We start from the raw sequence: 56,287 nt of genomic DNA, 5'->3' as shown, positions 1-56,287 counted from the left end.
CCGAGGGCCCTCGATGGTGATCGGTTCGAGGGTGAACTCGGTGTGGGGTTCTCTCGCGACTGCTGCGAGTGCTTCCATCGTCACATACTCCATGTCTTGTGGGCCGGCCCGAGAAGGGCCGGCCGGAATCGAAATGCTCAGAGAACGGCTTCCCGCAACGAGACGACGGGATCGGCGAGAGCAATGGCGTCGATCTTGGTGCGGTTTCCGATGAACTTCTTGCCCGCCATGAATTCTGCTGCGGCGTTGACGGTCTCGACGGCGACGGGTATGCCGTCGCTGTCGAGGTGGAACAGGGCGAAGGAGGAGTCGGACGGGCTACCTCGCAGGACCGCCCGGGTGTCCGGACCGACCATCCCTGCCATCTTCATCTTCAGGTCGAACTGGTCGGACCAGAACCACGGCACTTCGTGCGGCGGCAGGGGCGCATTCATGATGACCGCCGCCGCCTGCTTCGCCTGTTCGACTGCGCTGGGGATACTTTCGAGCCGCACCATCTTGCCGAGCGTGTCGTGCAGGCGGTAGGTCACGTCACCGATCGCGAGGACGTTCGGATCGCAGGTGTGTGCCGAACCGTCGACGATGATGCCCGCGAGACAGTCGATGCCCGATTCGCGTGCCAGAGCGTCGTTCGGGATTGCGCCGACACCCACCAGCACGAGGTCGCAGGGGATTTCGGTTCCGTCGCCGAGCACGACACCGTCGACTCGACCCGCCGTCCCGGTGATCTCCCGAACCTCCGCGCCCGTGCGGATGTGGGTTCCGCGGTTCCGGTGGAACTCGGTGAGGACCGTCGACAGTTCCGGACTGGCGACCCGCGCCAGCACCCGATCCTCCCGTTCGATGACCGTGACCTCGCATCCGCGAGCGCGGGCCGACGCTGCGACCTCGAGCCCCACGTACCCACCGCCGATGATGGCGAGCGCCGATCCGGTGTGCACGGCGTCGCGGAGCAGGGTGGCGTCGGCGAGGGTGCGCAGGCTGAGCACACCCTCGAGATCGCTTCCCGGCAGCGTCAGCGTTCGCGGCGCTGCGCCCGTCGCGAGGACGAGCGTCGTGTACTCGAGGACTGTGCCGGACGCCGTCGTCGCGGTTCGGGCGTCGCGATCGATCCGGACGACCGGATCTCCCAGCAGCGTCTCGATCGCGTTGTCGGCGTAGAACGTTTCCGGTTTGAGCCACTGGACGAACTCGTCGTCGGCGTACTTCTTCGACAGTGGAGGGCGGTGATACGGCGGATGCGACTCTTCGCCGCAGAGGACGATTCGGCCGTCGAACTTCTGCTGCCGCAGCATGCCGGCGAGTGTGCCGCCGGCATGCCCGGCGCCGACGATCACCACGGTGGGTGACGAATGTGCTGTGGTCATCGTGCTAACCGGTGAACTCGATCTGGACGGGCATGTTCTTGAGCCCGCCGACGAAGTTGGTCTGGATCATCTTGGTGTCGTCCACCAGCTCGAGCGATTCGATGTGGGGGAGCAACTCCTCGAACATGATGCGGAGTTCCAGCTTCGCGAGGTGCTGGCCGATGCACATGTGCGGGCCGTAGCCGAAGGCGATGTGCTTGTTGGGCCTGCGGGTGTAGTCGAAGCGGTCGGGTTCGGGAATTACGTCGGCATCCCGGTTGCCCGACTGGTAGAGCAGCATGAAGCGGTCACCCTTCTTGATGTCACGACCGCGGAGCGTGTAGTCCTGCGTTGCCTGACGCATGAAGTGCTTGACCGGTGACGCCCAGCGCAGCGACTCGTTGACGATCTGCGGCGCGAGCGCCAGGTCCGCCTTCGCCCGCGCCAGCATCTCGGGATTACGGCCGAGTTCGAGCATGCCGCCGGCGAGGGTGCTGGACGTGGTGTCGTGCCCCGCGGTCGCGATCGCGATGAAATATCCGTAGGCCACCTCGTTGGGGTAGTACTCGCCGCTCTCGTCGCGCGCCACCGAGATGATCGTCGCGAGGTCGTCGCCGGGGTTGGCGCGCCGGTCCTGGAGCAGCCTCTCGAAATACGCGTAGAAGTCCTGGATCGTGGCTACCCACTGCTTCGCGGCTGCGTCCGGGGTGAGCGGTTCGACATCCTCACGGGCGGCGTCGGGGTCGGCGGTGCCGAAGAACTCCTGCGTCAGCGCCATCATGCGGGGCTCGTCTTCCTCGGGCACCCCGAACAAGCTCATGATGACGTGCAGGGGGTAGTGGAGTGCGAAGTCCTTGACGAAGTCGATCCGCCCATCCGTCTCGCGGAGCCTTCCGACGGCGGCCTTCGCCAGGTCGCGGATGACCGTTTCCCACTTCGCGAGGTTGGTCGGCCGGAACCAGTCCAGCGCGATGTCCTTGATCGCGGTGTGCTCCGGCGGGTCGAGGTAGGTGAGGGTCTCGAGGATGCGAAGGCTGCCGTTGTTGATGCTCTTGGTGAACTGGTCGCCGGCCTGGTTCGCCAGGATCGGGTTGACGGAGCCCTTGTCCTCACCGCCCGCGCTCGTGAAGATGTCGGGCTGGCGTTCGATCTCCATGATGTCTGCGTGCTTGCTCACCAACCAGATGGGGTCGTATCCGTCCACCACGGCGCGGCCCAGGGGGTTGTTCTCCCGTAGCCAGCGGTAGGCCTCGAACAACGCGTCGTTGTCCCGGTGACCCTCCGGCAGAACGATCTGACGGGCGATGGCGTCCGGAATCAGTTCCGTGACCTGCTCTGTAGTGCTCATCAATTCCCCTTCGTGGTGCAGTGAGTTCCGGCGCCGTCTGTCGCGGCGCCCTCGCCGACTGGAGTGCCTTCAGCCTGTCAGCCACGAGAGTGAGGGGCATCACACCATTGATCGAAAGTTGTCCACCTAACGGGGTATGTGTGCTGGGTCACGCGGTCGTCGGAGGCCTTCTGCAGCGCAACTTCACCCCACCGGAGGGGGGTAATCCGCCGAAGTGGTGATGTGCCCGATGAGTGACCCGCGACACAATTGCGGTACAGATCGCGGCCAGATCCCCGAGACGGCAACCCGCTAGGCGAGACGGTCCGCGCAGATGTTCACCGATCAATCCGAAGGAGATCGCCATGCCCACCGTCGTATACCAGCTCCCCGACGGCTCGACGTCGTCCGTCGACGTCCCCGCCGGCCAGAGCGTGATGGACGGGTCGGTACGCAACAACCTTCCCGGCATCGTCGCCGAATGCGGCGGTAGCTGCTCGTGCGCCACCTGCCACGTGTACCTGGACGGGGACTCCGCACCGGCCTTCGAAGCGCCGACGTTGGAGGAACAGGACCTCCTCGAGTTCCTCGACGGCGTCCAGCCGTGCTCCCGCCTCGCGTGCCAGCTCGTGCTGACGCCGGACGTGGACACCGTCACGGTGACCGTGCCGTCCTCGGACGCCTGACGCCTTCCGGCCGAGTCACCGGGTGGAGGACTGATACTTCGCGATCAGTTCGGCACGGTTGGTGGCGCCGAGTTTTCGGAGGATGCGTTTCACATGCGACTTGACCGTGTCGACCGTGATGACCAGTTCGGCGGCGATCGTGGAGTTCGACGCCCCGGTGAGAATCAGCCGGACCACGTCCGCCTCGCGTTCGGTCAGCGGGTCGAGCAGGCGCCGCTCGGCGTCGTGGTGCTCGGCACCGGCCGGCGTGAGGTCGGCAGACCCTCGCGCGGTCACTGCGTCGAACTCGGTGTCACTGCTCCACCGCTGGGCGCTTTCCCGGAGGAGGACGTCCTGGCGGTCGCGACGGGATTCGAGCCCGACCCGCTCGAAGCATCCGCCGAGCACCTCGGCGAATACTCCCAGGGCGTGGCGTCGTGACCCGTCCAACGGTGTCCCGACGTGGACGAGCGCAGCAGCGGTCCCGTCGACGACGACGGGCACGATGGTGAAGCCGTTCGCGCGCAGCGCCTCTCGCAGTTCGGCGGGAACGTGGGAACCGGCCGTGACCGTGTTCGTCTCGAGGGCGTGCGCTTCGGGCGAACCTGCCGGGAGGCCGAACTCGGAGGGCAGCGCGGGCGCGGTGCCGGGGTCGGCGCTGAACGAGGCGACGGGAATGATCCGGTCGCCGTCGAGGTGTGAGAGGACAACCTTGTCCGCGGAGCAGAGTTCGGCGACGCGCTCGCACGCTCGCCGCATGAGTTCCGTACTCGAGGCGGCGTCGTCGAGTGCGGAGACGGCGCGATCGATACCCTTCGCGATGGCACCGATGTCGGCGGTGCGCGTCGCAGCGAGTGCGTTCCTGCGGTCGAGGAGATCGACCAGACGCCTCCCGAGTTCGACGGCGTGCTCCGAAGTGGCCGTGCGCATTTCGGTGAGGGTGTCCGAGATGGCCCGATCGAGCTCGGTGTCGGTGGTGTCCTCGCCCGGGTGCGGTTCGGCGTGGGGATCGTCAGCCACCGTTCACCGTCTTGGCATGGGCGCACAGCGCCGCCACCTCGGCTCGCGTCGACACGCCGAGCTTCTTGAAGATCCGCTGGACGTGGGATTTGACGGTGCCGTCGGAAATGCACAGCCGACGGGAGATGGTCGCGTTGGTCGCTCCTGTCGCCATCAGCGTGAGTACTTCCCGCTCACGAGCGGTCAGCGTGTGTGCTCGGGGAACGATCGCTGCCTGTGCAGTGTCGTTCGACGTGCCCGCCCGGGGAAGTTCGGAGGTGGCCAGTTCCGGCATCGTGACGGGTGCCTCCTCGAGGTGTCGCAGTGCCCGGGTGAGCCGTTGGATCTCGGCGTCGACGTGCTCGTTGCGCGCAGAGATCTGTTGCCGCAGGTCGGCGCGCTCCCTTACCGAGGCACAGACACCCGCCAGCGCTCCGACGATGTGGACGTCGGTGTCGGTCAGGCTGTCGCTCTGGCGGTCCACGTGAATCATCGCCACCGCACGCGAGTCGACGACGACGGGGACCGCGAGGTATCCCGCAGGACGCGACAGATCGATGAGAGGGCGGTACGTGTGCCGGTAGGTGTCCACGCCGTCCACCGCATACGGTCGGCGGCGCCGGACCAGTTCGGCCTCGCGGGGCGCCTCGCGCAGCGAGATCTCCCGGCCGTCGATCGCCGTGACGAGTTCGTGGAAGTCGCCGGTCAACTCGGGATTGACAGCTAGCGCGATGGGAGACCAGGTGGAACCGCGAACCACGGAGAACATCGCCTTGCCGTATCCGAGGCTCGTGCACAATTCCTGCGTCACGATGCGGGCGATCTGGTCGGCTCCGGCATCGATCGCGCGGACTACCTGCTGCAACGCCTCGAACTGCTCGGTGTGCACGCGTAGTCGGCGAGCGATGTCGTCGCGGCTCGCGGTGTCGAGTCGTGTCACGAGTTCCGCGAGGCGCACGGCGTGCTCGGGTGAGTCGAGGCCTTCCCGCAGTTTCCGGGCCGCGAACGCGCGGATCACGGTCAGATCCGGCTCGCCGTCCGTCAAGCGGATGAGGTTCGGCTCGCTCCCGAGTAGCTCCAGCAGCTCTGCAACTGCCTGCTCGGCAAGCTCGAACGAACTCGTCGAAATGACCACTCACCACTCCTTGCGCCGCGGCTGCCGCACGGACGGCGACGACACCGTCGCGCATCCCTGTGACACAACGCACAGTATAGAGAAGGTGTCACCTGGGCGTTCGCTACCGTCTGCAGCCTCGGTATCAATGTATATGGTCAGTCCAATTGCGTCACGCATTCCGGGGAAAGTGCTTCGAAGGAGTGCTTGTTCCCGACGTCCGGTCCGTACTAGGGTCGAATGGTACGACCAAACTGGAAGGATCGGCACTATGGCGCACCCTGTGCGATACGACGTCGACGAGCACGTCGCCGTCGTCACCCTCGATCGCCCCGAAACCCGCAACGCGCTGTCCGACGACCTGCTCGACGAACTTCTTGCGGCACTCGAACGCGCCCGCGGAGACGAAGATGTGAGAGTTGTCGTCCTGGCCTCGTCGCACGAGAAGATCTTCTCGGCGGGCGGTGACCTCAAGGCGTTCGCGAGCGACACCCCCACAATTGTGAAATATGCCGGACTGGACCGCTTCCCGAAGCTTTACCAACTCATCGGCGGCCTCGGCAAGCCGGTGATCTGCGCGGCCGGTGGCGACGTGCTTGCGGGGGCGTTCGGGCTCGCGTTGGCCTGCGACTTCGTGCTTGCCAAGGAGTCGGTGCGGTTCGGGTGCCCGGAGATCAACGTCGGTGTGTTCCCGTTCATGATCTCCGCCTTGATCTATCGGAACGTCGGTCGGCTCAAGGCGAACGAGCTGATGATGTGTGGCGAGCTCATCACCGCCGCGGACGCACTCGAACTGGGGCTCGTGAATCGTGTGATTCCGGATGAAGACTTCGAGGCGGAGGTCCGGGAGTGGGCGCGCCGGCTCGCGAGTAAATCGCCGCTTCTCATGCGTCTCGGCAAGGAGGCGATCAACAACACCCGCGACATGTCGCTGCCCGACGCCCTCTCGGCGCTGCAATCCCAGCTCGCTCTCGCGTTCACCACCGACGACATCGTCGAGGGTGTCACTGCCTTTCGTGAAAAGCGTTCTCCCGTATGGAGCATGCAATGACGGTCGGCATCGGAACTCGTTGCGCTTTCGGTCCAACCATTATATTGTGAGGGCCAACACAGGGTTTCTATTCCCTCTCCACATCTGCGCTCAGAGGAAGGCCTCCCATGGCGTTCGCATCGGTCACCGATCGCTATTCGGACGAACAGATCCGAGAGTTCTATGCCACCGGGCAGTGGCACCGTGACACGTTCTTCGGCCTGCTCGAGGCTCAGGTCGCCGAGCGGGGCGACCGCGTCTTTCTGACCGACGACACCAGCGGCGGCATCACCTTCCGGCAATTGCGGGACAAGGCTCTGTGCCTGGCGGTCGGTCTCCGGCGTCATGGGATCACTGCCGGCGACCGCGTGTCGGTGCAGGTTCCGAACTGGATCGAGTTCGCGGTCATCTCCGTCGCGTTGTCGCGACTGGGCGCCGTCCTCGTGCCGATCATGCCGATCTACCGCCGGGACGACGTCGAATACATCCTGAACAATGCCGGTGTCCGGCTGGCGATTACGCCGCAATGTTTCAAGAAGTTCGACTACGCCGGCATGTACACCGAGATCCTGGGTGTGGTCGACTCGCTCGAGGATGTCGTCGTCGTCCGTGGGGCCGGCGCGTTGCCGGACCGGTCGGTTTCGTTCGAGTCGCTGTCGGCGGACGTGAGCCCGGAGGAGGCCATCGCCGAACTCGGCCCCGGCGTCGGCCCCGACGAGCCGTTCGTCATCGTCTACAGCAGCGGCACGACATCCCGGCCCAAGGGGTGCATCCACACGTTCAACACATTGGCCTGTGGATCCCGTTTGCTGGCCAAGGGATTCGCCTACACACCCGATGACATCCAGTTCGGCCCCTCGCCGATCACCCACACCACCGGCCTGGTCACCAGCATCATCCTCCCGCTCATTCACGGCGCGGCGTCGCATCTCATCGAGGTGTGGGAGCCGGTCCGTGGAATGGAGCAGATCAAGGAACGCGGGTGCACCGTCGCGGTCAGTGCCACGACGTTCCTGCAGATGCTCATGGAAGCCTACGATCCCGCCGTGCACGACATCGGCAGTATGAGGCTGTGGGTCGCTGCCGGTTCCCCGATCCCCGGTAGCTTCGTCACCCATGCCGCCGAACAGTTCCCGGGTCTGCAGGTGCTCAGCCTGTACGGCCGCTCGGAGAACGTCACCACCACCAGTTGCACGGTGCGCGACGACCCCCAGCGGTCGATCACCTCGGACGGTCGTCCGCTGCCGATGCAGTCGGTGAAGATCGTCGACGAACTCGGCGACGAGGTTCCGCGCGGCGAGGAGGGCGACATCGCCTACAAGGGCGCCATGCACATGCTCGCGTATCTCCACAACGACGAGGAGACGGCCAAGCTGTTCACACCGGACGGATACTCCCGCTCCGGTGATCTCGGCCGGATGGACGAGGACGGCTACGTGCGCGTCACCGGTCGCACCAAGGACATCGTCATCCGCGGTGGCATGAACATCAGCGTCCGTCAGGTCGAGGATCTCCTGGCGGCGCATCCCGCCGTGCGCGGTGTCGCGGCGGTCGCGATGCCCGACGAGCGGCTCGGCGAGGCGGTGTGTCTCTACCTCGTTCCCGCACCCGGGTACGGCGACATCACTCTCGAGAAGATCAAGATCTATCTGGTCGAGCAGGGCGTCGCCATCCAGAAGGTTCCGGAGCGGCTGGAGATCGTCGAGGCGTTGCCGACGACGGCGACGGGCAAGATTCAGAAGCACGTGTTGCGCGCGCAGATCGCCGCGAAGATCGAGGCCGACCGCGAGGCGCGGGCCGTCGTCTGATCGAACGGGAAAGGGGGCGAAGCCGATCGGCTTCGCCCCCTTTCCGGCGGTATGAGCAGGTGGTCAGGTCGTGGCAACGACGACGGTCGCGGATCCGGTGACCACCGGACCCTTGGTGCCGGACACGACGAGATCGACATCTGCCAGCGACTTCCCGTCCGTCTCGGCGATCGCTACGACCGTCCCGCCCACGGTCAGCGTGTCACCGAGAAAGACCGGGGCGACGAACCGCACGCCGAAGGAGCGCACATGCTCGACGCCGAACGTGTCGGAGACCCAGCCCGCCAGAACTCCGGCCTGCATCTGGCCCATCGCGATGACGCCGGGGAATCCCGACGTGACGACGAACTCGGGATCGTGGTGCAGAGGATTGAAATCGCCCCCCGCACCGGCAAATCGAACGATGTCGGTCTGGCTCACCGGGCCGACTACCCGGGTGTCGGGCACGTCGCCGACGCGGACCTTCGCCGGTGTTCTCATCGCTGCTCTCCTCGTTCGATCAGGACTTCCTCGAGTCGCACCACGGGCACACCGTCGGCGTCGACGTACTCGGTCTCCAGGGTGACGACGCGCATCGTCCCGCCGCGCTTGCCTTCTCGCTGCACGTCATCGACGACGCGGCGGGTGCCGACGACGTGGTCGCCCGCAGTGAGCGGTCGCAGGTACGTCCACGTGACCGAACCGACGACCACGCGTTCGAGCGCCAGGCCCAGCGCGTCGACGAACGCGCGCTGGTCGCGCTGGTGTCCGGCGACGACCGTGTGTGTGAGAGTGGCCGGCACGTCGCCGAATCCGGCGTCGCGCGCAGCGGTCGGATCTGTGTGGACGGGATCGGTGGTGAAGGTTGCGCGCGTGAACTCGCGGATCTTGCCGCGTTCGACGTCGTAGTCGACGCGGTCGACGACGACGGGGAGTGTGTCCGGCATCCAGGCCTCCTTTTTGGACTGACCTATAGTATCATTGAGCCTAAATTCGTGAGGAGGGTGCAATGGAGCTCGCTGATTCCCCAGACGAGGCCACATTCCGTGCAGAAGTCCGGGAGTGGGCCGAAAAGGCGGTCCCGACGCTGCCGTGGCCGGAACCGGTCGATCTGGTCGACAAGGTGCCGTTCTGGCAGCAATGGCAGCAACTGCTCTTCGACGCCGGCTACGGCGGGATGTCGTGGCCGCAGGAGTACGGCGGTCAAGCCGCCGACCCGATCCGCAAGGCCATCTTCACCGAAGAAATGGACCGGGTGGGAGCGCCGGAGCGTCTCAATACCATCGGCGAGGATTTCGCCGGCCCGACCATCATCGACTTCGGGACACCCGCCCAGAAGGAACGGTTCCTCCGGCCCATCCTGACCGGTGAGGAAATCTGGTGCCAGCTGTTCTCCGAGCCGGACGCCGGATCGGACCTCGCCTCGCTCCGCACCAAGGCCACGAAGGTGGATGGGGGCTGGAAGGTCAACGGGCAGAAGATCTGGACCAGTCGAGCGCACATCGCGGCCCACGCCATCCTGCTGGCCCGCACCGGCGGCGGCGCGCGGCACAAGGGCATCACGTTCTTCCTGGTGCCCATGGACAGTCAGGGCATCACGGTGCGGCCGCTCGCGCACATGCTCGGCGAGACAGAGTTCAACGAGGTGTTCCTCGACGACGTGTTCATTCCCGACGACCTCGTCGTCGGGGAGGTCGACGGCGGCTGGAAGGTCGCGATGGGCACGCTCGCGTACGAGCGGGTGGCGATCGCGACGGGCCGCGTCAACACGAAACGTGCCGTCGACGACATCGTCACCGACATCGCGGGGATGACCGACGTCGCGGGCCGACCGTTGGGCGAGGATCCGGTGATCCGGCAGAAGGTCGCCGATCTGTACGGCCGGGCCCTCGTCCACTACCTCATCGGTCAGCGCGTCATCACACTCGCGGCCAACGACGGGCCCCCGGGGCCGGTCACCTCGATCGGCAAGCTGTTCTTCTGCCCCCTCGTGGAGGAACTGGCCGACTTCCGGTTGTCCCTCGAACCGGTCGGCGGGCAATTCGCCCTCGACGAGGAGCAGCAGCGGACCGCGCGGTGGCAACGGCTCGCCTACCAGGCCCGCGGCACCGCCATCGCCGGCGGTTCCACCTTCATCCAGCGCAACATCGTCGCCGAGCGCATGCTCGACATGCCGAGGAGTTGACCGTGTCCGACTACACCTGGCACCCCACCGACGACTACGTCGAGAACGCGAATGTCACCCGGCTCGCCCGCGCCCACGGACTTGCGGGCCTCGGCGAGCTCCGCGCCCGCTCCGTCGCCGACGTGCGGTGGTACTGGGACGCGGTGGTCCGCGACCTGGGCCTGCCGTTCCAGGCGCCGTACCACGAGGTTCTCGACACCTCCCGGGGAATCGAGCACCCGGACTGGTTCGTGGGGGGCAGGGCGAACGTCGTCGACGCGTGTCTGGAGCGTTGGCTCGCCGACCCGGTTTCCGCCGATCGGGTGGCCGTCACACACGAATCCGAGGACGGCACCGTCCGCAGCCTGTCGTATCGCGAACTCGCGGCAGACGTCGAGCGTGCAGCGGCAGGACTGCGTGAGCTCGGCGTCGGCAAGGGCGACGCCGTCGCCCTGTTCCTGCCGATGATCCCCGAGGCGGTCGTATCGGTGTACGCGGTCGCCCGGCTCGGTGCGGTCCTCGTTCCGCTCTTCTCCGGATTCGCGCCGAGTGCGATCGCGTCCCGCATCCAGGACGCGGACGCGAAGGTGGTGATCGTCGCGGACGGAACGGTGCGGCGTCGCAAGACCGTCGCGATGAAGCCGGCACTCGACGAAGCCCTGGCAGCCTGCCCGACGGTGCAGTCGGTCGTCGTGATCGAGAACGTCGGCATCCCTGTGGATTCCACCGGCCGCGACATCTCCTGGGCGAAGCTCCTCGGGAACGGCGGCGACCCGGGTCCGGTCGAGGCGATGGATGCCGGCGAGCCGTTCGCGCTGGCCTATACGTCCGGCACGACCGGCAAGCCGAAGGGCGCCGTCCACACGCATGCAGGATTTCTCGTCAAGACGGCCAGCGAGGTCGCGTACTCGTTCGACCTGAAGCCGGGCGGCGCGTTCTGCTGGATCACCGATATGGGCTGGATCATGGGCCCGTTGTCGATCGTCGGCACCCACGCCAACGGCGGAACTCTCGTGCTGTACGAAGGCTCCCCGGATGTACCGGACACCAACCGGCTGTGGCAGCTCGCGGAACGGCATCGAGTGACGATGCTCGGCGTCTCCCCGACGCTGATCCGCACCCTGCGCGGGCGGGAGACGGATGTCGCGGCGCGGTACGACCTGTCCTCGGTGCACACGATCGGGTCCACGGGTGAGCCGTGGGACCCGGATTCGTACGACTGGCTGGCGCGGGACGTGTTCGGTGGGCGCGTGCCGGTCATCAACTTCTCCGGCGGCACCGAGGTCGGTGGGTCGTTCCTCGCGCCGTACCCGGTGGAGCCGATCCACAGCTGCTCGCTGGGCGGGCCCTCGCTGGGCATGGACGTCGACGTCGTCGACGACGCGGGACGCTCGTTGCGCGGCGAACAGGGCGAACTCGTGTGCCGGCAACCGTGGCCTTCGATGACGCGCGGGGTGTGGAAGGACGAGGAACGCTATCTGGAGGCCTACTGGTCGACGTTCCCCGGCATGTGGCGGCACGGCGACTACGCGCTCGTCGACGACGATGGCCAGTGGTACATCCGGGGCCGCTCGGACGACGTGATGAACGTGGCCGGGAAGCGTCTCGCACCGGCGGAGGTCGAGGCGGTGCTCACCGCACATCCGGCGGTGTCCGAGGCGGCCGCGGTCGGTGTCCCGGACCCGAAGAAGGGCGAGGCGGTCTGGGCGTTCTGGGTTCCCCGCGCAGACGCGGTCGGCGACACGGCGGACATCTCGGCCGAGTTGATCGCCAGTGTGGCCGCGGAACTCGGCAAACCGTTCGCGCCCAGCGTGGTACACCGGGTGACGCGGCTGCCGAAGACCCGGTCGGCGAAGATCCTGCGGCGCGCGGTGCGGGCCGCCGCCCTGGGTGCCGACCCGGGTGACCTGTCGGGTGCCGAGAATCCGGAGGCCGTGGACGAGATCCGCGCCGTGGTCATCGCCAACTCGGCGACGTGAGTGCTACGAGGGCCCCACACCGGCACGGTGTGGGGCCCTCGTAGCTAGTGGATGAAGTTATGCTGCAGCGACATTCATTCGTCGAGAGGAATGGCGGTGCGCTCCTCGAAGTCCTTGATCGACTCGGCGTACGAGTGGACGTGCCTGCTCATGCGCCGCACGGCGGCATCGGCGTCTTTGTCGCGAATGGCCTTGGTGACCGAGCGGTGCGCCCGGACGGTGATTTCACGGACCTTGTCGTCGATGAAACCTTCGTTCTCGGTTGCGGAATAGATCGCCCGCGAGAGCGAGATCATGAGACCCGACAACAGTTCGTTGTGACTGGCGCTCGCGACGGCGACGTGCCAGTCGATGTTCGCCTGAAGGAACGCGTCGAGGCTGTCGCCTGCGCCCGCGATGTCGTCGTTGGCGGCGTCGAGTCGCGCGAGATCCTCGTCGGTGCGATGGCGGGCGGCGAGTTGGGCGCAGAAGGGCTCGATCGCCTCGCGGGTCTCGAGCAGTGCGGCGAGACGGATCTGACGACCGCGGATGAGCAGGGCCACCGTGTCCGCCATGGACTGTTCGCCCGGCCGCTGAACGAAGGCGCCCCCGGCCCGGCCCGCCTTGATGCGCACGAGTCCCTGCACCTCGAGGATGCGGAGGGCCTCGCGGACGGTGGTGCGGCTCATCTTCGTCTGAACGACGAGTTCGCGCTCCGGCGGCAGCGGTGTGCCTTCGACGTAGTCCCCGCTGAGAATGCGCTCGCGCAGCTCGTTCGCGAGGACGTCCGACGCCTTCGGTACCGCCATCGGTGTCAACTGGATGGAGGAACGTCCGTTCCGGGTGGTGTTCGGCACGGCTGATGGCATGGCTCCCCGCCCTCTCTGGTCTAACGGTCAGACCTAATATACCATTGGGTTCTCGCTGCGTTCGTCTTGCAGCCTATTCTTCGTCTCATCGAGAGGGCCAGTTGTATGCGCTGGGAACTGTCAGAAGAGCAGGAAATGTTCACCGAAGCCCTCGACGGCTGGCTCGGGCGGTTCGCTGCTCCGGCGAATGTCCGCAAGTGGGGTGAATCGGGTGATCCTGCCGAGTTCGAGCAGAAATTCGTCGAGGAGGGCTGGTTCTCCGCCGGCCTCGCCGAGGACATCGGTGGTCAGGGCGGTGGTCTACTCGAATTGGCGTTGACCGCCGAGGCGCTGGCCCGGTACGCCGCGCCGTCGAGTGCCTGGACCGCGTCCGTCCTCGCGGCGCCCTTGCTGCCCGCCGACGTCGCCACCGACGTGCTGTCAGGGGGTGGGTTCGCGGCCGTTGCCGTCGACGCGGCCCGTCCGTTCGGCGTCGCCGACTCGGTGCGCGCCGACGAGAGCGGCGCGCTGACCGGTCGCGTCGCAATGGTGCTCGGCGCCGAACGCGCGAAACTGCTGGTCGTCCCGGCGACGGGCGCCGACGGAACGGCCGCCCTCTACCTCGCGCGCGTCGACGATCCCGGTGTCACGGTCGAACCGCGGCGGTTCCTCGACCCGTCCCGCGCGGCCGCGGATGTCCGGTTCGACGGCGTCACCGGACAGCGTCTCGACATCGAGGCGGCCACGGCACTCGAGGACGCCGGACTGCGCGCGGCCGTGCTGGTAACCGCGGATTCACTCGGGGCGATGGATCGCATGCTGCATCTCGCCGTGGACTACAGCAAGCAACGCCAGCAATTCGGTGTGCCGATCGGGTCGTTCCAGGCCGTGAAGCACGCTGCGGCAGGCATTCTCGTGTCCGTCGAGGCGGGCCGCTCCATTGCCTACTTCGCCGCGGCGTCGGTCGATCTCGGTCTCGGTGATCGTGCGATACACGCCGCCGTCGCCAAGGCGCAGGTGCCGCGAAATGCGGTGCAGGCGGCCGACAGTGCTCTCGTGATGCACGGCGCGATCGGCTACACGTGGGAACACGACCTGCACCTCTACTACAAACGCGCCAAGCTCGACGAGAAGTTGTTCGGCGGCCCGGACGTGTGGAACGAGCGCCTCGCGCGGGATCTGCCCCTGTTGCCCGTCGCCGGGTGATCCACCGTTGCTTTTTGGTCTGTCCTTTAGTAACTTAAGTCCAAACGGAACCAACGACGACGGGACGTGCTGTGGACTTTGATCTGACCGAGGATCAGGCGACGATCCGAGATGCGGTGCGAGAGCTGGCCGGCAAGTTCGACGAGCAGTACTGGGTGGAGAAGGACAGCGAGCACGAGTTCCCCACCGAGTTCTACGACGCGTTCGCCAAGGGCGGCTGGCTCGGCATCACCACGCCCGAGGCGTACGGCGGGCACGGCATGGGAATCACCGAGGCCTCGATCCTGCTGGAGGAAGTCGCCGCTTCCGGCGCCGGCATGAACGGCGCGAGTTCGATGCACTTGTCGATCTTCGGGATGCACCCGGTGATCGTGCACGGCTCCGAGGAACTCAAGCAGCGCACCCTTCCGCGGATCGTCGACGGCGACCTGCACGTCTGCTTCGGTGTCACCGAGCCCGGCGCCGGGTTGGACACCACCAGGATCACCACGTTCGCGCGACGTGAGGGCGACAAATACATCGTCAACGGCCGCAAGGTCTGGATCTCCAAGGCAATGGAGTCGGAGAAGATCCTTCTCCTCACCCGCACCACGAAGTTCGAGGACGCGAAGAAGAAGACAGATGGTCTGACGCTGTTCCTCACCGACCTCGACCGCTCGAAGGTCGACATTCGCCCGATCAAGAAGATGGGGCGGAATGCGGTCACGTCGAACGAACTGTTCATCGACAACCTCGAGATTCCGGTCGAGGACCGCGTGGGCGAGGAGGGTAAGGGCTTCAAGTACATTCTCGACGGCCTCAACCCGGAGCGCATGCTCGTGGCATCCGAGGCGCTCGGTATCGGCCGGGCCGCACTCCGCCGGGGCGTCCAGTACGCCAACGAGCGTGAGGTGTTCGGTCGCCCCATCGGCATGAATCAGGGTCTGCAGTTTCCGCTTGCCGATTCGCTCGCCCGCCTGGACGCCGCAGAACTCGTCCTGCGCAAGGCGACGTGGCTCTACGACAACGGAAAGCCGTGTGCCCGCGAGGCCAACATGGCCAAGTACCTGTGCGCCGACGCCGGTTTCCAGGCCGCCGACCGCGCCCTCCAGACTCACGGCGGCATGGGCTATTCGGAGGAGTATCACGTGGCCCGGTACTTCCGCGAAGCCCGCCTGACCAAGATCGCCCCGCTCAGCCAGGAGATGGTTCTCAACTACCTCGGCGAGCACGTCCTCGGCCTCCCCAGGAGCTACTGATGTTCGAACTCACCGGAAAGTCCGCACTCGTCACCGGCGCGGGCAGTGGAATCGGCGCCTCGGTGGCGCATGCCTACGCGCGAGCAGGTGCGGCGGTGCTCGTCACCGACGTCGACGGCGATGCCGCGGCGGCCGTGGCCGCGGAGATCACCGCGGCCGGCGGTTCCGCGAAGTCCGCGGCCCTCGACGTCCGTAACGGCGATCAGGCGGCCGCCGCGGCGGAACAGGCCGCCGCGCTGAACGGCGGCACCCTCAACATCCTGGTCAACAACGCGGGTGCCATCGCACCGGCGATGTTCCCGAACCTCGAAGAAGAGGACTTCCGCCGCATCGTCGACATCCATCTCGTCGGCAGCTTCGTCTGCAGCAAGGCCGTCCTCCCGTACCTGCCTTCCGACGGCAGCGGCCGCATCATCAACGTGACCTCCGCCGCCGGCCTGGTGGGCACCATCGGGCAGGCGAACTACGGTGCCGCGAAGGCGGGCATCATCGGACTCACGAAGTCGCTGGCGCGGGAACTCGCCAAGAAGCAGGTGACGGTCAACGCGATCGCGCCGCTCGCCGCCACCACGATGACCGAGAACATCCGCAGCAACGAGAAGCTCTCCGCGAAGACGCTCGCGCGAATCCCGCTGGGCCGCTGGGCGGAACCGGAGGAGATCTCTTCCAGCTTTGTATTCTTCGCGTCCGACGGCGCGTCCTACATCACGGGCCAGGTACTGCCCGTCGACGGCGGAACGGTGATCTGATGGCCGAGAAGCGCAACCCCTTCCAGCGCTCCGCGCGCGAGGTCGTCATCGCGGAAGCGGCCCGCACTCCCATGGGCAAATCGCACCCCGAGCGCGGCTGGTTCCGCGACACCCACCCCAACGACATGCTCGGCGCGGTCTACACCGACCTGATCCGACGCAGCGGCCTCGACCCGGCCGTCGTCGAGGACCTCGTGATCGGCTGCACCGCACCGTTCGGCGAGCAGTCTCGCAACATCGGCCGCAACGCCTGGCTGCAGGTGGGCTACCCGCCGGAGGTCCCGGCCGTGGTGCTGGACCGCCGCTGCGGGTCCGCCCAGACCGCGGTCGAGATGGGCGCCGCCCTGGTCGGTTCCGGCACCCACGACGTCGTCCTCGCCGGCGGTGTCGAGCACATGGGACACGTGCCGATCACCTCGCCCGCGAAGATTTCCGAACTGTACGGCGACCCGTGGCCGGAAGCGCTGCGCGACCGCTACGACTTCGTGCACCAGGGCGAGAGCGCCGAACTCATCGCGGACCGCTGGGAGATCTCCCGGCAGGAGATGGACGAGTTCGCCGTCCGCTCCCATCGCCTCGCGACCGAGGCCATCGAGGCGGGTCGCTTCGACGCCGAGATGATCCCCCTCGACCTCGCCGGCGAGACCCGGACCACCGACCAGACCCTTCGTCCCGGAACGAGTCTCGACAGCCTCGCGGGCCTGAAGACGGCGTTCCGAGAGAACGGGCGCATCACGGCGGGCAGTTCGTCGCCGATCTCCGACGGGGCCGCCGGTGTCCTGCTCGCGTCCCGCGAGGCCGTCGACGCCCACGGACTGCGGGCCCGCGCCCGGATCCTCGATCAGACCACCGTCGGGGTGGACCCGATCATCATGCTGACCGGTCCGATCCCGGCGACCCGGAAGTTGCTCGAGCGCAACGGGATGACCATGAACGACATCGACCTGTTCGAGGTCAACGAGGCGTTCAGCTCGGTCGTCCTCGCGTGGGAGCGGGAACTGAAGCCGGACATGGACCGCGTCAACGTCAACGGCGGCGCGATCGCGCTCGGGCATCCGGTCGGCGCGACCGGTGCGCGGCTCATCGCCACCATCGTCGCGGAACTGGAGCGGCGGGACGCCGAAATCGGCCTGGTGACCATGTGCTGCGGCGGCGGTCTGGGAACGGCGACCCTGATCCAGCGGACCGACTGATGATTGACCTGACGCAACACATCCGGCCCGGCGACGGGATCTGGTGGAGCCAGACGAGCGCGGAACCCACCCCGCTCGTCCACGCCCTGCTCGACCAGGTGCCGTCGATCGGCCCCGTCCGAGCCTTCGTCGGGCTCACCTGGAATCGGCGGCTGACGAGCGAATTGCCCGACGAATTGTCCGTCGTCTCCTACGGTGGCCTCGGCGAACTGCGGCGCCTCGCCCGTCTCGAGGTCGTGCCCTGCCACTACGGGGCACTGCCGCGGCTGTTCGCCGAACGGCGCCTGCCGTGCGACGTCGGGTTCGTGCAGGTGTCACCGCCGGACTCGGCCGGAAACTGCTCGCTCGGGGTCGGTGTCGACTACATCGCCGACGCCCTCGACCACACACCGGTCCTCATCGCCGAGATCAACCGGCGCATGCCCGTCACTCTCGGCGCACCGAAAATTCCGCTGTCGCGGTTCGCCGCGGTGGTCGAGACCGACCGGCCGTTACTCGAGGCGCCGGACCGCGAGCCCGCGGAATTGGAACTGGCGATAGCGCGGAACGTCGCCGATCTCGTCGCGGACGGAGACACCATCCAGATCGGCGTCGGGACACTGCCGTCCGCCGTCCTCACCGCTCTCGAGGGACACAAGGACCTCGGGCTGCATTCCGGCATGATCTCCGACGCGGCGCTCAGGCTGATCGACCGAGGTGTGCTGACCGGGGCGCGGAAGGAAATCGACCCCGGACTGCACGTCGCGGGTGCCGCGCTCGGCACGGCGACGCTGTACGACCGGCTGCCGGGACTTCCGGTGGCGTTCCGACCGGCGAGTTACACCCATGCGCCGCAGGTTCTCTCACAGCTTCGGTCGTTCGTGTCGATCAACTCGGCGATCGAGGTCGACGTGACCGGTCAGGTCGGCGCGGAGCTGCGCAACACGACCTACGCCGGCGCCGTCGGGGGTCAGGTGGACTTCTCCCGTGCGGCGGCGATGACCGGCGGCCGATCCATCATCGCGATGCGCGCGGATTCGCGCGGGGAGTCGACGATCAAGACGGCCCTCCAGTACGGGGCGGTCACCACCGCCCGTGCGGACGTCGACTTCGTGGTCACCGAACACGGCGTCGCGGCCTTGCGGGGGTGTTCCCTCGGGGAGCGGGCGCGGCGCATGATCGCCATTGCGGCCCCCGAGCACCGCACCACACTGGAATTCGATCTCGAGGAGTACGACCTTGCATCCGCAACGGAGTGAGGGGAAAGGAGCCGACGCCATGACGCGTCCCCACAAGGTTCAGATCCGGGAGGTCGGACCGCGTGACGGTTTCCAGAACGAACCGGAACGCATCCCGACCGACGACAAGGTGCGGTTGATCAACGCCCTCGGGCGGGCGGGATTCACGCGGATCGAGGTGGCCAGCTTCGTGCGGCCGGATGTGATCCCGCAGCTGGCCGACGGCGTCGAGGTTCTCGAGCGCATCGAGGTCCCCGACGAGACGAAGCTGATGGTGCTCGTCCCCAACAGCAAGGGGCTCGACAACGCACTGAAGGTGCGCGACAAGTTCCACGAGGTCGCGATCTTCGTCAGCGCGTCGGAGACCCACAACAAGAAGAACGTCAATCGGACCGTCGACGAGACGATGGCGGACAATGACGTCATGGCCAAGCGGATCGTCGCCGAAGGCCTCGACTGTGCCGCCGTGATCGCGACGTCCTTCGGCTGCCCGTTCGAGGGCAAGGTCGACCTGACCCGCGTGCTCGATCTCGCGGAACGGTTCGCGGAGGCCGGCGCCACCGAGATCGGCTTCGGCGACACGACGGGCATGTGCAACCCGGCGTACGCGTCGCAGTTCTTCGCGGCGGCCCTCGACCGGCTACCCGGCGTGGAGGTCACCGCGCACTTCCACAATACCCGCGGCCAGGGCCTCGCCAATGCATACGCGGCCCTCGAAGCAGGTTGCGCGAGCTTCGAATCGAGCTTCGGTGAGCTGGGCGGCTGCCCCGTTCCGGCAGGCTCGACCGGCAACATCGCCACCGAGGACCTGGTGAGCATGTTCCATGAAATGGGCGTCGAGACGGGCCTCGACCTTCCGCGCGTCATCGACGCGGCCCGGGAAGCGCAGAGCGTGCTCGGCCGCAAGCTCACCAGTCATTCGATCGTCGCGGGCCCCATCGAGTGGGCATCGAGCCTGCGCTGAAGTCCACCGAACCTCGAACCACGACACAGACAAACGGAGAAGAACATGAGTAATCGAGTTGCATTCGTGACAGGCGGTGCGCAGGGCATCGGCAAGGGCATCTCCGACGCACTGGGTGCTGCCGGCTTCCGCGTCGCGGTCGCCGATCTCAACCTGGAGGTCGCCGAGGAAACCGCGGCCGGCATCCGCGACGCCGGCGGCCAGGCGATCGCCGTCCCCGTCGACGTCACCGACACCGCGTCGGTGCAGGCCGCGGTGAAGCAGGTCGCCGAGCAGTTCGGCCCCGTCGAGATCGTCGTGAACAACGCAGGCTGGGACGACTTCATGCCGTTCCTGAAGACCGACGAGGCGTTCTGGGACCGGATCCTGGACATCAACTTCAAGGGCCAGCTGCGCGTGATCCAGGCGACCGTCCCGGGCATGGTCGAGCGCGGCTGGGGCCGTGTCATCAACATCGGTTCGGACGCGGGCCGCGTCGGCTCGTCGCTCGAGGCCGTCTATTCGGGGGCCAAGGGCGGCATCATCGCCTTCACCAAGACCCTCGCCCGTGAGGTCGCGACCAAGGGTGTCACCGCGAACACGGTGTGCCCCGGCCCGACCGACACTCCCGCGCTCCGCAAGTTCGCCGACAGCTCGGGCCAGGAGGCCGACAAGGTGATCGGAGGCATGACCCGCGCCGTGCCGATGAAGCGCCTCGGGAAGGCGGAGGATATCGGTGCCGCGGTGGCGTTCTTCGCGTCCGACGCGGCCGAATTCGTCACCGGCCAGACCCTGTCGGTCAGCGGTGGCCTGACGATGTCCTGACGGGCACATCGATTCGGAAGGTGCGGCCCGGTTTCCGGGCCGCACCTTCGGCATTCGCAGGATCGGTCGGTAACGATCGTTATCGGTGTGCCTATGATCGCTACATGACGAACTATGGTGATACAGCGGATTTCGTGTCCTGGACGGCAGTCGGTGAGTTCGAGGACATCCGATACGAGCACAGCGGCGACGGGATCGCGAAGATCACGATCTGCCGTCCGGAGGTGCGCAACGCGTTCCGGCCGCAGACGCTGATGGAGATCTCCGAGGCGTTGGTCGACGCGCGCGAGGACTCCTCGATCGGCGTCATCGTGCTGACGGGCGAGGGACCCGACGCGTTCTGCTCCGGTGGCGACCAGCGGGTGCGCGGCGACACCGGCTACCTCACCGAGCCGGGCAAGGCGGGCGGTGTCGGCCGGTTCCACGTCACCGATCTGCAGATCCAGATCCGGCGCCTGCCGAAGCCGGTGGTCGCCATGGTCGCCGGCTACGCGATCGGCGGCGGGCACATCCTGCACCTGGTCTGCGACCTCTCCATCGCTGCGGACAACGCCCGGTTCGGTCAGGTCGGCCCGAAGGTCGGGTCGTTCGACGGCGGCTACGGCGCGGGGTTGCTCGCCGAACTGGTCGGGGTGAAGAAGGCCAAGGAGATCTGGTTCCTGTGCCGGCAGTACGACGCACAGCAGGCGCGTGAGATGGGCTTGGTCAATACCGTTGTCCCGCTTGCCGACCTCGAACGGGAAACGGTGCAGTGGTGCCGCGAGATGCTCGAGCTCTCCCCGTTCGCGCTCCGGCTCATGAAGGCGAGTTTCAATGCGGCCGAGGACGGCATGGCGGGCATTCAGCAGCTCGCCCACGATGCGAACCTGCTCTTCTACTCGACGGACGAGGCGAAGGAAGGCCGGGAGGCGTACAAGGCCAAGCGGCGCCCGGAGTTCGAGAAGTTCCCGCGCCGTCCCTGACCTTCCATTTCGGTCCGACAATTAGTATGGTTAGTTCAATACCTCATGTGAGTGGCAAAGTGTGCCGGCGCGCACTTTGCCACTCACATGGGACTGGACCGAGAAGGATGGTGTGCATGTCGGAAACCGCAACGCCCGCAGTCGCGTGGAGCGACGTCGATGCCGGCGTCATGACGATCACGCTGCAGCGCAGGCCGGCGAACGCGCTCGGGGTGCCGATCATCGACGGGCTGAACGCCGCGCTCGACGCGGCGGACGCCGACGGCTCGGTGAAGGTGATCGTCGTCCGCTCCGACATTCCGGGCTTCTTCGCGGCCGGCGCCGACATCAAGCACATGTCGTCCGTGGACGCGGACTCCTTCACCGCGTACGGCGATCGACTCCGTGGGGCGCTCGACCGGCTCGCATCGGCCGACCGCATCACGATCGCCGCGGTGGACGGCCTCGCGCTCGGGGGCGGACTCGAACTCGCCATGGCCTGCACGCTGCGGGTCGGCGGAGCGGACGCGAAGTTCGGGCTGCCGGAGGTGAAGCTGGGCCTGATTCCCGGAGCCGGTGGAACACAGCGTCTTCCGCGCCTCGTGGGCCGCGGCCGCGCCCTGGACATCATGCTCAGCGCCCGTCAGGTCCTTGCCGCCGAGGCACATGCGATCGGCCTGATCGACCGGCTCGTCGACGCCGGCGCCGCAACGGACGCCGCGCTGACGCTCGCCGCCGAGTTGTGCACGATGTCCCTGCCCGCGCAGCGCGCCGTCATCCGTACGGTCGACGCGTCGTTCGACACGCCGCTCGAGGAGGGCTTCCGGTTCGAGGTGGCCCAGGAACAAGATCTGTTCGAGAACGGAGAGGCGAAGGAGGGCATCACCGCCTTCCTGGAGAAGCGCGCCCCGCGCTTCTCCTGAACGCCATGTCGTCCGGGCGTGCCGGAAGGGGCGCGATCGCGTTCGCCCTGTTCCTCGTCTATGTGATCTGGGGATCGATCTACCTCTCGATCCGCCTGGTGATCGAAGAAGTTCCGCCCCTCGGCTCGATGGGTGCGCGGTTCCTCCTTGCCGGCGCGCTGATGGCCGCCTTCCTGGCCTGTCGCGGCGGCTGGCGGCGGCTGCGCCTCACCCGGCGGGAAGCGTCGGGTGCGGCGTTCCTGGGGGTGCTGCTGCTCGCGTGCGGCAACGGCCTGACCTCGGTCGGCCAACTGCATGGAGTTCCCTCCGGGGTGACGGCGCTCCTCGTCGCCATGGTGCCGCTGTGGATCTGCCTCTACCGCACGCTGGCCGGTGACCGCCCGCGGATGCTCGAGTTGGCGGGTGTCGGCGTGGGGCTGATCGGTCTCGCAGTCCTGTTCTTGCCGCACGGCGGCGAGCGGTCCGGGCTCCCCGTCGTCGGTGTGGCCGTCATCGTGCTGTCCAGTCTGTCCTGGTCGTTCGGCTCGTGGATCAAGCCGAGGGTCCGGTTGCCCCGAGACGTGTATGTCGGTGCGGCGTACCAGCTTCTGGCTGCCGGCGCGGCCATGTCGCTCGCCTCGGTGGCGACGGGTGAACGGCTGGACGGGGAGATTGGGCCCCGCGCGTGGGGCGCGTTCGGCTACCTCGTCGTCTTCGGCTCGATCATCGGATTCACCGCGTACGCGTGGCTGCTGCACCACGCCCCGCTGTCGCTGGTGGCCACACATACGTATGTGAATCCGGTGGTGGCCGTGGCGCTCGGGTCCGTCGTTCTCTCCGAACCCGTCACTCCCGCCCTCATGATCGGGGGAGCCGTCGTACTGATGTCTGTCGTCCTGGTCGTCAGTGCGCACGCCCGGCCGCGGAGTCGGGGGGATTCCTCCGTGAACGATTTCAAGGTATTATTATCAGACCAAAGATCGGCAGGAGGTGGGTAGATGGTGCGGGACGACTCGAAACGCTCGTTCACCGGGCCGCTGTCGGGCCTGAAGGTGATCGAAATCGGTTCGATCGGGCCGGGTCCGTTCTGCGCCATGCTCCTTGCCGATCTCGGCGCGGACGTGATTCGCGTGGATCGCGCCACGGGTTCGGGGCTGGTGGGGCCGAACGGTGACTTCCGCACGGAACTGCTGCACCGCGGACGTCGCTCCCTCGCCGTCGACCTCAAGCATCCCGACGGCGCCGCGGTGGTGCTCTCGCTCGTCGCGGACGCCGACGTCCTGATCGAGGGTTTCCGTCCCGGGGTCGCCGAGCGACTCGGTATCGGACCCGACGACTGCGCGCAACGCAACGCCGGGCTGATCTACGGCCGCATGACCGGTTTCGGGCAGGACGGCCCACTCGCTCAGCACGTCGGCCACGACATCAACTACGTGGCGCTGAGCGGTGCCTTGTCGCTGATCGGGCGCCAGGGGCAACCGCCCACCCCGCCGCTCAGCCTGATCGGTGACTTCGGCGGCGGAGGAATGCTTCTCGCGCTGGGCGTCCTGTCGGCGCTGTTCGAGAGGCAACGCTCGGGGCTCGGGCAGGTGGTCGACGCGTCGATGGTGGAGGGCGCCGCACTCCTCGCGACGCCATTCTTCGGGTTCGCGCAGACCGGGGTGTGGGGCGAACGCGGCACGAACATCGTCGACAGCGGTGCCCCCTACTACGACGCCTACGAGACCGCGGACGGCAAGTGGCTGGCCGTCGGCGCGATGGAACCGCACTTCTACGCCGACCTCGTGACATTGCTGGAACTGCCCGACGACCTGCCGGACCAGAACGACCGCTCGCAGTGGCCGCAGATGAAGAAGGTCTTCGCCGACGCCGTGCGCGGCCGCACACTCACGGAATGGCTCGACGCCGCCGAGGGGCTGACGCCGTGTATCGCGCCCGTCCTCGACGTCGACGAGGCGCCGTCGCACCCCCACCACGTTGCCCGCGGCGCGTTCGTCGACGTCGACGGTCTCGTCCAACCGGCACCGGCGCCCCGGTTCAGCCGGACGGCGGCCACGGTGGACCGCCGTCCGCCGATGCCGGGGGAACACACCACCGAGATCCTGACCGACTGGGGAATCGACCCGGACCGCAGCGCCGAGTGGCTGCGTTCGGGCGCGGTGCGCGAGGCCGCAGAGACCTGACCCGCCGGGCCATTGACGTCCGGACCACAACGAAACGTGTGGCGACCACCTGGGATCGCCGAACTGAGAAGGAGTGCACTCGTGACCGAGCCCACGACATGGGAAACGTTCACGCTCGAGCGGCCGGAACCCGGCATCGCCGTCGTGACGTTGAATCGCCCCGAACGGATGAACTCGATGACGAACACCATGTTCGTCGAACTGGAGAAGGTCGCACTGCAACTGGACCACGAGCACGACCTCCGCGTCGTGATCCTCACCGGCGCCGGTAAGGCGTTCTGCGGTGGCTTCGACCTCGACGATGCCGAAGGGCTGTCGTCGATGACGCCGATGGGCATGCTCGACCAGCAGGAACTGGCCGCGCGGGCACTCACGGCGATCCGCAGTATCCGGGTCCCGGTGATCGCGGCGGTCAACGGTGCGGCCGCCGGTGGCGGGCTGTCCCTGTCTCTCGCCGCCGATATCCGGATCGGTTCGCCTGCCGCGCGGTTCAACGCGGCGTTCGTGCGGATCGGACTGTCGGCCGGCGACCTGGGAGCCTCCTGGCACCTGCCCAGGCTCATCGGTCCCGCGCGGGCAGCGGAGTTCGCCTACACCGGCCGCCTCATCGAAGCCGTCGAGGCGGAGTCCCTCGGGCTGCTGAACGCGGTCGTGCCCGCCGAGTCGCTGCTCGACGAGGCTCTCGCGATGGCCCGCCTGATCAGCGCGAATTCGCCCGCCGGAGTTCAGCTGTCGAAGCGTGCGCTCCACGCGAACATGGAAGTGTCGTCGTACGCGGCGGCGCTCGAACTCGAGAACCGTGGGCAGGCACTGCTTACTCGTGGCGACGACATGCCCGAGGCGCTGGCCGCGTTCAAAGAGAAGCGCAGCCCGAAGTTCACGGGAAGGTGAGCCAGATGACGCAGACCGATGTGCGGGAGAATACGGCGGTGCTGAGCAATTACGAGCCGCCCCAGTTGGAAACCCTCACCCTCGAGGTGCTCGACGGCAAGATCGTCGTCCTCACGATCAACCGGCCCGACCGGATGAACTCGATGGTCGTGAAGATGTTCGAGGAGTTCAACACCGTCGCGTACGCATTGCGCGACACCGACGCGCGGGCCCTGATCATCCGGGGTGCGGGGGATCGGGTGTTCTGCGCGGGCTTCGACCTGGACGAGATCGACGTGATCACCCGGATGGGTGTGCGTGAGTTCCTCCGGTTCCAGGAGACGGCGACCGGCGGGCTGGCGGCGCTGCACCACCTGCCGTTCCCGGTGATCGCCGCGATTCACGGTGCCGCATCCGGCGGTGGGCTGTCGCTCGCGCTCGCCGCCGACATCCGCCTCGTTGCACCCACCGCGAAGTTCAACGCGGCGTTCGTCAAGGTCGGACTGTCCGTCGGAGAACTCGGCACGTCGTGGCAGCTCACCCGGCTCGTCGGGCCGGGCCGGGCGGCGGAGATCGCCTACACCGCGCGCTTCGTCGACGCGGAGGAAGCCGCCCGAATCGGGCTGGCGAATCGGGTCGTGCCGAGCGAGGACCTGTTCGACGAGGCCGTCGCGGTGGCCGAGGCGATCGCGTCGAATTCCCCGGGCGGCGTCCGGATGTCGAAGCGTGCTCTGCAACGGAACCAGGAAGTGACGTCGTACGCGGCGGCGCTCGAGTTGGAGAACCGGGGACAGGCGCTGCTCACCCGGTGCGCCGACATGCCGGAGGCGCTCGCCGCGTTCAAGGAGAAGCGGGCGCCGCGCTTCACAGGGCAGTAGGAATCAACGAATGACGACACGGATGGAGGCGAGCGCATGACCTGGGAATGGACGCCCGACACGCTCGGTGCGCTGGAGACGTTCCTGCGCGAGCGCGGGATCACCGAGGGCCCGCTCACGACCGCCCGGATCGGCGACGGACATTCCAACCTGACGTTCCTCGTGTCCGACGGGGTCCGTCAGGTGATCGTCCGCCGGCCGCCGCCTCCGCCGGTTCCGCCGGGCGCCCACGACATGTTGCGGGAGGCGCGTCTCGTCGGCGGCCTCGCGGGCAGTGGCGTGCCGGTTGCGGACGTCCTCGCCGTCGGCCGGACCGGCGACGTGCTCGACGTGCCGTTCTACGTAATGGACTACGTCGCCGGTCCGGTGGTCACCATCGAGACACCGCCGGCGTTGAGCGCCCCCGCGGATCGTCGCCGGATCGGTGAGGCACTCATCGACACCCTCGCAGCGCTGCACGCGGTGGACTGGCAGGCTGCGGGACTGGGTGATCTCGGCCGCCCGGAAGGATTCAACGAACGTCACCTGCGCCGCATGGGCAGGTTGGTGGCAGGCGAGGACGGGACACCGCCGCCCGAGTTCGCGGACATCGACGCGTGGCTCGGCGCCAACGTGCCCGCCGAATCCGGTGCGGCGATCATTCACAACGATTACCGCATCGGCAACGTCATCCTCGCCCCCGATTCCCCGGGACGTATTGCCGCAGTGCTGGACTGGGAGCTCGCGACGATCGGCGACCCCCTGTTCGATCTCGGCTACTTCCTCACGTCGTATCCCGTCACTGGGGAACAGCGCACACCGACCGAGGACCTCGGTGTGGCCGTGCTCGAAGAGGGGTACCCGACGCGCGACGAACTGGCTCAGCGGTACGCGGCCGCCACCGGCGCCGACCTGTCGAACCTGAACTGGTACACGGCTCTGGCCCTGTGGAAACTGGCGGTGCTGTACGAGTACGGACGTCGTCGGGCCGTCGCCGGAGTCGGCGACGAGTACTACCGCGACGGCGCACTCGTGCGTTCATTCCTCGACGCCGCCCACCGCGCCGCAGGGCTGGCGCAGTCGGTGGTCTGACCTTCATTTCCGGAGCTGTCTCGGAAGGGATGTACGCATGAGCCCGAGCGGCTTCCTCGGCGACAGCGCCCCTGCACACAGGAATTGCGGACCTCGGGCCGCTCACCTCCGACGAGGAGGTCAGCCTGTCAACACTGGCCAGCGATGTTATAGCTTCTCACGGTTCTCTGGCACGTTTGATGGGACTCTCGGAGCAGACCGCCGCGACTGCGGATCGCCGCGCTCCGCAGTCGCGGCCGGATGGTGCTTCGCGCGGTAGTGGAGCCGCACTTGATAGGTCTGCCTATCGAGGCGATGCTGCGGATCAAAGTGGCTCCGAAGGATGTCGATGCGACGGCGCCGCTCTCGCGACTCGGCGAACGTACGCTATGCAGCGGCGTCATCCCGAAGGTGGACAGGACTTCCTCGTCGGCAGGGGCGCCAAACAATTGCCACCGAGCTGCGAACGCGGCTAGATCACGGCCCAGCCGTAGGGACGTATCAACTGCCGGCGCGCGACGGATCTCGTTCATAGAGACAGATTTTCGTAGGAAGAGGTGGTGGATGCCGCTTCTACCATGCCGTTGACATCCACGATCTTGACCCTGGGGCGTCCCGCGGGCTGCCCTGCGGTCTGTTCGACCCTGTCGATTCTCTGCCAGCCTTCGTAGTCGATCGCTTCGGGACTTCGTATTCGCACGAGATCGAGCAGCGATCGGCTGTCGCCCGTTGGAGGTGTGAGTCGTCCGTTCGCGTGGTCGTCGAGAATACGTTCGACGGTCTCGATCGAGCATTGCTTGTTCGTGCCGATCACGCCGGAGGGGCCACGCTTGATCCACCCGGCCACGTACACGCCGACCTGAACTTCCCCTGTACCCGGCTCAACAACCTGTCCGTTGCGGTTCGGGATGATTCCGCGCTCGATGTCGAAGGGAAGTCTTGGCACCGGGCGGCCTCGGTAGCCGACTGATCGCACAACGAGCCCGCACTCGAGCACATCTGTGACCTTCGTCGACCTGATCGCGGAACGATCGTTACCTTCAGCGTGCATCTCATTGCGCTGCAACCGTATGCCTCGAACGCGATCGTCACCGAGGATTTCCGCTGGGGAAGACAGATACCGCAGCGCTATCCGCCGCATCGCACCGCTTGCGGGTTGTAAAGCGAGCTCATCCGCAATCTGCGCTTTCAGGGTCGTCGGCGAGTTAGATGTCTGATCGAACTCGTTCGGCGGGTGATTCACTTCCATCGTGCTGGGACAATCGACGGCTAGCTCGACCTCGGTTGTCAACCCGGCAAGCCCGAGCAGCTCGGGTGTCGTGTATGCGGCGTGCGCCGGGTCGCGGCGGCCGACCACGACGACCTCTCGGATGCCGCTGCCGGCCAGCGCTGACAGGGCGTGGTCGGCGATATCCGTTCGTGCCAACTCCTTGACGTCGCGTGTGAGGATCCGTGCGATATCGAGCGCCACATTCCCGTTGCCCAGTATCACGGCCCGCTCGGCGGACAGGTCGAAGACGTGGTCGGCGTGATCGGGATGGCCGTTGTACCACCCGACCAGATCGGTTGCGGACACGCTGCCCGGTAGGTCTTCCCCGGGAATGCCCAGTCGCTTGTCGGCGGGGGCACCTACCGCGTAGATCACCGCATGATGGTGGGCACGGAGTTCGTCGTGGGTGAGGTGCGTGCCAATCTCGACCCCGAGGTGGAAGAACACCCCCGGGCGATCTGCCATTCGCTCGAATGTTCGCGTCGCAGACTTGGTGTGCTGATGGTCCGGCGCGACTCCATAGCGAACCAGGCCCCAGGGCGTGGGCAGCCGGTCGAAGATGTGGACCTCGACGTCGAGACCCGGTGTGGTGGTCAGCTCCTCCGCCGCGTAGCAGGCGCTCGGCCCGGACCCCACAATCGCCACCCGCAGCGGGCCGACCGACGACCCGCTGTGGTCGGGCCGTGTGCGCACGACTCGGTCGTGCTCGTACCGCGTTCGTGTCGAGTCGCTGAAATAGTGGGCGTTGAGTTCCGCGTACCGGGCGGTCGCGGGTGTGAGGGCAAAGTCCGGGACGATCGCGTCGACGGGGCAGACGTCGACGTCCGTGCATGCTCCGCAGTCGATGCAGGTGGCGGGGTCGATGTAGAGCATTTCTGCGCGGGCATATCCGGGTTCGTCGGGGGTGGGGTGGATGCAGTTGACTGGGCAGACGCTGACACAGGTCGCATCGTTACAGCACTGTTGGGTGATCACGTGCGGCATGGGCGTCGGCCCTTTCGATCGAGACGGGGATGTTGGTCATTCTCGGCTGCCCGGTGAACCGGTCGAACTTTTCGGAGATGGACACGAGGCGGCTGGGGCTGCTGCCGACCGCCCGTACTTCCTCGTCGTCATTTGTCGGTCCGTAACCGAACGCCATCGAAACCAATCCGGTTCGTAGTGCTGGATCTTTCGTTGCCACTGCGGTGATGGAGGATAGGTCCGAGCTGATTCGGATGAGTGTGCCGTCGGATAGTCCCAGCTCAGTCATATCGTCGGGGTGCAGGTACGCCGGGTTGTAGGGGACGCCGCGGTGGGTTCGGTCGATGTTGCAGGAGGAGTTGTAGACGTGAAGGTGCCGTCGACACAGGAGCCGGTAACGCCGGTCCGGCTGGGACAACTCGACAACACCGGCATGTCCTGCCAACTGTGTCAGCATCAGGCCGTTGCCGATGTCGAGGCGGTCGAGTACGTCGGGGTCGCCTGGTTGCACCTCCAGGAGGCGGGACGTCCGGGTCATGCCGTCAGGATGAGTTTTTACCTCCGACAGGGGGATTGCCGAGTCCTGTGACAGGATTTCGATGAGTTCGTCGGTTGTCCGGACGCCGTCGATCGGCCGGCGTGGAGAAGACGGACATCCGAAGGGCGATACCTCGACCGGATACCCGAGTCGTTTCATGAGCCCGTAGAAGAATCGCCATTCCTCGAGGAGGTCGGAGCCTTCGGGGCGGTTGACAACGGCGGGCGAATACTGTGCGTAGGCCTGTCCGATTCCGTAGCCCGTTCCCCGCGCCGCGAGCGCGTCGAGAAACACGGTCGTCGACGGCGCCTCCAATGGCATCGTCGGTGCGATCACGTAATCGGCCAAACGGGCGGAAGCGGAATACCATGGGTCGATCTGGACGAACAATTCCAGGGACTCGAGCGCCTCGACCGTCTGCCGCTGATCGGGGAACGCGACGGCAGGGTTCCCTCCCCAGCTGATCAGCGCACGTACCTGCCCCTCTCCCGGAGTGAGGATCTCTTCCGGCAGCGTTGCCGTGGGCATCCCGGCTTTGGTCTTACGCAAACCACGGACACGGACACGGCCCTGCAACGCCCAATCCGCGTCCGGAGACTTGGCCTGGGCGACAGGAACGTAGGACGGGAGCAAAGTGGGTGAGGCTGAAACGGTTTCGCCCGCGCGTAGCCAGCGTCCGCACAGGGTCTCGAGAACCAGCACCAGGTACTCGACGAGTGTGCCCTCGCCGGCCATGTTGGGCCCGGTACCTGCCATGGTGTAACCACGCTTCGCACCGGCGTAACAGCGGGCGGCGCAGACGAGGTCCGCACCGGCTATTCCCGCACGCCGCGCCACGTCGTCGGGGTCGAACCGGTGCACCGCGGCCGTCAACTCCGGAAGGCCGCGCACGTGCCGGGCGACGAAGTCCCGGTCGAACAAGTCCTCGTCGATGACGATCCTGATCATGGCCGCCAGAATCGCGATGTCATGCCCCGGAGCCGCTTGCAGATACCAATCGGCGTGCCGTGCCACATCGGTCCGACGCGGATCGACGACGATCAGTTTGCATCCACCGGCAAGCGTATCGAGGAGCCATTTCTTGGGTGAGCCCGCCGGAAAACCGGTGCAGGTGACGATCGGGTTGATCCCGATCAGCAGTATGGCCTCCGGTGCGTCGAAACCTTGCGATGGAGCTGCCCAGTACCCGAGGAGGGACTGCGCGACCTGCTTTCCGCCCTTGTCGATGGTATTCGGATCGAACCTCATTTCGGATCCGAGGGCATCGAATAGGGCGTTGTGCAGTGGGGCCGCGGTTGGCGCGGTGGTGATGTGGGCCATGGTCCCGGCGTAGCTGGCGATCGAGCGAGGCCCGTGGCGGTCGCGGATGTCCGCGAGTTTGGCGGCGATCTCGTCCATTGCCTTTTCGGCCGGGAGGCGAACGTGGCCGTCGGGTGTCCGCACCAACGAGTGCACGAGACGATCGGAGTGGCGGAGGTATTCGTGCTGTGATCGTCCTTTGACACAGGTGTAGCCGCCGTACACCTGATTGCGGCTATTCCCGTGGATCGCGGTCGCGACCCCGTCGTCGACGTCGACGAGTATCGAACAGTGATTGATGCAGATCCTGCAGAAAGAGTTTCGCGTATGCTTCACAAGTCTCCCTACATCGGGGGACAGAACTCGATCGTCGAGGTGTCCTGGAGCAGCGATGGTCTGTTCAGCGGGCTGATTGTGGCCGCGTCATGACATCCGTACGGTCGGCATGTGCAGTTCGGTCGAGCCATCACAGTTTCCGCACGAGTGCGCAGTCTGTCCGGTGGGCGAGAGCTCGACGTCCGGTCGTGAAACCACGGTGCCGGACGTCTCGAGCGCGAGAAGCGCTGCACCGTAGGCCCCGGTGATCTGCGGGTCCGGCGGCACGTCGACGCGGACACCCAGTGCCGAGCTCAAGAAGTGAACAGCCGCAGCATTCTTCGCGACCCCACCTGTCATCACAACCGGTGTCTTCTTGCCTACCTGAGCAACCAAACCAAGTGTCCGAGCCGACACCGCTCGGTGGACGGAAGCGGCAATGTCTGTCCGCTCGGACCCGCTTGCGAGCAACGACACGATCTCGGTTTCGGCGAAGGTTGCGCACATGCTGCTGACCTCCAGGTTCTTTTCACCCGCCATGGCGAGGCCGGCCAGTTCGTCGACCTCGCATTCGATCGCCCTCGCGAGTACCTCGAAGAATCGCCCAGTGCCGCTGGCGCATCGGTCGTTCATCGCGAAGTCGTCGACGAGACCATCTTCGTCCACGGCGATGACCTTGCTGTCCTGCCCACCGATGTCGACGATCAATCGGACACCCGGGCACAGTGCTGCCACACCGCGCGCATGACAGGTGATCTCGGTGAACGTGCGCCCGATGTCCGGGACGAGTCTGCGACCGTAGCCGGTGCTGATGGTGGCCGTGAGCTGCGACAGCGTCACAGAGGCTCGATCGAGTGCGTCGTCGATGGCCCGACGCATTCCAGCTCGGCTCACGGCCCCCATCTGGATGGCGCTCGCGCCCAGGAATGCTCCGGACTCGTCGAGGATGACGGCTTTGGCAGACGTCGATCCCAGGTCGACGCCCATGAAGTATTCCGTCACGTCGATCAGACCCGGCTTCGGCGGACGTCGATGCCCTCAAGCATGGCGGCCAGGCGGCTTTCGAGGATCTCGTCCTTGTAGAACGACGCGTCGGCGACGTCACCTTCGAAGAACATCGAAGGGATGCCGAGTTCTTTCTGCGCCGACTTCGCGAGCAGATGCTGTGGGTTGGTGAACGCGCGGCAGGTACGGGAGGCGTGGAAGACGATTCCATCGATTCCGTAGTCGACGCAGTCGCGGTTGGTGAGGTGCTTGAGCGTCTTCACGCCGTGGTTCGTCGGGCACAGCAGATAATGCTGAGCCATTCCGAGAATCGGATCCTCAGTGTCGATGAGGTGCGGTTCTTGCCAGAACGCATTGTGTGTGTACCTTCCGCAGACCACGGCGACATCGGCGTCGGCGAACTTGCGCGACAGCCAGCCGAGCTTGTTCCAGTTCATGATGCCGTCGAAGTACATGCGGTAGCGCTCGTTGCGGACGCCGGGGATGGCGTGGTCGAGACGGTACTGCACTTCGGCTTTGACGTCGGCGAAGTACTGGACCAGTTCCGGCCCGGCGGGCATGAAGTTGATGTGCGCGATGCTAGCGATCCAGTCCCAGTAGGTGGCTGGTGTCGGGGCGGCGCGGCACAGCGCCATTGCTTCGCGCCGCAGTTCCGAGGCGCGCTTGATGTAGGACATGTTCTGCCGTAGGGCATCCCAGTCGAATGGTCGGCCTGTCATTGTCTCCAGGAAAGCGATGAGCTTGTGCAGTTGATCGGCCACATAACGCGATGCCTGCTCCCACTCCTCACCGCGAAGGTAGCCGGCGTCGGGCTTGTTGCTCGGCAGGAAGGGGAGGGAGACATTGAAGATCGGCACCTGTTTACCGAAGACTCGATACGAAATTTCGTCCCACTGCTGGCCGGTGCTGCATCCTGCATACGCATTGACGAAGAAGTCAGGTGCAGGCAGGCGTGAGGCGAGCTGCTGTTGGTCCACAAGACCGACGATGCCGTTCTCGTCCTCGGACCTTGCCTGTTTGGTGAGTACTGCACAGCCGAGGTGCGTTCTCGCGTATGAACACAACTCACCGATGTACCCGTACTCCTCCCCAGCGAGCTGAGCCGGCTTCTCGAGCTGTTGTGCGGCCAGGCGTGCCGAGAACGCTTCTCCGTGGCACCACTCGAGGCCGGCGGCCTGGAAGATCGGGTTCACGGCTGAGCCGTTGTACCAGACCACCTGCTTACCGCGTTCCTTCGCCGTGAACAGGTTCTCCCAGTAGTCGCCCACCATGTTGGTAGCGGTCGGGATGACTATCTTGTTGGAATTGCCGAGCGTGGGTGCTGACACAGTAGTTTCCTCCGAAGGTAGATGGGTGCTAGACGGTGGACAGTTGCTTGCGTCTGATTCGCTCCACCAGCGCTTCCACTCGGGTTCGGATGGATTCCATCGGCAGACCCTCGTGTTCTGTTTCGATCAGCAATAGTGGAATCGATTTGGCTTCCAATGCTTTCCGTAGCTCGGGATAGAAGAGCATGTGGGGTTCGCAAAATTTCGCCATCAGCACGATGACGCCCTGCGCGCCGCTCGCGTAGACGGAATCGACGAGGAAGCGATCCCAGTCGGCTTCGTGTTGAACCCGCGTCGGGCAGGGTACGGCGGTGTTGCGCCGGAGGTACACCGATGCGAGGGCTTCGAGTGGGTCGCCTATGGCTCCTATATCCGTTGATACGTACCGAGTTCCGTGGAAGAGGTCGTCATCGACAACGATGGCTCCGCAGTCCTCGATGAGGTCCAGCAGTTCCGGTTTCGGGGCGTGGCAGAAGTGTCCGGACAGGTGGACGCGGATGCGATCGTTGCGGGGCACGAAGTTCAAGCTTGCTGTCACCTGGCGCAGCAATTCCGAGTGCTCCTCCTTGTCCATGATCATGCTGGACTTGACGAGAACCTGGAGCTGGGCGGATGTCAGCGCTGCATCGCCGGAGCGCCTGTTCTCGAAGATTGTCCGCATCAAGCGACGATTGGTATCGAAGATGTCGATGCTTCGCGCGAGATCCGCGTCGGAGATCGTACGATGCGCGAACCTCTCGAGCTCGCTGCGAAAATCTTCCATTTTGCCCAATACCTGCGGAAATGCCCATTCATCGCTCATCGATGACATCAATTGGCCGAAGTAGACCGGCTTGTCCGACTCGTCCTCGCGCACCACATCGATTGCACCCAGCAACTGGATGCAGTGGTCCGCGTGGAAGAAGCCGTCGTAGACATTCAATCGTCCGAGTGCTGCCTGATCGGCGACGTTGCGGGTGTAACCGCAGTTGAACTCGCCCAACAGATTTCGGCCGACCGTGATTGGCTCACGGTCTTCCTGGATGATCACGGGAAGTACGCCTGCGGCGTGCGCCAGTTCGGAAGGGAAGTTCATCGGAAACACTCCGAGTGCTTTTCGCCCGGTAGTTCTTTTCCATTGTGCGACATAGTCGGTCGGACTATCGGCTACGGCACTCATGGTGAGCATGGCCTGTGTGAACGTCGACGGCATGGTTTCTCGCCCGTCCTTCTCTCGTGTAGCTCATGGCGCTGGACCCAGGTACGTGTGTTCGGCTGTGACGTACCCGACAGAAGTGATCATGCATCCAATTTGCACAACTTGCAACTAAATGTGTCAGAAAATGTACAACGTTGCAGCTAGATGGGGTACTGTAGCGAGAGTAGGGCGGTCGAAGTCAGGGTGGGCGACTGGGGTCGTGAAAGGTGGGTGCGGTGTGCGGTCACTGGGTCCGCGGGTGGAGATTCGTGGAAGATGCTGGCGCCCAACGGACCTCGTCGAAATTTCTCTGAAATGCCTCTTGACGAGATCCATATCACACTCTATGGTCGTACCATTCACAGCCCGGCCCACAAGCGATGCCGCGGTCGATTGCGCCGCGACCCGTCCTCTTCCAAGAGTTCCAGGAGAAGAAATGTCTTCGTCCCCGCCTCTCGACATAGTCACGCCACCATCGAAAACCACATCGCGACGCGCGTCTCTCGCTGCCTTCTCGGGATCGGCGATCGAGTACTACGACCTTGTCGCCTATGGAACTGCCGCAGCCCTTGTCTTCGGCGACCTCTTCTTCCGCGACGTCAGCACCCACGTCGCACTGTTGCTGTCCTTCGCCACCTTCGCCGCAGGATATGTGGCTCGCCCACTCGGTGGGTTGCTGTTCGGCTACATCGGTGACAAGTACGGTCGCCGGACCGCAGTGCTACTCACGATTTCAGTGATGGGCACCGCGACCGTGTGCATCGGTCTGCTGCCGACATACGACTCGATCGGTTCGTTCGCTCCGGTCCTGCTGGTCGTCCTACGTGTCCTGCAGGGACTCGCAGTCGGCGGTGAACTGGGCGGGGCGGTCCTGATCTCGGTCGAACACGCCCCGAAGAACAAGCGTGGTTTCTATGGCAGTTTTTCCACCGCAGGCGCGCAGGGCGGCACCCTTCTCGCGACGATCGTATTCGCGATCGTTACTCTGATGCCGGATGATCGGTTCAGTTCGTGGGGTTGGCGGATTCCATTCCTGCTCAGTGCCGTCATCGTTCTCGTCGGCATGCTGATTCGCCGCGGTCTGGACGAGACACCCGACTTCAAGCAGAGTCAGGCCGACCGCGCTACCGCGTCCGCTGGTGCGTCTGCGGTCAAGCATAATCCGATTCGTGACGCGCTGTCCAAGCATCCGATGACGATCCTCGGTATCACGTTCATCATGGCAGGGATGATGTCCATCTGGTACGTCATTACCGTGTACAGCCTCAGTTACGCCGTCAACCAGTCGGGTATCCCGCGAACGAGCATGCTGTGGGTCGTCTCCGCGGCGACGCTGGTCGTAGTCCTCATGAACCCGGTGTGGGGAGCGCTCTCCGATCGAGTCGGTCGAAGTCGCCTCATCGTCTTCGGTCTGCTCAGCGAGGCCGTACTTCTGTTCTTCTACTTCGCAATGCTCGGCGTCGGCAACCTCGCTCTGGTGTTCGTCTCGCTGATCCTCGTTGCCGGTCTGGGGCACGCAGTGGTCAACGGAATCTTCCCGGCCTTCGTCGTCGAGAGCCTGCCCGCCGTTGTGCGATACACCGCAGGATCATTCGGAATGCAGCTGGCTGCACTGGTTGCCGGCTTCGCACCGCTTGTGGCCACGGCTCTCGAGCCTACCGCCGGCGGCGTCTGGACGGTCTGTGCGCTGTGCCTCGCACTGTGCACGCTGGGCGCGTTCAGTGCAATCTACATCGTCAAGATCTATGCTCCGCGACAAAATTCGGCCATCACGGAGACAACTCAGCCATCTTCAAAGGAAACGAGCAGCGTTAAATGACTCACTCATCCGACACACCGCAGCCGTCCGCACAGGGCGGATACGACTTCTCCGGCTCAGGCATCCTCATTGCGGGTGGGACGTCCGGCGTGGGTCTCGCCACTGCGCGATACTTCGCCGACGCCGGAGCGGCGAAGCAGGTACTGGTCGGCCGCAACGAACTTCGCGGTAAGGACGCACTCGCTCGACTTGGAGAGACCAATCCCGAATGCGACGTATTGTTCGTCGCCGCGGATATCAACGAGGCCGGTGCAGCGGACGATGTCGTCCGGCAGGCGCAGGAGCATCTGGGTGCGGTCGACATTCTCGTCAATTCGACTGTCGCGCAGTACCAACCCACGTTGCTCCACGACATCGAACCTGAGAAGTTGATCGATATTTTGGTACAGCAGGCAATCGGGCCGATTCTGATGAGCAGGGCCGTCGTGCCCGTGATGCGTTCTCTCGGACACGGCTCCATCATCTCGATCGCCTCCGATGCAGCGAAGGTCCCGACACCCGGCGAGACCGGAATCGGTGCCGCGATGGCAGCGATCGTGACGTTCTCGCAAACGCTCGCCGTCGAAGCCAAGAGGTACGGCGTTCGCGTCAACGTTCTGACGCCGTCGCTCATCGTCAACACTGGATCGTACGACCGGGCCATGAATGCCGAGTTCAGCAAGAAGATCTTCGACAAGATCGTCTCGCAGGCTCAGCTGGGTCTCACCGAACCCGAGGATCTGGCCAATGCGATTCTGTTCCTCGCGTCTCCGCTCTCGCGCAGAATCACAGGACAGGTGATCAGTGTGAACGGAGGTATCTCCGTTGTCTGAGGTCAGCGAGCGTGGGCCATTGGTGCGCCATCGGGTCCGGTCGCGCGAGGACATTCTCGACGTGGAACAGCAGCGGCACGAGCACCTGCTACCCGGCTCGACGATCCACGCGTGTATTGCAGAATCGGCTCGTCGGCACCCGAGCAAGAGCGCGATCCTGCACCTCGAGGCCCCGGACTTCATGACGCCCACCCGAGAGGTCACCTACCGCGAGCTGCTCGTAGCAGTGAATGCGTCGGCATCGGTGTTCCTCGAGCGTGCTGCGGGTGCGCCGAGTGTGGTCGCAGTGATGGTGCCGATGGTACCCGAGGGATTGTTCGCCACCTGGGGTGCTCAACGGGTGGGCAGGGCCGTGCCGTTGAATCCATTCTTGGAACTGGCTTCGCTTGTCAATATATTGAATCGCACTGCCGCGACCGTTCTGGTCACGACCGGCGAAATCCTTCGGGAACGCGGGGTAGATGCGGCTGTGGTACTGGCGAGTGTTCCGACGCTGAACGATGTCCTTCTCGTCGACGGTGACAACAGTACGTTCAACGCAGCATTGGCAGAACATCGCGGCCGCATCGTGGATGTCGAGGACGATCCTCAGCGGGATGCAATGGTCATGCCCACCGGCGGTACGACGGGCGCGCCGAAGTTGGTGCGCATGTCGCAGTGGGGCCAACTCGTCGTTGCGTGGAACGTCGGAGCGCTGATGGGCTCCGAGGAAGACACCGTCATCGGCCACGGAATGCCGAACTTTCACTGTGGCGGAAGCATCGCACTCGCCCTGAGATCGGTCGTCTACGGACAGACCCTGCTGACATTGACGTCCGGAGGCTTCCGGTCGCGGGACGTTGTCGAGAACTTCTGGGCCATCGTCGAGCGATACCGCATGACGTCGACGATGGCCACACCGACGACGGCATTCGCGATTTTGAACGCGGAGACCGCACCCAACGGCCCGCCGACGTTGACGGACTTCAACGTCGGCGGTAGCACGGTTTCGACTGCTCTGATCCGGGCGTTTCACGCTCGGTTCGGAGTATGGTTGCGCGAATGTTGGGGAGGCACAGAGTTTCACGGCACGATCACGGGCCATCCGAACGATGGTGTGGAACCGCGCGTGGGTTCGGCCGGTCGGCCCTTGCCGCATTCCCAGGTGCGCGCTGTCGTCCTCGACATCGACGGTCGGTGGAGCCGTGACTGCGAACCCGGGGAGCACGGAGAATTGCTGATCGGTGGCCCGACTGTAAGTCCTGGATACCGTGATGCCCATCTCGATGCCGGATTCTTCGTGGCCGATGTGCCCGGCGGGAGTGTGTGGGGACGGACGGGCGACCTCGGCACCGTGGACGACGATGGATTCGTGTGGGTGTCCGGGCGCAGCAAGGATCTGATCATTCGTGGGGGTCACAACATCGATCCCCGTGATATCGAGGAGGCGCTGGGCTCGCATCCGGCTGTCGAAATGGTGGCTGCGGTGGGTCGGCCCGACCAGGCGAAGGGGGAGATGCCGGTCGCTTATGTTCAGCTCAAGGCGGGGTCTGTCGCCGAATCCACCGAACTGTTGCAGTTCTGCCGAGAACATGTACAGGAGAAAGCGGCTACTCCGGTCCATGTCACGGTGCTCGATCGGCTGCCGTTGACCCCGGTCGGTAAAATATCGAAGCCCGCGTTACGAGCACTTGCTCTGAAAGAGGAAGTGCACAAGGTCGTCTCGAGCTCGAGCCGGGTGCCAGTAGTCTGTGATATCGCGCTCGATGACACCGGTTTGCGCCGAGAAGTCACCGTGACGCTGACGCCCGAGTTGGCGTGGAGCGTCGACATCGAGTCGTTGGAGGACAAGTTGGGGGCCTACGAGTTCTTCTCGCGGGTCGAAGTGAGTACATTTGTTGCGAGACAGTAGGAGGATTCGTTGATAGTGTCCAATCGACTCGCTCTGCAGCCACTGCCGCCGCCGAGTGCGCGGTCGATGCTGTTGACGGTCATTGGTGAATTTCTGTACGACTCCGAAGAAGGCGCCTGGACGGCCGCGCTGATGAAGGTGCTCGGCGGCATGGGAATCGAGGATCACGCCGCACGGCAATTACTCTCGCGTGCCGCGTCCGCCAAGTGGATCGTACGTGAGCGTATCGGTCGCGGGGTGCGCTGGCATCTCGCAGACCACGGTCGCGCGTTGGCGGCCGACGGCATCAAACGGTCGCATGCGTTCCTTGACGGTCCGACGCCATGGGACGGCGAATGGCTCGTGCTGACGATCACGGTGCCGCAACGCAAGAACTCAGTTCGTAACCGTCTCAACGGAGGTCTGGCCTGGCTGGGAATGGGCAATCCCACTCCAGGAGTGTGGGTTACACCGCACGTCGACAGGGCGCGAGAACTGAGCGAATTGGTTTCGACGCTCGGTCTGTCCGAATCGGCACTCATTCTCACCGGCAATCTTAGCCCGGGAGGGCTGGGCAACCACGAGATCGTTGAGCGAGCGTGGGATCTGACCGACCTGGCCGACAGTTACCGAACACTGCTCACACAGGACGGCGCATCCGAGCCGCGCGACGACGATGAACTGCTACTTTCCTACATCGAACTGGTTAGTCTGCAACAGAGGTTTATGAGGCTTGATCCACAACTGCCCAAGGAACTGTTGCCAGAATGGATCGGTCGTGATGGCGCTGTGCTGTTTCAGCGTCGCCGCGAACAGTGGTCAGCGAAGACCCACGCGCACTGGCTCAGGGTCGTCGAGGCATCCGCACCGAAATAGCCGCAGTAGTGTTCACTAGGCTGCACCACCGCAACACCGCTGCGCCGGCGCGCCCGATTCGGTGCCAGTTCGCTCAGGGGCGCGCTGGTCGGCGTCGTGCCGGCAACGGGTCGGTCGACGGTTGAGTTGTCACCGACGAACGTGAGATCGGGCTCGACGGCCTTGACTTCCTCGATGAAGTGTCGGCGACTGAGTGAACCCGGCTGAGAGTCGCGAGCGCGTCGGCCGCGGGTCGGTGGCCGATCATGAATCTTGCCATGGTCGATCGAGCAGCGCCTCGAACGGGATTGTGCGAAATGTGCGTCCATCAGTCGACTGCGCCTTGCCGAACGACGCATGCAGCGTACGGTCGACTCCTAAAACTTGCACCGCCGCAAAACGCTCGATTGGACGCCCGAATACGGTCGTTGTCCGACGCGCTCAGAACATTCGGAAACTCGTGGCGGTGTCACCATGCTCCTAGCATCGGTATGTCTCCGTCGCGGTTTCCGGCGGCGAGGAGGGATTCCTGCCGACGCGGATCCAGTCCCGAACCGGCTTCTCGGGGCCGCCGACCGGGACTTCCGCTGCAGCCGGAGACGAACGACGAGAGGGGGTCGCGTCGCTGTGCCCGGGTGTATGGCGAACGTGAAGGACAAGACGAAGCTATCGGGCAGTGATCTGGTGCATGTCTTTCCGATCGATTGCGTCCGACGACCTGCATGACGGCGACGCTGGATAGTGGCACATGGCGAAGGCCTGCCGGCCGGGACTGAGTCGTCACCGGCAGGCAGGCCTCGTAGGTGGGCGTCAGACTCCGCGCTGCGCCTTCGCGGCTTCGCTGGCGGCCTTGCTCTTCTCCCGGGCGGTGGCCCAGTCCTCGTTGCTCATCGATGTCAGACCGGCGAAAGTGCCGGGGCCGGCGAGCATCTGGCCGCCGTCCATGGCGATGGTCTGGCCGGTGAGGTAGTCGCAGGCATCCGACAGCAGGAAGATGGTGAGGTTGGCGAGCTCTTCCATCGTGCCCATCCGGCCCATCGGCACCTGGTCGGCCTGGGTCGCCCCGACTGCACTCTTTTCGGTCGGGTTGAGCATCTCCCACGCATAGTCGGTCGGGATCGGTCCCGGCGCGAGCGCGTTGAGGCGGATGCCGTAGCGCGCCCACTCGACGGCGAGAGACATTGTCATCGAGTGCACGGCTGCCTTCGCCATCGCGGACGGGACGACGAACGCGGAGCCGCTCCAGACCCAGGTGGTGAGCGTCGACAGGACGACGCCCTTGGTGCCGCCTTCGATCCAGCGGCGGCCCGCGGCGTGGGTGGTGTTGAAGGACCCGTTCATCACGGTGGAGGTGACGGCCTCGAAGGCGCGCGGGCTGAGCGATTCGGTGGGGGCGATGAAGTTCGCTGCGGCGTTGTTGATCACGCCCGTGAGCGGGCCGTGCAGCGTCCAGATCTCGTCCATCGCCGACGACACCAGGTCGGCGTTGCGCACGTCGACGGTCTGCCAGTGGACCGAGCCCGGCCGGGAGACCGACGCTTCCGCCGCGGCCTCTTCGAGGACCGCGGGACGCCGGCCCCACAGGTGGACTTCGGCGCCGTGGTCGACGAGATGCCGGGCTACGCCGCGGCCGAGGCCGGTGCCGCCGCCGGTGATGAGCACGCGCTTGCCCGCGAGGGCGTCGGACGCGAAGGGAGAAGTGGTCATGCGATGGTCCTATGGTCGGGAACGAGGGCTACAGGCCCAGGCTCTTGCTGATGATCTCGCGCTGAATCTCGTTGGTACCGCCATAGATCGGCGGAGCCAAGGAGCGGCGAACCTGTTCCTCCATGCCGTATTCGCGGGTGTAGCCGTAGCCGCCCATCATCTGCATCGCCTCGAGTGCGGTCTTCTTCGCGATTTCGGTACATTTCAGCTTAGCCATCGACCCCTCGCGGTTGAGGTTGTCTTCCTCGCCGGCATCGATCCGCTCGGCCACCTCGTACACGAACGACTTCGCGAACGCGATCTCCGTGGCGAGATCCGCGATGCGGTGACGGATGGCCTGGAAACTGCTGATCTTGTGACCGAACTGCTCGCGCTCGGTGACGAAGGCGATCACGTCGTCGAGTGAGCGCTGGGCTCCGCCGAGTGCCATCGTGGCGATGATGAGGCGCTCGACGCTGAGCCCCCGCATGAGGTGACGCCACGCCTGGTTCGGAGTGCCGACGACAGCGCTCGCCGGGACCGCGACGTCGGTGAAGTACAGGTCGTTGCAGGTCCGGGCCTCCATGGTCTTGATCTCGTGAATTTCGAGCCCGGGCGTATCGGCCGGCACCATGAACAGGGTCAGGCCCTGGTGTTTGTTGCCGGTCGTGTCGGTCCGGGCCAGGAGGAGGATGTGCTCGGCGATGTGGGCCGCGGAAATCCAGGTCTTCTGCCCGTTGATGACGTAGTGGTCGTCGACCAGTTCCGCTTTGATCCGGACACCACCGAGGTCGGAACCCGCACCGGGCTCGCTGAGGGCGATCGCCTCGAGCTTGCCGGACGCCATGTTGCCGACGATGGTGCGCTTCTGTTCTTCGGTGCCGTAGCGCAGGTAGGTCTGGGCTGCCGTGAGACCGGTGGAGTAGGCGGTGATGGGGGCGAGGCCGCGTGCGGATTCCTCGAGGAAGATGCACTCCTCGACCATTCCGGCGCCGCCACCGCCGTACTCCTCCGGCAGCGACACGGCGAGCCAGCCGAGGCCGGCGAACTTGTCGAGAATGACGGGGCTGTTGGCCAGGGCGCCGCCGTCGGTCAGCAGGTCGCGCTGCTGCAGGGTCTTGCATTCGGCGTCGCAGAACTCGCGGACGGCCGCCGCGAACTCTCGTTGTTCTCGGGTGAAACGCATGTGGGCGACTGCTCTCTGTGACGGGTCCTGGGGCGTGAGTTGCCGGACGGCGGGGCGGGAGTCAGCCCCGCCGCCCGGAAGTCAACTGTCAGGCGCCGCGGAACTTCGAGAAGTCGGGCTTGCGCTTTTCGTTGAACGCGCTGATGCCCTCGATCGCCTCGGCGGACTCCCCGAACAGCTTGAGCGTGGAGTACGCCATGTTGCCCTGCGCGATGAAGTGCTCGGTGTCGGCGTTCAGGGACTGCTTGAGCACCTTCAGCGACGTCGGCGACAGCTGCAGGATCTCGTCCGCCCAGGCCCGGACCTCCGCCCGCAACTGGTCGCCGGGCACCACCTTGTTCACCAGGCCCCAGTCGAGGGCCTGCTCGGCGCTGTAGCGCCGGCACAGGAACCAGATCTCCCGTGCGCGCTTCTCGCCGATCGCCCGCGCCAGGTACCCGGTGCCGAGGCCGGCGTCGAACGACCCGACGCGCGGGCCGTTCTGCCCGAAGATGGCGTGCTCGGCGGCGATCGACAGGTCGCACAGCAGGTGCAGCACGTGCCCGCCACCGACCGCGACACCGTTGACCGCGGCGATCACGGGCTTCGGCACGTCCCGGATCACCCGGTGCAGTGCCTCGACCTCGAACAGTCCGCTGTCGGACGGGCCGTAGTCGCCCGTCTCCATCCGCTGCTTCTGGTCGCCACCCGAGCAGAACGCCTTCTCGCCGGCGCCGGTCAGCGCGATCGCCCCGACCTCTGCGCTGCCCCACGCCTTCTTGAACGACTTCACCAACTCGTCGACGGTCCGCGCGCGGAACGCGTTGTACCGGTCGGGCCGGTTGATCGTGATCCAGGCGAGTCCGTCCTCGACCTCGTACGTCACATCCGTGAAGTCACTCATCGACCTTCTGGTCCTTTCCTGTTGCACGCGGAACGGGAGCCCGTCCGCGAAGTTCTTTTGGTCTTACCTTATGACGAAGGTAGCGCTGATAACGAGCGTTTTCAAGGGGCGTCGCGAAAAAGGCTTTCACCTGCGGTGATGAGTTCGCATTTCTCTGCAGAAGGAGGATGTGGCCCGGAAGCGGGTCGCCCGGCTCGGCACGCCGAGCGGTCGTCGGTCTCGCGCCTTCAGGCGGTGCTCACGCAATGAATTCGCATCTTTGCCAACGGAATCGCGTCGAGGGTTGCCACAGTTGCGCAGCTATTCGGTGGACGCACCCGTTGTCGGGCCCTAAATCGCGCGCGGGAACCGAAAAGGTGCGCGTCTGTCCCCGGCGCTGTGGAAGGAACGCCGCTCAGGCCCGGGTTCGGATCCCCATCGCACCGCAGACGGGGGCGGGCCAGTCGACGTCGGTGCGGGCGAGTTCCCGGTCGACAGTGTCGGCGACGTCGTCCGCGAAGGGCGCGACCCGGCGGCTGGTGAGGTCGACGTGGGTCGCGGTGACCTCGAGTGTGCTGGCGAGGCGCTCGGTGGTGTCGTCGACGAGGAACGCCATGGCGTGGACGACCTTGTCGGAGCGTTCGACGATCCGCGCGTGCACCGACACGCGGTCGCCGACGTGCACCTCCGCGTAGTACCGGATGTGATGCTCGGCGGTGAAGAAGCCCTGGCCGCGCGTGGCGCGGTAGTCGTCGGTGATGCCCATCCGATCGAAGACGACGGCGATCGCCTGCGCCTCGAGGTCGAAATAGTGGCGGATGTTCATGTGGCCGTTCTCGTCCTCGTAGGCGGACGGGACGAGCACCGGCCCGCACTCGCGGGGCACGGCGACCACCTGGAGGTATGAGGGGATTCCGGCTGGCGACGTCATCGGTCCATCATAACGATCGTTAACAACAGGTGCTAGAATGACTCGGTGGACCGCAACCGGAAAATTCTCGACACCGCCGCAGAGCTGTTCTACGAGAAGGGCTTTCACGGTACGAGTGTCGACGAATTAGGGTCGCGGGCCGGCCTGAGTGGTCCTGCCATCTACCGCCACTTCTCCGGCAAGGACGAGATTCTGGCCATGCTGTTCGACGAGGCCATGGACGAGCTGATCGGCGCCACCGACCCGGTGCTCGACGACGCGGACCAAGATCTCCAGCGGATGATCCGCCACCATGCCCTCTTCGCGGCCCGGCACCGCCACCTCGTCAACGTCAGCCAGCGGGAGGACCGGTCGCTGGTCGATCCGTGGCGGAAGGCGATCAATCGCCGGCGCAAGCGGTACGTCCAGGGCTGGGAGGCTGCGGTCGCGCGGTCCATCCCCGCCGCCTCACCGGCGGAGGTGTCCGTGGCCACCCAATCCTGCCTGGGCATGATCTTCTCGATCGCATACTGGCCCACCAAGGTGACCCGCACGGCCGGGCTCGCCGACCACATGGTGCGAATGGCGAGCGAGGGCCTGGACGCCTTCCGTCACTAGCACTGCCCCTGCACCGACCGATAGGTGCAGGGGCAGTGACGGTGTCGACTTATCGTGCGAGGCTGGGGCGGTACGTGTAGGAGGACGACCGCGACAGCGCGAATTCGAAGATCCCGTACCCGGTCTGCCCGTTCCACTCGAACGCGGAGCAACGGTCGGTGAGGGCCGAGTCGAGAGTCTTCGGACCCACGGTCCCGTCGAGCGGGTAGACGTCGAACTCTTCGTGATCGCGGCCACGGACCTTGCCGTGGTGCCCGCCGTAGCCGCCGCCGGCCATGTAGCCGCCGCCGGCGGAGGCGTCCGCGCCGATGCGGTAGGTCGCACCGCCCGCAGTCACGACCTCCACCGTGCCACTGGCGAGGTCGTTGCCCGCGGTGAACACCAGGTCGTGCCGAACGTCGGTGATGTCGTCGAGTCGGCCGTCGTCATGCATGACGGCGCCCTCCAACAGGACTCGTCCGCCTTCACGATCCTCGACGAGCAGGAAGCCGAACGTGCGGTCCGGGAACTGTGCCTGGTACCAGACGTGCAGACCCTGGCCGCCGGACATAGTGCGCACCCCGCGGGAGCGGTCCCGCAGTCCGTACCAGCCACCGACGTCGGTGGTGGTTCCGTCGAGTGTGAGCGTGCCCTCGTACCGGCCGGGCTGGAACAGATGGTCGAATGAGGTGACGTTTCCGTCGGTGTTCTCCACATCCACCGACCCGAGCCAGTAGGGCGCCCGGGCGTGCCAGAGCAGGTCCAGTTCGAGGCCGGTCTTGTTCTCGCCCAGCTGGATTCGCCAGGTGGAATTGTCGTCGACCGTCTCCCATCTCAGTGGTCCGACGGAGGCGCCGTCGGTCTCGGAGTGTTCGGTGGAGTAGCGGAGGTTGCGTTGCTCGGACTCCGTGGTGAGGACGACGAAACCGTCCACGACGTTCCGGGGTGGATAGACCCCGGCACCGAGGATCACGGACGGCGCGGTACGTCCGTCCGGATGAAGATTGAACATGAACCGGTCGAAGAACTTCTCCGGCATCTCCTCGGTGGCGCGAGTCACCAAGGCGTCGTGAAATCCGTCGGTCATACGTGCTCCTTTTGTTCGACGGTGACATTGTCGGCGCCGATCTCGCGATGGTCCAGGGTGAAGCGGTAGGAACCCATCATCAGCAGGCAGGCGATGGCGATTCCGACCAGCACGATGATCGGCAGCGCGCCGGCACTGTAGGAACCGGTGGCGCTGTAGACCTGTCCGAGCAGGAAGATGCCGAACGCCGACCCCTGCGCGTAGAGGAAGTAGATGAATCCCAGCACCCGGCCGTAGGAGTGCTTGGGGAAGTATCGGCTCACCATGTAGGCGGCGAGATCACCCTCGGATCCCAGGCCGAGACCGATCAGGGCCGCGCCGACGAACAGCAGACCGGTCTGCGACGACGTGATCATGAAGAAGACCCCGACCCCGCACAGGGCGAAGATGATCGAGCCGATGGCGGGGGCGTAGAACCGGTCCAGCAGGTAGCCGACCAGCAGTCGTGCGCCGATCGACGCCAGGCTCAGAACGGACAGGATGGAGACGGCGGTGCCCTGGCTGATGCCCTTGTCCGTGGTCATGGGCACGACCTGGGACATCAGGCCGAACGTCGCCGAGGACACCAGGAAGATGGCGACGGACAGCAGCCAGAACTGCCGGTACTTCCTCGCCACGGTGAGCAGCGATTCCCCGGCCATCCGGCCTTCCAGACGCGCGGCCTTGCGCTCGGCTTCGTGTTCGGCGGGCATCCGGGTGACGAAGGCGTAGACCGCGGCCGGAATGACCGTGCACAGGGCGCCGATGACCAGGAACGCCATGCGCCATCCGCCGATGCCGAGCATCCAGTTCGCCAGATAGGGCATGAGCACCCCGCACGAGCCGAGGCCCGCCATGAGGATGCCCAACGCCATGCCGCGACGGTCCTGGAACCACGCGCTCACCACGGTCGAGTGCGCGACCGGGTTCACGGCGCCCGCTCCGGCTCCGATCACCACGCAGAGCAGGTAGAAGGCGAGTTGGTTGTTCGGCAGGGCGGACATCAGCATCAGGCCGATTCCGAACGCCAGCGACATCGGAACCGAGGGGATCTTGGGACCGTACCGGTCGATGAGGAAGCCCAGGATGACGATGCTGATACCCACCAGCACCGTCTCGATGGACAGGCCGTTGCTGATGACGCTTCGTTCCCAGCCGAACTCCTCGGTCATCGGCTTGCCCAGGATGTTGAACAGGACATTGACCGCGGTCGTGCCGAACAACAGAGTCAGAAAGCCTGTCACCACATACCACCAGCGGTTCAGATGCCGCGTAGGCGCCTGCAACTCAGTCGTGCCGACTGCGCTCATGGAAGCTCCTGTCGATTGATATCGGTAGTCGGGGGCGGCGATGCCGCGCAGGAAACCCACCGGCAGTGGTCTCCGTCACAGATAACACCATATGGACAGGCCAAAGTAAAGGACAGTCCAAAAGGGTGACTAGCGATGGGACGAGAAGTCGAACATCCTGCTCGCGATGCGGCGCAGCTGCAGCTCGTCCGTGCCCTCGGTGATGCGGTAGCGGCGGTGGTGGCGGTAGATGTGCTCGAACTGCTTGTGGCGGGAGTATCCGACGCCGCCGTGGATCTGGATGGCGCGGTCGGCCGCCCGGCAGGCGAGCTGGTTGCTCCGCAGGTTCACCATCGCGACCTTGTCGGTGACGGCCGTCTTCCCGAGCTCGTCCATCATCGCCGCGGTCTTGTAGATCGTGTTGCGGATCAGTTCCGCATCGGTCTGGAGTTCCACCAGTTGCCACTGGATGCCCTGGTGCTCGTGCAATGGCTTCCCGAAGACGACGCGCTCCTGCGCGTACTTCACGCTCTCGTCGATGCAGAACTGCGCTGCACCGAGCGACGACGCAGCCTGCCGGATCCGGTTCTCGTGGACGAACAGCTGCGCGCAGTCGAGGCCGCGGCCGACTTCCCCGACCACGGCACTTCCTGGGACCCGCACGTCGTCGAGATGGACCTCGGAGTGGTCGCTGGGCATGTTGAACGTCCAGTGGTTGAAGGGAACAGTGAAGCCGGGCGCGTTCGTCGGCACCAGGAACGCGGTGATCCCGTCCGCCTTGCCAGCCTGCCCGGACGTGCGGGCGAACACGAGGTCGACCTCGGAGCAGTCGACGAGGCTGTTGAAGCGCTTCGCCCCGTTGATGACCCAGTCGTCGCCCTCTCGTCGGGCCGACGTCTCCAGGTACGTCGCGTCGCTGCCGTGTCCGGGCTCGGTGAGGCCGAACGCGATCTCGATGTCGCCGCGGATCAGCGGCTCGAGGTACTGCTCCCGCTGTTCGTCGGTGCCGTACTCGTGCAGCACGAGGGCGAGCGGCAGGTTCGCGACCACCGATGCCTCGTCGGAATGGGGGAAGTGCAGACCGGAGCCCCGGGTGAGGAGGTGTTCGCGGACGACGGCCATCGCGAGGTTGCTGCCGTCGTTCCCGCCGAGGGCCTGCGGCAACGGGAACCGGAAGAACCCGGCGGCGTCGGAGCGACGCCGGGCCTCGAGCAGCAGTTCGCGCCATTCCTGCTTCGGGAACCCGTCCCGTTCCCAGTCGGTGCGGCGTACTCGCGTCGGTGGTCGAAGAACTGCGGGTGCTTGGCCTCGAGCGGTGCGATCTCGCGATCGATGAACGCGTCGAGGTCGGTGACGAACTGCTGCACGTCGTCGGGAATGGTCCAGTCCATGGGGCGTCCTCCGATTCGGGATCCGATGTGTCGGACGGTAGGGAGCACCTGGACGCACGGCGAGGGCCGCGAGGCGCGGCACTGTTGATTTCTCCAGTGCCCGAACCAGCTCTTCCTGTGGACGTCGCGGTCGCCGTGGTTGCATGCGGCCATGCTGAAGCTGAACGGAATCGACGAACTGGTCGCCAAGGTCGGCGCCGATCTGGGCACGACGGAGTGGTACGACGTGACTCAGGACCGCATCACGGCATTCGCGCGGGACACCGACGACTTCGAGCGCATCCACCTCGACCCCGCGCGGGGTCGCGAGGCAGGATTCGGCGGCACGATCGCCCACGGGTTGTTCACGCTGTCCCTCGGGCCGAAGTTCCTCTACGAGATCTTCGAGATGACCGGGCACTCGCTGGGGCTCAACTACGGGTTCGACACGGTGCGGTTCCTGAACCCTGTCCGGGTCGGTTCCCGGATCCGCATGACGGCGCGACTGCTCGACGCGCGACCGATCGAGGGCGGATACCGATTCACGATCCGGCAGACCTTCCAGATCGACGGTCACGACAAGGCAGCCTGCGTCGCGGACGCGGTCGTGGCCTACTTCCACTGAACAGAAGGAGAGACGCCCATGCGTGCAGTCGTCGTCGAAGAGCTCACCGGTCCGCAGGCCGCGACGCTGGTGGAGATACCCGAACCGCGCGGCGCCCACCCCCGGGCGGAGGGGCAGCGACTGCTCGTCGACGTGCACGCCGCCGGGTTGTCGTTCATCGACCCCCTGCAGACCTGGGGTAAGTACCAGAACGGTGTGCCGACCCCGTACGTGTGCGGCAGCGAGTACGCGGGTGTCGTGGTCGAGGCGCCGGCAGACGCGGACTTCCGGCCGGGCGACCGCGTCGGGGGAATCGTCTGGCACGGGGCCCTCGCCGACCGTGCGCTCGCACTGCCCGAATACACGGTGAAGATCCCGGCGTCGATGTCGTTCGTCGAAGGCGCGGCGCTCTACATGAACTACTCGACGGCCTGGTACGCACTCCACCGGGCGCAGGTTCAGCCGGGCGAGTACGTGCTCGTCCACGGCGCCGCGGGCGGGGTGGGCACCGCGGCCCTCGATCTCGCGGAGACGTTCGGTGTGCAGGCAATCGCCGTGGTCTCCAGCGACCGGAAGGAAGAGGTCGCGCGCCAGTGTGGAGCGCATGCGGTGGTGCGGTCGGACGGGCCGTGGCTCGACGAGGTGCGCGGTCTCACCGACGGGCGCGGTGTGCACGTGGTGATCGACCCGGTGGGCGGTGACCGGTTCACCGACTCCCTCCGTGCACTACGCCAGGGCGGCAGGCTCGTCGTCGTCGGATTCACCGGTGGCTCGATCCCCACCGTCAAGGTCAACCGTCTGCTCCACCGCAACCTCACCGTCACGGGAATCACCATGGACAACATGGAAACCGAGTATCCCGGGACTTTGCGGATGGTCCGGGACGCCGTCGAATCACTGGCCGCCGAGGGGCGGATACGTCCGTATGTCGGCGCGACGTTCCCGCTCGAACAGGCGGCGGCCGCACTGCGCGCGCTGGACGACCGGGCCGCGCTCGGCAAGGTCGTCGTCGAGGTGGTGCCGCCGGCCTGACGGCACAGGCTCAGGTAACCGCCGGGGCGCCGAACACGGCCAGTCCGCGTTCGACGACGTCGGCGAGGCTTTCCGCGGCGACGACCAGGGCGGGGTCCGGGGCGGGCCGCCTTCGGTTGCGCTTGACGAAGACCGACATCGTCGACGCCGTCTTGTAGTAGCAGTAGGCCAGGAACCAGTCCAGGTCGGCAACCGGAACGTCACGCTCGGCGCGGTAGGCCGCCAGGAGTTCGCCGGGGGACGGCATCCCGGCGCCGGCCGCGACATCGGCCGCCGGACGGGACCGCCGGAACCGGTGCGCCGGGTCGGTGTGCATCAGCAACCATGCCAGATCGGTGCGGGGATCGCCGACCGACCAGATCTCCCAGTCGATGATCGCGGCGAGGTCTTCGCCCGCGAACAGCATGTTCGCGAGTCGGTAGTCGCCGTGCAGCAGAGTGGGAGCGACCGGTGCCGGGATCCGGTCCGCCAGCGCTGCATGCAGTTCGGCGTGGCGAGGCACGATGCCGTCGTCGACGGTGTCGAGTAGACGGTGCCAGCGCGCGAGTTCGTCCGCGACCGGGACAACCGGTTCGTTCCCGACACCCAGCGTGACGGGGTCGAGAATCTGCATCCGCGCGAGCATCCCGGCGGCCGCGCGGGCGCGGGCGGCGACGGTGTCGGGTTCGGGCGGCGAGTCGGCGACGTCGAGCAGCGGTTCGTAGGACTGCCCGTCGACGAGAGTCATCGCGAAGAGGGGTGGGCGTTCGGGAGTCCCGTCCTCCTCGAAGAGAATCGTGGGGACGCGGACGCCGGGCGTCGTTCCGAGGAGGCGGATGATCTGCGCCTGCCGGAGCACGTCGCGGTTGCGGACCGGTTCCAGTCCGGGCGGTGCCATCTTGAGGACGACGTCTGTGTCGGGCCGGCCCGGCCGTGTCAGGGTGGCCCGGTAGGTCAGGCTCGACACCCCACCCGGCAGCGCCGACGGCGCGGACACCACGGCTCCCGGCCATCGGCGACCCGCGGCCGCCGTCGCTCGTGTGGTCAGCGTGTTCACGTCGAATTCCGTCACGTCTCCACGATCGGGTCGGTCGGCCGGTACCGCAAACACACGCACGACTGTCGCTGAAGAAATCCACAGTGGCCCCTCGGTGGTCGCTTCGGATGGCCTTCGGTGCGTGGTAAAGCTTCCCTATGACATCGATCAGCGGATATCGGTCCCGGAACGATGCTGGGCTGGAGCGGTTCTCGTTGAACGGCAAGGTCGCGGTGGTGACCGGGGCGTCGTCCGGTCTCGGAGTGGCGTACGCGCTCACGCTGGCTCGGGCGGGTGCCGACGTCGTCCTCGGGGCGCGGCGTGGCGACAAACTGGCCGCGACCGCGGAGCAGGTGCGGAAGTACAACCCCCGCGTGGTGGCGGTGGAGACCGACGTGACGCAGGTGGACCAGTGTGATCGCCTCGTCGAAGCCGCCGTCGAGGCATTCGGGCGGGTGGACGTCCTCGTCAACAACGCCGGCACCGGCGGCGAATACCATCACGTGACGGAGGATCCGCCCGACCACTTCCGGTCGGTCGTCGACGTGAACGTGCACGGCTCCTACTGGATGATCCAGGCGTGCGCGCGGGTGATGGGTCGCGGCAGTTCGATCGTCAATGTCTCCAGCGTCATGGCGCTGACGACGGCGAAGATGCCCGCCGCCGCGTACAGCGCGAGCAAGGCCGCCGTCCTCGGGCTGACCCGCGACCTCGCCGCGCAACTGGGGCCGAACGGAATCCGGGTGAATGCGATTCTGCCGGGTGTCTTTCCGTCCGAGGCGACAGAGCACTATACCGAGAACTACAAGCGCAAGATCATCGACGCCCGGATTCCCCTCGGACGCATCGGCGACCCCGAGGACATCGCCGCGGTGGTGGTGTTTCTGGCGAGCGACGCGTCCGCGTATCTGACCGGGGTGAGCTTGCCCGTCGACGGCGGTGTGCTGGTGAACTGAGCACGCGCGGACGCTATCGGTGCTGCGCCACCGAGGAGGTGACCGTGCGGGTGTTGAGACCGTCGCCCGCGTCGACGGTGAGGAACTGGCCGGTGACGCTGCGAGCGGTGGGGGAGGCGAAGAACGCGACGGCATCCGCGATGTCGGCCGGGTCGACGAATCCGTTGGGCATCGATGCAAGCCACGCGTCCTGGATGTCCTGAGGCATGGACAGGATGCCGGAGCTGGCCGTCATTCCGGGCAGGACGGCGTTGGCGGTGATGCCCAGGGCGACGTTCTCGGCCGCAACGGTTTTCACCAGACCGAGCAGGCCCGCCTTCGTGGTGCTGTACGACACCTGGGCCGGCATGCCCTGCGTGCCTGCGGTACTGGAGATGACGACGACGCGGCCGTACCGCCGTTCGCGCATCCCCGGCAGGCACTGCTGGAGCACGCGGAAGGTCCCGGTGAGGTTGACGTCGAGATCCTTCCGCCACTTGTCGATCGACAGACTGTGTGCGGCACCGAACATCGTCGTCAGACCCGCATTGGCCACGTAGACGTCGATGTCGTCGAGGGGCGGCAGTTCGTCGGCGGACATGTCGGCCTGGTACGTGCACCCGGGTGCACGGTCGAGCGTGACCACCTCCATCCCGTCGGCTTCGAGCCGGGCGACGATGGCCTTACCGATACCGCCCTCGCGTGCGGCACCGGTTACCAGTGCCTTGCGGCGGTGCGGGTCGGTCATGCGGATCTCCGTTCGTCGGGCAGTGCATCGATGCGTACAGTGTCGTCGCATTCCGCTTCGGCGCAGCGGTTTTCGACGTGGAAGGCCGGATGGTCACGAAGTCGGAGGACGAGAAGCGCGGTATGGATGCTCAATTGATGAGACGCGTCACCGGTGACATCGAGGCCGGTGAGGGCGTGCACTCGCGACAACCGGAGGCGCACCGTGTTCTCGTGCACACCCAGACGGGTGGCGGTGCGGCGCATACCGCGATTCTGCTCGAACCACACTGCCAGGGTGCGAATCAGTTCGGTCGATGCCGCGTCGTCATCGAGGAGGGGGCCGAGCATGTCGTCGATGTAGTGTCGGATGGCGGAGATCTCGCCGTTCGCGAGGAAAAGTCGGGCCGGTCCCAGATCGTCGACGGCGAGAACGCGATGCCCTGTTCCGTGAGTGAAACGGTCGATGCAGCGCACGACCTCCCGTGCCTCGCGGTAGGCGCGGGTGAACGAATCGGGTTCGTACACGGACGACACCCCGGCGATCAGACCTCCCGTCGGGCTCAGTTCGGCGGCCGCCGCCTCGAGGGTCGCGGTGATGCGCCGGACGACGGTCGGGGACGCGACGTGCTCCGGTGCCTCGATGAGCAGGAGGATTCCCTCCGAACCCCGAGTCGACAACACCTCCATGCCGAGAGCACGCTCGGTGTGCTCGGCGAGGGAGCGGTCGAGATCCTCGGGTGTTCCGTCGGATTCGCGGACATACACCAGGGACCGGCGGGCGTGGACGTTCACGCCGAGGTATTCGGCACCGGCCGCGAGATCGGCCCAGGCGCCGGAGCCGCGAACGAGTTGGCGGGCGAGTGCGGACCGCGCATTCCAGGCCACCCGGGTGATGCGACGCTGGGTGAGGAACTGCGCGCCGATGCGGCGGGCGCAGCGGAGGGTCACGTACTCGTCCGTGGGATGGAACGGCGTGGGTTGTTCGTCGACGACGAGCCATCCGAGGTGTTCGCCGCGTTCGACGATCGCGCTGAGGATCTTCCGCCGCGACAACCCGGTGCCGAGTTCGGCGGGCAACAGCACGGGTTCCGCACTGGTCGGGGTCGTTGCGTGCTCGCGCACGATCTCGCGCAGTGGTGGGAACGTCGTCTGCCTGCCGGCATCGGGCCGGGCGGACGCGACGACGTGTCCCTGGCGGTCGAAGAGGGTTACTGCTTTGCCGGTGGCCTCCGAACAGACCCGGACGATCGCGGACAGGCAGTCGACGGCCACCGCGGCGTCGTCGAGAAGCTCGTCCAACGCGCTGAGTGGAAGGTGCTTACGACCGGTGCCTTCGTCGGAGGTGGGCATCACACGGTCAGCGGTGATGGGTGAGCAGAAGTGTGCGGACGGTCGCCGCGTGCTCGATGGCCGACTCCATCGACGTCGTCGCCGGCACCAGGGTGATGTTGTCGGCGCCCGCCTCGACGAACGAGTTCAGCCACTCGGCCACCTGCTCGGGTGTTCCGGCGGGTGCCAGATGGCGGAATTTGTCGCGCGGCAACTGATACAACGCCTGCATCTTCTCGCCGACGAGTCGGTCCGCAACCGAGGCATCCTTGTCGAGCCCGCACCACACGTTGACGCCGAACGAGTCCGGCGCACGATTCTCCTGCGCGGCGGCCTCGAGGATCGCGGACCGGGTCTCGGCGAAACGTCGCGGTGTGCAGAAGATTCCGAGCCAGCCGTCGCCGAAGCGGGCGGTGCGGCGAATGGCGGATTCGCCGCGGCCACCGATCAGGATCGGCACCGCCGGCTGCGGCGCCGGCAGGATGCGCGCCCGGTCGAGGGTGAAGAACTCACCGTGATGGGTCACCTCCTCGCCGGTGAGGACGGCGCGCAGCACCTCGAGGGTCTCGTCGAGGCGACGGCCGCGGGTGCTGGGATCGACTCCGCTGTTCGAGATTTCGGAGCGGTCCTCACCACCCACGCCGGCGCCCAGAACCAGTCGGCCGGGGGCGATCTGCGACAGTGTCGCGATCTGGCGGGCGGCGAGCATCGGATGACGCAGGCCGAGTAGGTAGACGCCGATGATCACCGACAGAGTGTCGTGGCTGGACAGGACGGACGTGGCCGAGACCATGCCGTCGAACCCGGTACCACCGTGGAAGCTGATGTGGTCACCGACGGTGATGTGGTCGAGCCCCGCCTCTGCCGCGGAATCGAGGAGAAGCCGCCGATCCGCGGGTTTCGGGACGAGGAGCGCGTCCGTGACCGACAATCCCACTCTGATCGACACGCTGATCTCCTCTCATGCGAATGGACTGACCATAAACTTATCGG

At 65.9% G+C, this 56,287-nt stretch carries 49 protein-coding genes and 1 pseudogene; 27 read left to right on the top strand and 23 right to left on the bottom strand.

Going from position 1 to position 56,287, the window contains the following annotated elements; genetic code table 11:
- Positions 1-137: 137 nt before the first annotated feature.
- Positions 138-1,367, bottom strand: coding sequence for an NAD(P)/FAD-dependent oxidoreductase (locus ACFVJ3_RS30270; RefSeq protein WP_378455575.1), 1,230 nt, complete (start codon positions 1,365-1,367; stop codon positions 138-140).
- A gap of 4 nt (positions 1,368-1,371) precedes the next feature.
- Complete coding sequence (locus tag ACFVJ3_RS30265) at positions 1,372-2,694, bottom strand: cytochrome P450 (protein WP_378455574.1); 1,323 nt, start codon at positions 2,692-2,694, stop codon at positions 1,372-1,374.
- 344 nt (positions 2,695-3,038) lie between these two features.
- On the opposite strand from ACFVJ3_RS30265, the gene ACFVJ3_RS30260 reads away from it, so the two are divergent.
- Complete coding sequence (locus ACFVJ3_RS30260; protein WP_378455573.1) at positions 3,039-3,359, top strand: 2Fe-2S iron-sulfur cluster-binding protein; 321 nt, start codon at positions 3,039-3,041, stop codon at positions 3,357-3,359.
- 15 nt (positions 3,360-3,374) lie between these two features.
- On the opposite strand, the gene ACFVJ3_RS30255 is transcribed toward ACFVJ3_RS30260, so the two are convergent.
- The gene (locus ACFVJ3_RS30255; RefSeq protein ID WP_378455578.1) at positions 3,375-4,268 is read right to left on the bottom strand and encodes a LuxR C-terminal-related transcriptional regulator; all 894 of its coding nucleotides are present in this window, start codon (positions 4,266-4,268) and stop codon (positions 3,375-3,377) included.
- Positions 4,269-4,350: 82 nt separating this feature from the next.
- On the bottom strand, positions 4,351-5,472 hold the full coding sequence (locus tag ACFVJ3_RS30250; RefSeq protein WP_378455572.1) for a LuxR C-terminal-related transcriptional regulator: 1,122 nt from the start codon (positions 5,470-5,472) through the stop codon (positions 4,351-4,353).
- A gap of 250 nt (positions 5,473-5,722) precedes the next feature.
- Here ACFVJ3_RS30250 and ACFVJ3_RS30245 point away from each other — a divergent pair, with 250 nt between their 5' ends.
- Positions 5,723-6,502 carry an enoyl-CoA hydratase/isomerase family protein gene (locus tag ACFVJ3_RS30245; RefSeq protein WP_378455571.1) on the top strand — a complete coding sequence of 260 codons (780 nt, stop codon included), beginning with the start codon at positions 5,723-5,725 and terminating at the stop codon, positions 6,500-6,502.
- A 107-nt stretch (positions 6,503-6,609) separates the two neighbouring features.
- A complete protein-coding gene (locus ACFVJ3_RS30240; RefSeq protein ID WP_378455570.1) occupies positions 6,610-8,289 on the top strand; it encodes an AMP-binding protein in 1,680 nt (559 codons plus the stop codon).
- A 63-nt stretch (positions 8,290-8,352) separates the two neighbouring features.
- On the opposite strand, the gene ACFVJ3_RS30235 is transcribed toward ACFVJ3_RS30240, so the two are convergent.
- Entirely contained in the window at positions 8,353-8,769 is a 417-nt protein-coding gene (locus tag ACFVJ3_RS30235) for a MaoC family dehydratase (RefSeq protein WP_378455569.1), read from the bottom strand.
- Positions 8,766-9,215, bottom strand: coding sequence for a MaoC family dehydratase N-terminal domain-containing protein (locus ACFVJ3_RS30230; protein ID WP_378455568.1), 450 nt, complete (start codon positions 9,213-9,215; stop codon positions 8,766-8,768). The genes ACFVJ3_RS30235 and ACFVJ3_RS30230 overlap by 4 nt, the downstream gene beginning before the upstream one ends.
- Positions 9,216-9,277: 62 nt before the next feature.
- On the opposite strand from ACFVJ3_RS30230, the gene ACFVJ3_RS30225 reads away from it, so the two are divergent.
- The gene (locus tag ACFVJ3_RS30225; RefSeq protein ID WP_378455567.1) at positions 9,278-10,453 is read left to right on the top strand and encodes an acyl-CoA dehydrogenase family protein; all 1,176 of its coding nucleotides are present in this window, start codon (positions 9,278-9,280) and stop codon (positions 10,451-10,453) included.
- 2 nt (positions 10,454-10,455) lie between these two features.
- Positions 10,456-12,411: an AMP-binding protein gene (locus ACFVJ3_RS30220; RefSeq protein ID WP_378455566.1), complete on the top strand. Its 1,956-nt coding sequence runs from the start codon at positions 10,456-10,458 to the stop codon at positions 12,409-12,411.
- Between the two features lie 74 nt (positions 12,412-12,485).
- Here ACFVJ3_RS30220 and ACFVJ3_RS30215 read toward each other — a convergent pair whose 3' ends face one another.
- Positions 12,486-13,199, bottom strand: a complete 714-nt coding sequence (locus ACFVJ3_RS30215) for a FadR/GntR family transcriptional regulator (protein ID WP_378455577.1) — start codon at positions 13,197-13,199, stop codon at positions 12,486-12,488.
- A gap of 165 nt (positions 13,200-13,364) precedes the next feature.
- On the opposite strand from ACFVJ3_RS30215, the gene ACFVJ3_RS30210 reads away from it, so the two are divergent.
- From ACFVJ3_RS30210 to ACFVJ3_RS30145, 14 genes are all read left to right on the top strand, one after another.
- Positions 13,365-14,444: an acyl-CoA dehydrogenase family protein gene (locus ACFVJ3_RS30210; protein WP_378455565.1), complete on the top strand. Its 1,080-nt coding sequence runs from the start codon at positions 13,365-13,367 to the stop codon at positions 14,442-14,444.
- Between the two features lie 71 nt (positions 14,445-14,515).
- Complete coding sequence (locus ACFVJ3_RS30205; protein ID WP_005250871.1) at positions 14,516-15,682, top strand: acyl-CoA dehydrogenase family protein; 1,167 nt, start codon at positions 14,516-14,518, stop codon at positions 15,680-15,682.
- Complete coding sequence (locus tag ACFVJ3_RS30200; RefSeq protein ID WP_378455564.1) at positions 15,682-16,431, top strand: SDR family NAD(P)-dependent oxidoreductase; 750 nt, start codon at positions 15,682-15,684, stop codon at positions 16,429-16,431. Before ACFVJ3_RS30205 ends, ACFVJ3_RS30200 begins: the two co-directional genes overlap by 1 nt.
- A complete protein-coding gene (locus ACFVJ3_RS30195; RefSeq protein ID WP_378455563.1) occupies positions 16,431-17,624 on the top strand; it encodes a thiolase family protein in 1,194 nt (397 codons plus the stop codon). The genes ACFVJ3_RS30200 and ACFVJ3_RS30195 overlap by 1 nt, the downstream gene beginning before the upstream one ends.
- Positions 17,624-18,862, top strand: coding sequence for an acetyl-CoA hydrolase/transferase family protein (locus tag ACFVJ3_RS30190; protein ID WP_378455562.1), 1,239 nt, complete (start codon positions 17,624-17,626; stop codon positions 18,860-18,862). The genes ACFVJ3_RS30195 and ACFVJ3_RS30190 overlap by 1 nt, the downstream gene beginning before the upstream one ends.
- Before the next feature lie 19 nt (positions 18,863-18,881).
- Entirely contained in the window at positions 18,882-19,805 is a 924-nt protein-coding gene (locus ACFVJ3_RS30185; RefSeq protein ID WP_378455561.1) for a hydroxymethylglutaryl-CoA lyase, read from the top strand.
- Between the two features lie 45 nt (positions 19,806-19,850).
- Positions 19,851-20,609: an SDR family NAD(P)-dependent oxidoreductase gene (locus ACFVJ3_RS30180; RefSeq protein WP_005250876.1), complete on the top strand. Its 759-nt coding sequence runs from the start codon at positions 19,851-19,853 to the stop codon at positions 20,607-20,609.
- 104 nt (positions 20,610-20,713) lie between these two features.
- Positions 20,714-21,571 carry a 1,4-dihydroxy-2-naphthoyl-CoA synthase gene (gene menB / locus ACFVJ3_RS30175; protein WP_378455560.1) on the top strand — a complete coding sequence of 286 codons (858 nt, stop codon included), beginning with the start codon at positions 20,714-20,716 and terminating at the stop codon, positions 21,569-21,571.
- A gap of 116 nt (positions 21,572-21,687) precedes the next feature.
- Positions 21,688-22,473 (top strand): enoyl-CoA hydratase/isomerase family protein, encoded by a 786-nt coding sequence (locus ACFVJ3_RS30170; RefSeq protein WP_378455559.1) that lies wholly within the window; start codon positions 21,688-21,690, stop codon positions 22,471-22,473.
- 5 nt (positions 22,474-22,478) lie between these two features.
- Positions 22,479-23,450, top strand: coding sequence for an EamA family transporter (locus ACFVJ3_RS30165; RefSeq protein ID WP_378455558.1), 972 nt, complete (start codon positions 22,479-22,481; stop codon positions 23,448-23,450).
- Positions 23,451-24,635: a CaiB/BaiF CoA transferase family protein gene (locus tag ACFVJ3_RS30160; RefSeq protein ID WP_378455557.1), complete on the top strand. Its 1,185-nt coding sequence runs from the start codon at positions 23,451-23,453 to the stop codon at positions 24,633-24,635.
- Between the two features lie 81 nt (positions 24,636-24,716).
- On the top strand, positions 24,717-25,526 hold the full coding sequence (locus ACFVJ3_RS30155; protein ID WP_378455556.1) for an enoyl-CoA hydratase/isomerase family protein: 810 nt from the start codon (positions 24,717-24,719) through the stop codon (positions 25,524-25,526).
- Positions 25,527-25,531: 5 nt separating this feature from the next.
- Positions 25,532-26,383, top strand: a complete 852-nt coding sequence (locus ACFVJ3_RS30150) for an enoyl-CoA hydratase/isomerase family protein (RefSeq protein WP_378455555.1) — start codon at positions 25,532-25,534, stop codon at positions 26,381-26,383.
- Positions 26,384-26,419: 36 nt separating this feature from the next.
- Positions 26,420-27,454 (top strand): phosphotransferase family protein, encoded by a 1,035-nt coding sequence (locus tag ACFVJ3_RS30145; protein WP_378455554.1) that lies wholly within the window; start codon positions 26,420-26,422, stop codon positions 27,452-27,454.
- A gap of 508 nt (positions 27,455-27,962) precedes the next feature.
- On the opposite strand, the gene ACFVJ3_RS30140 is transcribed toward ACFVJ3_RS30145, so the two are convergent.
- The 5 genes from ACFVJ3_RS30140 to ACFVJ3_RS30120 form a co-directional block, all read right to left on the bottom strand.
- Entirely contained in the window at positions 27,963-29,576 is a 1,614-nt protein-coding gene (locus tag ACFVJ3_RS30140; protein ID WP_378455576.1) for an FAD-dependent oxidoreductase, read from the bottom strand.
- 79 nt (positions 29,577-29,655) lie between these two features.
- Positions 29,656-31,839, bottom strand: a complete 2,184-nt coding sequence (locus ACFVJ3_RS30135) for a molybdopterin-dependent oxidoreductase (protein WP_378455553.1) — start codon at positions 31,837-31,839, stop codon at positions 29,656-29,658.
- Positions 31,840-31,926: 87 nt separating this feature from the next.
- Positions 31,927-32,805 carry an acyl-CoA dehydratase activase gene (locus ACFVJ3_RS30130; RefSeq protein ID WP_378455552.1) on the bottom strand — a complete coding sequence of 293 codons (879 nt, stop codon included), beginning with the start codon at positions 32,803-32,805 and terminating at the stop codon, positions 31,927-31,929.
- Positions 32,806-32,825: 20 nt separating this feature from the next.
- Positions 32,826-34,151 (bottom strand): 2-hydroxyacyl-CoA dehydratase subunit D, encoded by a 1,326-nt coding sequence (locus ACFVJ3_RS30125; protein WP_378455551.1) that lies wholly within the window; start codon positions 34,149-34,151, stop codon positions 32,826-32,828.
- Between the two features lie 28 nt (positions 34,152-34,179).
- On the bottom strand, positions 34,180-35,343 hold the full coding sequence (locus ACFVJ3_RS30120; RefSeq protein ID WP_378455550.1) for a 2-hydroxyacyl-CoA dehydratase subunit D: 1,164 nt from the start codon (positions 35,341-35,343) through the stop codon (positions 34,180-34,182).
- A gap of 421 nt (positions 35,344-35,764) precedes the next feature.
- Here ACFVJ3_RS30120 and ACFVJ3_RS30115 point away from each other — a divergent pair, with 421 nt between their 5' ends.
- From ACFVJ3_RS30115 to ACFVJ3_RS30100, 4 genes are read left to right on the top strand one after another with little or no spacing between them, the layout of a single operon-like run.
- On the top strand, positions 35,765-37,147 hold the full coding sequence (locus tag ACFVJ3_RS30115; RefSeq protein ID WP_378455549.1) for an MFS transporter: 1,383 nt from the start codon (positions 35,765-35,767) through the stop codon (positions 37,145-37,147).
- Complete coding sequence (locus ACFVJ3_RS30110; RefSeq protein ID WP_378455548.1) at positions 37,144-37,959, top strand: SDR family NAD(P)-dependent oxidoreductase; 816 nt, start codon at positions 37,144-37,146, stop codon at positions 37,957-37,959. Before ACFVJ3_RS30115 ends, ACFVJ3_RS30110 begins: the two co-directional genes overlap by 4 nt.
- Positions 37,952-39,850 (top strand): AMP-binding protein, encoded by a 1,899-nt coding sequence (locus ACFVJ3_RS30105; protein WP_378455547.1) that lies wholly within the window; start codon positions 37,952-37,954, stop codon positions 39,848-39,850. The genes ACFVJ3_RS30110 and ACFVJ3_RS30105 overlap by 8 nt, the downstream gene beginning before the upstream one ends.
- Positions 39,851-39,865: 15 nt before the next feature.
- A complete protein-coding gene (locus tag ACFVJ3_RS30100) occupies positions 39,866-40,705 on the top strand; it encodes a PaaX family transcriptional regulator C-terminal domain-containing protein (RefSeq protein ID WP_378455546.1) in 840 nt (279 codons plus the stop codon).
- 789 nt (positions 40,706-41,494) lie between these two features.
- Here the strand turns inward: ACFVJ3_RS30100 and ACFVJ3_RS30095 are convergent.
- The 4 genes from ACFVJ3_RS30095 to ACFVJ3_RS30080 all read right to left on the bottom strand — a co-directional run bounded on the left by ACFVJ3_RS30095 (position 41,495) and on the right by ACFVJ3_RS30080 (position 45,349).
- Complete coding sequence (locus tag ACFVJ3_RS30095) at positions 41,495-42,391, bottom strand: SDR family oxidoreductase (protein WP_005250892.1); 897 nt, start codon at positions 42,389-42,391, stop codon at positions 41,495-41,497.
- Between the two features lie 28 nt (positions 42,392-42,419).
- Positions 42,420-43,556 (bottom strand): acyl-CoA dehydrogenase family protein, encoded by a 1,137-nt coding sequence (locus ACFVJ3_RS30090; RefSeq protein ID WP_378455545.1) that lies wholly within the window; start codon positions 43,554-43,556, stop codon positions 42,420-42,422.
- 88 nt (positions 43,557-43,644) lie between these two features.
- A complete protein-coding gene (locus ACFVJ3_RS30085) occupies positions 43,645-44,439 on the bottom strand; it encodes an enoyl-CoA hydratase-related protein (RefSeq protein ID WP_378455544.1) in 795 nt (264 codons plus the stop codon).
- Between the two features lie 394 nt (positions 44,440-44,833).
- Entirely contained in the window at positions 44,834-45,349 is a 516-nt protein-coding gene (locus tag ACFVJ3_RS30080) for a thioesterase family protein (protein ID WP_378455543.1), read from the bottom strand.
- Positions 45,350-45,394: 45 nt separating this feature from the next.
- Here ACFVJ3_RS30080 and ACFVJ3_RS30075 point away from each other — a divergent pair, with 45 nt between their 5' ends.
- Complete coding sequence (locus ACFVJ3_RS30075) at positions 45,395-45,946, top strand: TetR/AcrR family transcriptional regulator (RefSeq protein ID WP_378455542.1); 552 nt, start codon at positions 45,395-45,397, stop codon at positions 45,944-45,946.
- A gap of 49 nt (positions 45,947-45,995) precedes the next feature.
- Here ACFVJ3_RS30075 and ACFVJ3_RS30070 read toward each other — a convergent pair whose 3' ends face one another.
- The 3 genes and pseudogenes from ACFVJ3_RS30070 to ACFVJ3_RS30060 form a co-directional block, all read right to left on the bottom strand.
- Positions 45,996-47,012 (bottom strand): hypothetical protein, encoded by a 1,017-nt coding sequence (locus ACFVJ3_RS30070; RefSeq protein WP_378455541.1) that lies wholly within the window; start codon positions 47,010-47,012, stop codon positions 45,996-45,998.
- Positions 47,009-48,301, bottom strand: coding sequence for an MFS transporter (locus ACFVJ3_RS30065; protein WP_378455540.1), 1,293 nt, complete (start codon positions 48,299-48,301; stop codon positions 47,009-47,011). Before ACFVJ3_RS30065 ends, ACFVJ3_RS30070 begins: the two co-directional genes overlap by 4 nt.
- Positions 48,302-48,430: 129 nt before the next feature.
- Positions 48,431-49,671 (bottom strand): annotated as a pseudogene (locus ACFVJ3_RS30060) (acyl-CoA dehydrogenase family protein).
- 151 nt (positions 49,672-49,822) lie between these two features.
- Between ACFVJ3_RS30060 and ACFVJ3_RS30055 the strand changes: the two are divergent.
- Together ACFVJ3_RS30055 and ACFVJ3_RS30050 are read left to right on the top strand one after the other, a co-directional pair.
- Entirely contained in the window at positions 49,823-50,275 is a 453-nt protein-coding gene (locus ACFVJ3_RS30055; protein ID WP_378455539.1) for a MaoC family dehydratase, read from the top strand.
- 18 nt (positions 50,276-50,293) lie between these two features.
- Complete coding sequence (locus ACFVJ3_RS30050) at positions 50,294-51,286, top strand: NADPH:quinone oxidoreductase family protein (RefSeq protein ID WP_378455538.1); 993 nt, start codon at positions 50,294-50,296, stop codon at positions 51,284-51,286.
- Positions 51,287-51,296: 10 nt separating this feature from the next.
- On the opposite strand, the gene ACFVJ3_RS30045 is transcribed toward ACFVJ3_RS30050, so the two are convergent.
- A complete protein-coding gene (locus ACFVJ3_RS30045; RefSeq protein WP_378455537.1) occupies positions 51,297-52,337 on the bottom strand; it encodes a phosphotransferase family protein in 1,041 nt (346 codons plus the stop codon).
- Between the two features lie 122 nt (positions 52,338-52,459).
- On the opposite strand from ACFVJ3_RS30045, the gene ACFVJ3_RS30040 reads away from it, so the two are divergent.
- Positions 52,460-53,257, top strand: coding sequence for an SDR family NAD(P)-dependent oxidoreductase (locus tag ACFVJ3_RS30040; RefSeq protein WP_378455536.1), 798 nt, complete (start codon positions 52,460-52,462; stop codon positions 53,255-53,257).
- Positions 53,258-53,270: 13 nt separating this feature from the next.
- Here the strand turns inward: ACFVJ3_RS30040 and ACFVJ3_RS30035 are convergent, their stop codons facing one another.
- The 3 genes from ACFVJ3_RS30035 to ACFVJ3_RS30025 are packed head-to-tail and all read right to left on the bottom strand — an operon-like array spanning position 53,271 to position 56,243.
- Positions 53,271-53,984: an SDR family oxidoreductase gene (locus ACFVJ3_RS30035; protein WP_378455535.1), complete on the bottom strand. Its 714-nt coding sequence runs from the start codon at positions 53,982-53,984 to the stop codon at positions 53,271-53,273.
- Positions 53,981-55,315: a PucR family transcriptional regulator gene (locus ACFVJ3_RS30030; RefSeq protein ID WP_378455534.1), complete on the bottom strand. Its 1,335-nt coding sequence runs from the start codon at positions 55,313-55,315 to the stop codon at positions 53,981-53,983. The genes ACFVJ3_RS30035 and ACFVJ3_RS30030 overlap by 4 nt, the downstream gene beginning before the upstream one ends.
- A gap of 7 nt (positions 55,316-55,322) precedes the next feature.
- The gene (locus ACFVJ3_RS30025) at positions 55,323-56,243 is read right to left on the bottom strand and encodes an LLM class flavin-dependent oxidoreductase (RefSeq protein WP_378455533.1); all 921 of its coding nucleotides are present in this window, start codon (positions 56,241-56,243) and stop codon (positions 55,323-55,325) included.
- Between the last annotated feature and the right edge of the window lie 44 nt (positions 56,244-56,287).

This window comes from Rhodococcus sp. NPDC127593, assembly GCF_042671975.1.
Classification (GTDB): domain Bacteria; phylum Actinomycetota; class Actinomycetes; order Mycobacteriales; family Mycobacteriaceae; genus Rhodococcus_F.
Note: the sequence above shows the minus strand (reverse complement) of the source record. Positions and strands in the feature narration are given on the sequence as shown.

What these genes read in the sequence shown, in the direction of transcription:
- ACFVJ3_RS30260 (WP_378455573.1), top strand. Translation starts at nt 3,039, where the DNA reads ATGCCCACCGTCGTATACCAGCTCCCCGACGGCTCGACGTCGTCCGTC.
- ACFVJ3_RS30040 (WP_378455536.1), top strand. Translation starts at nt 52,460, where the DNA reads ATGACATCGATCAGCGGATATCGGTCCCGGAACGATGCTGGGCTGGAG.
- ACFVJ3_RS30160 (WP_378455557.1), top strand. Translation starts at nt 23,451, where the DNA reads ATGGTGCGGGACGACTCGAAACGCTCGTTCACCGGGCCGCTGTCGGGC.
- ACFVJ3_RS30065 (WP_378455540.1), bottom strand. Translation starts at nt 48,301, where the DNA reads ATGAGCGCAGTCGGCACGACTGAGTTGCAGGCGCCTACGCGGCATCTG.
- ACFVJ3_RS30095 (WP_005250892.1), bottom strand. Translation starts at nt 42,391, where the DNA reads ATGACCACTTCTCCCTTCGCGTCCGACGCCCTCGCGGGCAAGCGCGTG.
- ACFVJ3_RS30215 (WP_378455577.1), bottom strand. Translation starts at nt 13,199, where the DNA reads ATGGCGGTACCGAAGGCGTCGGACGTCCTCGCGAACGAGCTGCGCGAG.
- ACFVJ3_RS30200 (WP_378455564.1), top strand. Translation starts at nt 15,682, where the DNA reads ATGTTCGAACTCACCGGAAAGTCCGCACTCGTCACCGGCGCGGGCAGT.
- ACFVJ3_RS30245 (WP_378455571.1), top strand. Translation starts at nt 5,723, where the DNA reads ATGGCGCACCCTGTGCGATACGACGTCGACGAGCACGTCGCCGTCGTC.
- ACFVJ3_RS30180 (WP_005250876.1), top strand. Translation starts at nt 19,851, where the DNA reads ATGAGTAATCGAGTTGCATTCGTGACAGGCGGTGCGCAGGGCATCGGC.
- ACFVJ3_RS30190 (WP_378455562.1), top strand. Translation starts at nt 17,624, where the DNA reads ATGATTGACCTGACGCAACACATCCGGCCCGGCGACGGGATCTGGTGG.
- ACFVJ3_RS30255 (WP_378455578.1), bottom strand. Translation starts at nt 4,268, where the DNA reads ATGCGCACGGCCACTTCGGAGCACGCCGTCGAACTCGGGAGGCGTCTG.
- ACFVJ3_RS30185 (WP_378455561.1), top strand. Translation starts at nt 18,882, where the DNA reads ATGACGCGTCCCCACAAGGTTCAGATCCGGGAGGTCGGACCGCGTGAC.
- ACFVJ3_RS30140 (WP_378455576.1), bottom strand. Translation starts at nt 29,576, where the DNA reads ATGCTCTACATCGACCCCGCCACCTGCATCGACTGCGGAGCATGCACG.
- ACFVJ3_RS30035 (WP_378455535.1), bottom strand. Translation starts at nt 53,984, where the DNA reads ATGACCGACCCGCACCGCCGCAAGGCACTGGTAACCGGTGCCGCACGC.
- ACFVJ3_RS30050 (WP_378455538.1), top strand. Translation starts at nt 50,294, where the DNA reads ATGCGTGCAGTCGTCGTCGAAGAGCTCACCGGTCCGCAGGCCGCGACG.
- ACFVJ3_RS30110 (WP_378455548.1), top strand. Translation starts at nt 37,144, where the DNA reads ATGACTCACTCATCCGACACACCGCAGCCGTCCGCACAGGGCGGATAC.
- ACFVJ3_RS30240 (WP_378455570.1), top strand. Translation starts at nt 6,610, where the DNA reads ATGGCGTTCGCATCGGTCACCGATCGCTATTCGGACGAACAGATCCGA.
- ACFVJ3_RS30270 (WP_378455575.1), bottom strand. Translation starts at nt 1,367, where the DNA reads ATGACCACAGCACATTCGTCACCCACCGTGGTGATCGTCGGCGCCGGG.
- ACFVJ3_RS30210 (WP_378455565.1), top strand. Translation starts at nt 13,365, where the DNA reads ATGCGCTGGGAACTGTCAGAAGAGCAGGAAATGTTCACCGAAGCCCTC.
- ACFVJ3_RS30085 (WP_378455544.1), bottom strand. Translation starts at nt 44,439, where the DNA reads ATGAGTGACTTCACGGATGTGACGTACGAGGTCGAGGACGGACTCGCC.
- ACFVJ3_RS30120 (WP_378455550.1), bottom strand. Translation starts at nt 35,343, where the DNA reads ATGCCGTCGACGTTCACACAGGCCATGCTCACCATGAGTGCCGTAGCC.
- ACFVJ3_RS30235 (WP_378455569.1), bottom strand. Translation starts at nt 8,769, where the DNA reads ATGAGAACACCGGCGAAGGTCCGCGTCGGCGACGTGCCCGACACCCGG.
- ACFVJ3_RS30130 (WP_378455552.1), bottom strand. Translation starts at nt 32,805, where the DNA reads ATGGGCGTCGACCTGGGATCGACGTCTGCCAAAGCCGTCATCCTCGAC.
- ACFVJ3_RS30170 (WP_378455559.1), top strand. Translation starts at nt 21,688, where the DNA reads ATGTCGGAAACCGCAACGCCCGCAGTCGCGTGGAGCGACGTCGATGCC.
- ACFVJ3_RS30230 (WP_378455568.1), bottom strand. Translation starts at nt 9,215, where the DNA reads ATGCCGGACACACTCCCCGTCGTCGTCGACCGCGTCGACTACGACGTC.
- ACFVJ3_RS30080 (WP_378455543.1), bottom strand. Translation starts at nt 45,349, where the DNA reads ATGACGTCGCCAGCCGGAATCCCCTCATACCTCCAGGTGGTCGCCGTG.
- ACFVJ3_RS30145 (WP_378455554.1), top strand. Translation starts at nt 26,420, where the DNA reads ATGACCTGGGAATGGACGCCCGACACGCTCGGTGCGCTGGAGACGTTC.
- ACFVJ3_RS30055 (WP_378455539.1), top strand. Translation starts at nt 49,823, where the DNA reads ATGCTGAAGCTGAACGGAATCGACGAACTGGTCGCCAAGGTCGGCGCC.
- ACFVJ3_RS30195 (WP_378455563.1), top strand. Translation starts at nt 16,431, where the DNA reads ATGGCCGAGAAGCGCAACCCCTTCCAGCGCTCCGCGCGCGAGGTCGTC.
- ACFVJ3_RS30225 (WP_378455567.1), top strand. Translation starts at nt 9,278, where the DNA reads ATGGAGCTCGCTGATTCCCCAGACGAGGCCACATTCCGTGCAGAAGTC.
- ACFVJ3_RS30070 (WP_378455541.1), bottom strand. Translation starts at nt 47,012, where the DNA reads ATGACCGACGGATTTCACGACGCCTTGGTGACTCGCGCCACCGAGGAG.
- ACFVJ3_RS30090 (WP_378455545.1), bottom strand. Translation starts at nt 43,556, where the DNA reads ATGCGTTTCACCCGAGAACAACGAGAGTTCGCGGCGGCCGTCCGCGAG.
- ACFVJ3_RS30265 (WP_378455574.1), bottom strand. Translation starts at nt 2,694, where the DNA reads ATGAGCACTACAGAGCAGGTCACGGAACTGATTCCGGACGCCATCGCC.
- ACFVJ3_RS30115 (WP_378455549.1), top strand. Translation starts at nt 35,765, where the DNA reads ATGTCTTCGTCCCCGCCTCTCGACATAGTCACGCCACCATCGAAAACC.
- ACFVJ3_RS30150 (WP_378455555.1), top strand. Translation starts at nt 25,532, where the DNA reads ATGACGCAGACCGATGTGCGGGAGAATACGGCGGTGCTGAGCAATTAC.
- ACFVJ3_RS30165 (WP_378455558.1), top strand. Translation starts at nt 22,479, where the DNA reads ATGTCGTCCGGGCGTGCCGGAAGGGGCGCGATCGCGTTCGCCCTGTTC.
- ACFVJ3_RS30030 (WP_378455534.1), bottom strand. Translation starts at nt 55,315, where the DNA reads ATGCCCACCTCCGACGAAGGCACCGGTCGTAAGCACCTTCCACTCAGC.
- menB (WP_378455560.1), top strand. Translation starts at nt 20,714, where the DNA reads ATGACGAACTATGGTGATACAGCGGATTTCGTGTCCTGGACGGCAGTC.